The sequence below is a fragment of the Pantoea sp. paga genome (genome assembly GCF_007558755.1).
Classification (GTDB): Bacteria; Pseudomonadota; Gammaproteobacteria; order Enterobacterales; family Enterobacteriaceae; genus Pantoea; species Pantoea agglomerans.
The window spans coordinates 173,015-229,823 of record NZ_VLTF01000005.1 but is presented as its reverse complement, the minus strand read 5'-3'; the positions used below and the strand labels follow the sequence as shown (position 1 = coordinate 229,823).

Below are 56,809 nucleotides of genomic sequence, written 5' to 3'. Positions count from 1 at the left end.
CTGCGCCATACAACGGGAGTAGTCATGTCTGATAAAAAACCTCTTCGCCTGTCCGTGCTGGATCTCGCGCCGATTCCACAGGGCGCGACCGCTCGGGATGCGTTCCATAATTCGCTGGCGCTGGCGCGTCAGGCTGAAAAACTGGGCTATCAACGCTACTGGCTGGCTGAACATCACAACATGACCGGGATTGCCAGCGCCGCAACGTCGGTACTGATTGGCTATCTGGCGGCGAATACCGAGACTCTGAAGCTGGGCTCCGGCGGCATTATGTTGCCTAACCATGCGCCACTGGTGATCGCCGAGCAGTTTGGCACGCTGGCCTCTCTCTATCCTGGCCGTATCGATCTCGGCTTAGGTCGCGCGCCAGGTTCTGACCAGCGCACCATGATGGCACTGCGCCGTCATCAGGCCAACATGCACATCGATACGTTCCCCGAGGATGTGGCTGAACTGATTAGCTGGTTCGATGCCGAAGCGGATGCGCAGCCGCCAGTGCAGCCGGTACCCGGTCTGGGCCTGCAGATCCCGGTCTGGCTGCTCGGCTCCAGTCTCTACAGCGCACAGCTTTCAGCGAAAATGGGCCTGCCGTTTGCGTTTGCTTCCCATTTTGCCCCTGACCAGCTCTTCCAGGCGCTGCACGTCTACCGCGAGAACTTCCAGCCATCGGCGCGTCTCGACAAGCCTTATGCCATGGTCTGCATTAACGTGATCGCCGCAGACAGTGAGCGTGATGCGCGCTTCCTGTTTACCTCGCAGCAGCAGCAGTTTATTAACCTGCGCCGCGGCAAACCGGGCCCGTTACCGGCACCGGTTGAAAACATGGATAACCTCTGGTCGCCATCAGAACAGTATGGCGTACAGCAGGCGCTCAGCATGTCGCTGGTCGGCGATACGGACAAAGTGCGTCATGGGCTGGCCTCGCTGATGCGTGAAACCCAGGCGGATGAAATTATGGTCAATGGCCAGATTTTTGATTCCGAAGCGCGCCTGCGCTCCTTCGCCATTGCGATGGAAGCGGCTAACAGCCTGTAATCAGTTCTGCGGTGGGCGCAATCTGTCCGGGCTCACCGCCAGCTGACGACTATCCCTGGCCGGAGATTGCCCATACAGGCGGCGATACTCCCGGCTGAACTGTGACGCGCTCTGATACCCCACCCGATAGCCTGCCGTACCGGCATCCAGCTTTTCTACCATCATCAAACGCCGCGCCTCATTCAGCCGCAGTTGTTTCTGGTATTGCATCGGCGTCATGGCCGTGACGGCTTTGAAGTGATGATGCAGCGAAGAGATACTCATGCCGACACTGCTGGCGAGCCGATCGATCTTCAGCGGCTGATGAAAGTTTTCCCGCAGCCAGCGGGCAGCCTGCGCGACCCGGTTGCCCGGCCGTTCAGCCAGCGCCATATTCAGGATGCGCGAACCTTCCGGCCCGGTCAGCAGCCGGTAGAAAATCTCCTGCTCAATGAGCGGGGCCAGCGCCTCAATGTCCTCAGGGTGGTCAAGCAGGCGTACCAGCCGGATAACCGCATCCACCAGCAAAGGCGAGACCTTATGCACGGTGACGCCGCGTTCACTGTCTGGTGTCGCCAGCGGCAGCGTCGGGGGAAACTGTTCGAGGTAGCGCATCAGCCGGGACTCATTGATGGCGATACCAATCCCCAGATTGGGCTTATCCGGCGTGGCGACGGTGACGCAGGCGCGTACCGGCATATCCAGCGTCACCAGCAGCAGATCGCCCGGACCATAGTGCAGCACCTCATCACCGATATGCAGCGCCTTACCGCCCTGTGCCACCAGGGCAAAACTGGCCCATTGAGCAAAGTGCATCGGCTCAGTCGGTGCTGAAACCCGGCCAAAAAACAGGCAATCTATGGCACTTGAATGCCGCCCATCCTCCGGAGCATGACGGGCAATTAACTGCGCCAGCCCCTGCCACTTCTCACTCTCTGTCACTGTGTTCTCCCCTCCCGCTATCTGTGCTGATATTACCTGACGCTGAGCGGAATACCTGTCCCGTTGCGTTACTTTTGCAGGATCGTGCAAGAAGCTTGCAGGATTGCACTACCCGCTTTTCGGCGCCAGCGCGCATAGTCTTTCGACGCAATCATTACGGCGGAGAACAACATAATGAAGGCACTGCAGAATAAAATCGCGCTGGTAACAGGCGCCTCAAAAGGCATTGGTGCGGCGATTGCCATCGCTTTTGCCGCGGCTGGCGCCCGCGTCGTGGTCAACTATCGTCAGGATGAAGTGGGAGCGGCTGACGTGGTCAGCGATATCGTCACCCTGGGCAGTGAAGCCGTGGCGGTACAGGCAGATATCTCTCTCCTGCGCGATGTGGAACGGCTCTTCGCCACCACCGCAGAGTGCTTCGGCGCACCCGACATTGTGGTAAACAATGCGGGCAGCTTTCATCACGGCGAGTTTGCGGCGCTGACGCTGGAGGAGATGCAGCAGCAGATTAACGTTAACCTGCTGGGTACGCTGATGGTCTGTCAGCAGGCGATTCGTCACTTCCCGGCGCACGGTGGCAGCATTATTAATCTCAGCGCCCTGAACAGTAAAAACAGCACGCCAGGTTCCGTGCTCTGGGCGGCAACCAAAGGCGCAGTGGATACCCTGACCCAGGGACTGGCGCGCGAACTGGGCGCAAAGAACGTCCGGGTTAACGCCCTGGCACCAGGCATGATTCTGACGGAGGGATTACTGGCCGCGAAGAGGATGAGCCCGCAGCTCAAAGCGCAACTGCTGGCAGCCACGCCGCTGGGACGCTTTGGTCTGCCGGAAGATGTGGCGCAGGTTGCGCTGTTTCTGGCCTCTGAAGAGTCTGCCTGGGTCAGCGGCGAACGCGTGATGATCAGCGGCGGTGCCTGACAGGCATAAAAAAAGGGAAGCCATTGGCTTCCCTTTTTGTTACGACGCTAAGTCGTTATGCATCACGACGACGTGGAGCGGCGGCTGCGCCCTCTTCACGACGTGGACCACGGCTACCTTCACGGTTGAAAGTACGTCCGCCGCCTTCACGACCACCTTCACGGCGTTCAGAAGAGAAGCGACGACCACCTTCACGGTTAGCTGCGCCCGGACCGCCTGCACCTGGACCGCTGCGACGCTCACCGCCAGCACCAGCTGGACGACGGTCACCACGGCCTTCGTTCGGCTGTGCATCACCCAGTAACTGCATATTCATCGGCTTGTTCAGAATACGGGTACGGGTAAAGTGCTGCAGCACATCGCCTGGCATGCCTTTCGGCAGCTCGATAGTCGAGTGGGTACCGAACAGCTTGATGTTACCGATGTAACGGCTGCTGATGTCGCCTTCATTAGCGATAGCGCCAACGATGTGACGAACTTCAACACCATCATCGCGGCCTACTTCGATGCGGTACAGCTGCATTTCGCCAACGTCACGACGTTCGCGACGTGGACGATCGCCATCACGGCTTTCGCGGTTTTCACGCGGAGCACGAGAATCGCCGCGTGCTTCACGGCTGTCACGACGGCCATCACGCTCGTCACGATCGCGGTATTCGCGACGTGCCGGACGCGGTGCTTCTGGTGGCAGAATCAGAGGACGTTCGCCCTGTGCCATCTTCAGCAGTGCGGCTGCCAGTGTTTCCAGATCCATTTCTTCTTCTGGCTGCATTTTAGCCAGCAGAGCGCGGTACTGATCCAGATCGCTGCTTTCCAGCTGCTGCTGAACTTTAGCAGCAAACTTAGCCAGACGACGCTCACCCAGCAGTTCTGCGTTAGGCAGTTCTACCTCAGGAATGGTCAGCTTCATGGTACGTTCGATGTTGCGCAGCAGACGGCGTTCGCGGTTCTCAACGAACAGCAGCGCACGGCCAGCACGGCCAGCACGACCGGTACGGCCGATACGGTGAACGTAAGATTCTGAGTCCATCGGGATGTCGTAGTTAACAACCAGGCTGATGCGCTCAACGTCCAGGCCACGGGCCGCAACGTCGGTTGCAATCAGAATGTCGAGACGACCATCTTTCAGGCGCTCAAGCGTCTGCTCACGCAGAGCCTGGTTCATATCACCGTTCAGCGCGGCGCTGTTATAGCCACTACGTTCCAGTGCTTCTGCCACTTCCATGGTTGCGTTTTTGGTACGCACGAAGATGATGGCAGCATCAAAGTCTTCTGCTTCCAGGAAGCGAACCAGTGCGTCTGTTTTACGACCGTAAGCGGTCCAGTAGCTCTGGCTGATATCAGGACGCGTGGTCAGGCTTGACTGAATACGCACTTCCTGTGGATCTTTCATGAAGCGTTTGGTGATACGACGAATCGCTTCCGGCATGGTTGCAGAGAACAGCGCGGTCTGATGATCGGCTGGAATTTGCGCCATGATGGTTTCAACGTCTTCGATGAAGCCCATGCGCAGCATTTCGTCTGCTTCATCCAGCACCAGGCCACGCAGGTTAGAAAGGTCTAACGTGCCGCGTTTCAGGTGGTCAAGCAGACGGCCAGGCGTACCCACAACAACCTGTGGTCCCTGACGCAGTGCGCGCAGCTGCACGTCATAACGCTGGCCGCCGTAAAGGGCAACCACGTTCAGGCCACGCATGTGTTTAGAGAATTCGGTAACTGCTTCAGCAACCTGTACCGCCAGTTCGCGGGTAGGTGCCAGCACCAGGATTTGTGGCGCTTTAACAGTAGGATCAATGTTGTGTAACAGCGGCAGAGAGAACGCCGCGGTTTTACCACTCCCGGTCTGCGCCATGCCTAACACGTCACGGCCCGCCAGCAGGTGAGGAATACACTCAGCCTGGATTGGGGATGGCTTTACGTAGCCCATGCCATTCAGTGATTCAAGGATGTCGGCGTTCAGGCCAAGGTCAGCAAAAGTGGTTTGAATATCAGTCATGTAGTACACGTGCCTCTTAGATTGCGGCGGCCAGTCTACATAACTCGTCGTGAAAACTTTCAGTCATTTTCATCAAAAAGTGTGAACCGGCTCAAATTAAAAGTTTTGACGAACAGAAAAGCCTTCATCCTTTAAGATGATGACTTAACAGGTTTTACAGGCAAATTAAGTTCGTCAGCTATTGCTGGTCAGATTCTGATAAATCGTCTTGTGCCTGGCCGAGTTGCGCCAGTTCCAACAATGCGTATCGGTGTTCAACAAAGTTATTGACGTTGTTGGCCACCGCCAGCTTGAACAACGCTTTCGCGTCGTCCTTCTCCCCCAGACTTAGGTAGTACTTACCTAAATAGAAGTTGGTTTCACTGAGATGTTCAGCGAGCGAGGTGTTATCCGTTGCGTCCGCCTTGAGACTTTCCATCAACGTTTTCTCGTTGATATCTCCAAGGTAGAACTCGACAATATTCCATCCCCATTGATCTCTGACCGCTTTGTCGTGACGCTGTTGAAGCGCGACTTTTGCCTTGTCGACATCCATCTCACGTTCAACGAGATAGAGCCACAAACTGCGGAAAGGATCGTTAGGATCGTCTTGATAAAACGCCAGCAGATCATCTTGCGCTAACTTGTATCGACCGCCGTAATAGAGGGCGATACCACGGTTTAAATGCGCATAGTTGTAAGTTGGATCAAGCTCAAGTACAGAATCAAACGCTTCATAGGCGGCATCAAAGTTGCCCGCCTGCGTTAAATATATGCCTAAGTAGTTAAACACTTCGGGCATATCTGGTCTTATAGACAGCGCTTGCGAAAAATCGTTCCGCGCTAATGCCCGCAGACCTAAACTATCATACAACACTCCGCGCTCATATAATAGCTGTGCGCGTTCATCATCGGTGAGAGCGCGACTGGCAAGAATTTGTTCCATGCGCGCCAGTATCACTTCCTGCTGCAGTGTGGGCTGTAAAGGCACTGCAAGAACTTCGTTCTTACGCCAATTGGAGTTGCTGCATCCTGCCAGCGTCAAAGCTGTCGCAACAAAACACCAGCGCAGAAAAGGCTTCATTTCCCACTCCCGAATACAAACATTGGGATAACCATCCTGTCATCCGCCTGCTGTGCACAAGGATTCCCGCCCTCGCGATGATACAAACGCCCCTCTCTGCCAGGCAGAGAGGGGCAAATCAGCAACGACTTATTCAGCAGCGTCAGGCGTGGTCACCGCGACAGCTTCTTCAGCCTGCGGCTTAGATTCTGTCGCTTCTTTGATGCTCAGACGTACACGGCCCTGGCGATCAACTTCCATCACCTTAACCGGTACTTCCTGACCCATCTGCAGATAGTCGGTCACTTTCTCAACGCGCTTATCAGCGATTTGTGAAATGTGAACCAGACCTTCTTTACCGCCGCCGATTGCAACGAAGGCGCCGAAGTCAACGATACGGGTCACTTTACCACTGTAAACGCGGCCAACTTCGATCTCTGCGGTAATCTCTTCGATACGACGAATCGCTTCTTTCGCTTTCAGACCATCGGTCGCAGCGATTTTCACGGTGCCGTCATCTTCAATTTCAATCGTTGTGCCGGTCTCTTCGGTCAGTGCACGAATCACTGAGCCGCCTTTACCGATCACATCTTTGATCTTGTCAGAGCTGATTTTGATGGTGTAAATGCGTGGTGCGAATTCAGAAATCTCAGTACGCGGTGTGCTGATAGCCTGTTCCATAACGCCCAGAATGTGCAGACGCGCACCTCGGGCCTGGTTCAGCGCTTCCTGCATGATTTCACGCGTGATGCCTTCGATTTTGATGTCCATCTGCAGCGCGGTGATACCTTCACGGCTACCGGCTACTTTGAAGTCCATGTCGCCCAGGTGATCTTCATCGCCCAGGATGTCAGACAGAACAACAAACTTCTCATCTTCTTTCACCAGACCCATTGCGATACCGGCAACGGCGGCTTTGATTGGCACACCTGCATCCATCAGCGCCAGTGAGGCACCACAGACAGAGGCCATTGAAGAAGAGCCGTTAGATTCGGTGATTTCAGAAACAACACGAATGGTGTAAGGGAAATCTTCCGCTTTAGGCATTACCGCTAACACGCCGCGCTTCGCCAGACGACCGTGACCAATCTCACGACGCTTCGGCGAACCTACCATGCCGGTTTCGCCAACAGAGTATGGAGGGAAGTTGTAATGGAACAGGAAGCTGTCGGTACGTTCGCCCATCAGCTCATCAAGGTTCTGCGCATCGCGGGTCGTACCCAGCGTTGCAGTAACCAGTGCCTGCGTCTCACCACGAGTGAACAGTGATGAACCGTGTGTACGTGGCAATACGCCAGTACGCACATCCAGACCACGGATCATATCTTTTTCACGACCATCGATGCGTGGCTCGCCATTCAGGATGCGAGTACGAACAACGGTTTTTTCAAGGCTATGCACGATGTCGCCGATTTCTGAACCATCCAGCGTTTCATCTTCAGCCAGCAGCGCAGCGATGGTTTCGTCTTTAATGACGCCAACCTGCGTGTAACGCTCCTGCTTGTCAGTGATGCGGTAAGCATCGCTGATGCGCGCTTCTGCCAGGGCAGCAACACGAGAAATCAGTGCGGTATTGGCCGCTTCTGGCTGCCAGTCCCAGCGTGGTTTGCCCGCTTCAGCAACCAGGGCATTGATGTTTTCGATAACGATCTGCTGCTGGTCATGGCCAAAGACCACGGCGCCCAGCATCTGCTCTTCTGACAGGATCTCAGCTTCAGATTCAACCATCAGAACGGCATTCTGCGTACCGGCAACCACCAGATCCAGACGAGACTGTTTCAGCTCATCTGCGGTTGGGTTCAGGACATATTGATCGTTGATGTAACCAACACGCGCAGAACCAATTGGGCCATTGAACGGCAGACCAGAAAGCGCCAGTGCAGCAGAAGCACCGATCATGGCAACGATGTCCGGATGAACCTGTGGGTTCACAGAGACAACAGTGGCGATAACCTGAACTTCGTTAACAAAACCTTCCGGGAACAGCGGACGAATCGGGCGGTCAATCAGACGCGAAATCAGGGTTTCGCCTTCGCTTGGACGGCCTTCACGACGGAAGAAGCTGCCTGGGATACGACCAGCAGCGTAAGTACGCTCCTGATAGTTCACGGTCAGTGGGAAGAAATCCTGACCTGGTTTAGATTTTTTCTGACCTACTACAGTGACGAATACTGCAGTATCGTCCATGCTCACCATGACAGCGGCTGTCGCCTGGCGAGCCATCATGCCGGTTTCCAGCGTGACGGTATGTTGACCATATTGGAATTTGCGTACGATCGGATTCAGCAAAATCAAAGTCCTTAACTTCGGGGCATGGCTATCTGTAGCCCGCCATTGATTACCAATCTTCAGTTGCATCCTCGCGACTAATGACAACCCTCGACCGCCCCTGCGGTAAAGCCTCTCATTAGCCGCGCGAAATTCTGCAAACTAAAGATCACACTAAGCAACAATACATCAGTTTGGTCCGGATTGCTGCCGATTGCTCGAAAAAAGGGGCCATAAAGGCCCCCTCTTCACGAAACTCGCACAAATCTGATCGTAAGCTGCACAGAGTGCAAAAGCCCGCATAATGCCCCGACGATCAGATTCTTCAGACTTAGCGACGCAGACCGAGACTTTCGATCAGGCTGCTGTAGCGTGCAACGTCTTTACGCTTCAGGTAGTCCAGCAGCTTACGACGCTGAGATACCATGCGCAGCAGACCGCGGCGGCTGTGGTGGTCTTTTTTGTGCTCAGAGAAGTGACCCTGCAGATGAGTAATCTGCGCGGTCAACAGGGCAACCTGAACTTCAGTTGAACCGCTGTCGTTAGCACCACGGCCATATTTAGCAACGATCTCTGCTTTAGCTTCTACGCTTAGAGACATAATAAACTCCAGTAATAAATGAATGTATGGGTGCCGATCTCTAATTCAGCATCCCGCTTTAAAGCCGCGCTATTCTACTCTGCGCCCGATAGCAACGCAAATGCCCCATCAGCGAAAAGTGAACGCCTGGCTCAATCCTGATACTCAACCACCAGACGACGCGGCGCAAGCCGGCCATCGTCGGCAATTTCTGCCATACCGATAAACTTACGCGCTTCGCCTTCCGATACCCTTACCAGCCCCTGCGCAGGCGCATTACTGGCCTGTACCGGCTGTCCCTGGCGGAAGAAATCTGCCACGGCAGGCGGGATATTCACTTCAGGGAAATCAGAGGCGGGGCTGTCCATCGGCAACAACAGCGGATCGAGCTGCGTTTCCAGTGGGATGCCGGCTTCTGTGGCTTCCGTCAGCAGGGTATTGAGCTGTTCCAGCGTCACCATCCTTTCATACGGATAACGGGCAACCTGAACGCGACGCAGCATAATCACGTGCGCACCGCATCCCAGCTTTTCGCCCAGGTCATCGATGATGGTACGGATATAGGTGCCTTTGGAGCAGTGAATTTCCAGCTCCAGCTCATTATCCTGCCAGCGAATAAATTGCAGCTCATAGACAGTGATCGGACGCGGTTCACGCGCAATCTCAATGCCCTGACGCGCATATTCATATAGCGGGCGTCCCTGATGCTTCAGTGCCGAAAACATAGAAGGCACCTGCAGCGTTTCGCCGCGGAAGCTCTCCAGAGCACTGTCCAGATCGGCCTGGCTGAAGCTGACCGGACGCGTCTGCACGATGTTGCCATCGGCGTCTGACGTGTCGGTCCGCTCGCCCAGTCGGGCAATCACGCGGTAGCGTTTGTCGGAATCGAGCAGATACTGCGAAAACTTAGTCGCTTCACCCAGGCAGATCGGCAACATGCCGGTAGCCAGAGGATCCAGCGCGCCGGTATGTCCTGCGCGATTCGCGTTAAAGATACGCTTCACTTTCTGCAGGACATCATTCGACGAGACGCCTTGTGGCTTATCCAGCAACAACACGCCATGGACGTCGCGACCGCGACGACGCGGACGACTCATTACGCCTCCTCGTCATCGCCAGTGGCATCCGGACCACGGCGCTCAGTATCGTTCTTCACGACGCTGGTGACGAGATTGGACATGCGCATCCCTTCGACTAACGAGTTGTCGTAGAAGAAAGTCAGCTCAGGCACGATACGCAGACGCATCGCTTTGCCCAGCAGAATGCGGATATAACCTGACGCTTCTTTCAGCGCTTTCAGGCCATGTTTAATCGCTTCTTCATCTTTGTCGTTGAGAAAAGTCACGAACACTTTTGCGTAAGCGAGATCGCGTGAGACTTCAACGCCTGATACGGTGACCATCATGCCAAGACGTGGATCTTTGATCTCACGCTGCAGGATCATCGCAATCTCTTTTTGCAGCTCTTGTGAAACGCGCTGCGGGCGACCAAATTCTTTCGCCATCATTATTTCTCCCAAATAATTCGGGAGGCCAGAGGCCTCCCAAATTGCAACACATCAGCAGTCTATTACTCGATGGTGCGTTTAATTTCGATGATTTCAAACACTTCGATCATATCGCCAACGCGAACGTCGTTGTAGTTCTTCACGCCGATACCGCACTCCATGCCGTTACGCACTTCGTTGACGTCATCTTTAAAGCGACGCAGAGATTCCAGCTCGCCTTCGTAAATCACCACGTTGTCGCGCAGGACACGGATTGGATTGTGACGCTTGATGTTACCTTCCGTCACCATACAACCGGCAATCGCGCCAAACTTCGGTGATTTGAACACATCGCGCACCGCAGCCAGACCGATGATCTGCTGTTTGTACTCTGGTGCCAGCATGCCGCTCATCGCCGCTTTAACTTCGTCAATCAGGTTATAGATGACAGAGTAGTAGCGCAGATCCAGGCTTTCTGCGTCAATGACGCGACGCGCAGAGGCATCGGCACGAACGTTGAAGCCAAGGAGGATGGCGTTAGAGGCCGCAGCCAGGGTCGCATCGGTTTCGGTAATCCCGCCCACGCCTGAACCAACAATCTTCACCTTCACTTCGTCGGTGGAGAGTTTCTGCAGGGAGTCGGAGATTGCTTCCACAGAGCCCTGAACGTCAGCTTTCAGAACGATGTTCAGTTCAGACACTTCGCCTTCGGTCATGTTAGCAAACATGTTCTCGAGCTTAGATTTCTGCTGGCGAGCCAGTTTAACTTCGCGGAATTTGCCCTGACGATAGAGCGCAACTTCACGTGCTTTCTTCTCGTCACGTACCACGGTCGCTTCATCACCCGCAGCCGGCACGCCGGACAGGCCCAGAATCTCAACCGGGATAGATGGACCCGCTTCCATGACTTCGCGACCCAGTTCGTCACGCATTGCACGAACGCGGCCATATTCGAAACCACAAAGAACGATGTCGCCTTTGTTCAGCGTACCTTCACGTACCAGCACGGTGGCAACCGGACCACGACCTTTGTCGAGGAACGATTCGATCACCACGCCGCTCGCCATACCTTCACGGATAGCGGTCAGTTCCAGCACTTCCGCCTGCAGCAGGATAGCGTTTAACAGGTCATCAATGCCGGTACCCGCTTTCGCAGAGACATTAACGAACATGTTTTCACCGCCCCACTCTTCCGGAATGATACCGTACTGAGTCAGTTCGTTTTTAACACGATCCGGATCCGCTTCTGGCTTATCGCACTTGTTCACTGCAACCACAACCGGCACTTTAGCGGCTTTGGCGTGCTGAATAGCTTCGACAGTCTGTGGCATCACGCCATCGTCTGCTGCAACCACCAGGATAACGATATCGGTCGCCTGCGCACCACGTGCACGCATCGCGGTAAACGCGGCGTGACCCGGGGTATCCAGGAAGGTGACCATACCGTTGTCGGTTTCAACGTGGTAAGCACCGATGTGCTGAGTAATACCGCCCGCTTCGCCAGAGGCGATTTTAGTGGAACGGATATAGTCCAGCAGGGACGTTTTACCGTGGTCGACGTGGCCCATGATGGTGACAACCGGAGCACGAGACTCCTGCGCAGCATCAGTATCACGATCGTCCATTACCGCTTCTTCCAGCTCGTTCTCACGACGCAGGGTCACTTTGTGGCCCATCTCTTCGGCAACGAGCTGTGCAGTTTCCTGGTCGATGACCTGGTTGATGGTCGCCATGGCGCCCATTCTCATCATCGCTTTAATGACCAGAGAACCTTTCACCGCCATTTTGTTAGCCAGTTCGGCTACGGTGATGGTTTCGCCAATCACAACATCGCGGTTAACGGCCTGCGCTGGCTTGTTGAAGCCCTGCTGCAGTGCGCTAGGTTTGCGATGCTTGCCGCCTTTACCGCCACGAACCTGCGCACGCGCTTCTTCACGGTCAGTTTTGGCTTCAGAGTGTTTGTTGCCTTTTTTCGCCGGACGCGCAGCTTTAGCAGTAGTACGCGCACGCGCACGACCTGCTTCAACCTGGCGGTCGTTTTCGTCTTCCGCCTGACGGGCATGGGTCGAAGTGGTGACGTGATAGTCGCCTTTATCCTCTTCTTCCGGTTTTTCCCATTCAGCTGATTTCTCTTCAGCCAGACGGCGGGCTTCTTCTGCTACGAGGCGGGCAGCCTCTTCAAGCTTACGGCGGGCTTCTTCTTCAGCTTTACGCTTCAGTTCGGCAGCTTCAGCTTCGCGACGGGCTTTGTCTGATTGCGCAGCCCTGGTCACTTCGTCGGTAGGTTGATTTGTCACTTTGTCATTTTCCGCTGCTGCACGTTTGGCCTTGTCAGCGGCTTCGCGCCTGGCTTTATCTTCGGCTTCACGTTGCGCTTTCTGTTCAGCTTCGCGACGGGCTTTTTCTTCAGCCTCGCGTTGCGCCTGCTCTTCCGCTTCACGCTGCGCCTCGGCTTCAGCTTCTGCCTGAGCTTGCTCAGCCTCTGCATCACCCTTCACATAGGTACGCTTTTTGCGGACTTCAATTTGCACCGACTTACTTTTACCCCCGGTGCCTGGAATATTCAAGGTGCTGCGCGTTTTACGCTGCAGCGTCAGCTTAGCTGAACCGACCTGACCGTGTTCACGGTTCAGATGAGATAGTAAGGTTTCTTTCTCTTGCTGGGTCACTGCGTCATTTTCAGACTTAGGGATCCCCGCATCAGCAAATTGCTGTACCAGGCGATCGACCGGAGTCTGAATTTCTGCGGCCAGCGATTTTACGGTTACATCTGTCATGCTGTTCCTTCCTGTTATTACGCGTCATCGCCGAACCAGCAGATATTACGTGCGGCCATAATCAGCGCGCCGGCTTGTTCATCAGACATGCCTTCAATATCCGTCAGATCGTCAACACCTTGCTCAGCGAGATCTTCCAGCGTGCAAACGCCTTTCGACGCCAGGCGGAACGCCAGCGCACGATCGAGGCCTTCAAGATTCAGAAGATCCTCAGCGGGCTCCTGATTTCCAAGACTCTCTTCTTTCGCCAGTGCCAGGGTGGTTAACGCATTTTTTGCTCGTTCACGCAGGGCTTCAATGGTCTCTTCGTCGAGGCCGTCGACTTCCAGCAGCTCGTTGATTGGCACGTATGCCAGCTCTTCCAGCGAGGAGAAGCCCTCTTCCACCAGTACGGTGGCGAACTCTTCGTCGATGTCGAGATGTTTAGTGAACATATCGATCGCTGCATGTGCTTCAGCCTGATGCTTAGCCTGCAGATCATCGACGGTCATCACGTTCAGCTCCCAGCCACTCAGCTGTGAAGCGAGACGCACGTTTTGGCCGTTACGGCCGATCGCCTGAGCCAGATTGCCAGCTTCTACGGCGATATCCATGGTGTGGTTATCTTCATCAACCACGATTGACGCCACATCGGCCGGAGCCATGGCGTTAATAACAAACTGCGCCGGGTTATCGTCCCACAGCACGATATCGATACGCTCGCCACCCAGTTCACTGGAAACTGCCTGAACACGCGCGCCGCGCATGCCCACACAGGCACCCACCGGATCAATACGTTTGTCGTTGGTTTTGACTGCAATTTTAGCGCGCGAACCCGGATCACGAGCAGCGGCTTTAATTTCAATCAGTTCTTCGCCAATTTCTGGCACCTCGATGCGGAACAGTTCAATCAGCATTTCTGGTTTAGAACGCGTCACGAACAGCTGCGCGCCACGCGCTTCCGGACGTACAGAGTAGAGTACGCCACGAATACGGTCGCCTGGACGGAAGTTTTCACGCGGCAGCATATCTTCGCGCAGAATCACCGCTTCGGCATTGCTGCCTAAGTCGAGGGAGATGTTGTCGCGGTTAACTTTCTTCACCACGCCCGTGATAATTTCGCCTTCCTGCTCACGGAACTGATCAACCACCATTGCGCGCTCAGCTTCGCGCACTTTTTGCACGATAACCTGCTTAGCAGTCTGGGTGGTGATACGGTCAAAGGTGACCGATTCAATCTGATCTTCGACATATTCGCCCAGATTGAATGCTTCATCTTCGAAGCGGGCCGCATCCAGCGTGATCTCGCGCGTCGGCTGTGTCACCTCTTCTACGATTTCCCAGCGGCGGAAAGTATCGAAATCGCCACTGCGGCGATCAATGCTGACGCGTACCTCAATTTCCTGCTCATACTTTTTCTTGGTCGCAGTCGCCAGCGCGCTCTCCAGCGCTTCGAAGATTTTCTCACGCGGCAGGGCTTTTTCGTTAGAAACGGCTTCTACAACAGCTAAGATCTCTTTGTTCATCCTGGTTAGCCTCAATCCGGACTTTTAAAAGTGGGGGACCAGGTTCGCTTTCTGAATATTACTCAGCGCGAACACTTCATCGCTACCCTCAACGTGCACCGTGATCATCTCGCCATCAACTGACTTAATGGTTCCCTGCCATTTACGGCGGTTCTGAACGGCCATACGCAACACCAGACTCACTTCTTCACCCATAAAGCGGGTGTAGTGTTCTGCAGTGAACAGAGGACGATCGAGTCCCGGTGAAGAGACTTCTAGGTTGTAAGGGACCGTAATGGGATCTTCAACATCCATTACCGCACTTACCTGGTGGCTGACATCGGCGCAATCATCGACATTGATGCCATCTTCACTATCAATATAGATGCGCAGGATAGATGTGCGACTACGAACGAATTCAATTCCAACCAGTTCGTAACCCAGCGCTTCTACGGGAGCCGATACCAACTCTGTCAATTTTTGCTCTAATGTGGACAAGCCCACCCCCAAGACATAAAAAAAGGGCCTATAGCCCAGTATTACGATTCGCTAATAACAAAAAACCCCGAATATTCGGGGCTTTTAATCACTGGACCCTGTATGCCGCAATGCGGCCCGGACTCCATCCAAAGAATTTTCTTTCAAAAAATAACCGTGAATGCGTCCGTCGATGCATACAGTATATTTGAAAAAGAACTCAAAGGGAAAATTGGTTGCGGGGGCCGGATTTGAACCGACGACCTTCGGGTTATGAGCCCGACGAGCTACCAGGCTGCTCCACCCCGCGTCCGAAAACGTGGCGAATAATACGCCAGACCTGCATAAAATGCAAGGGATACTACTATTTGGTACCGAGGACGGGACTTGAACCCGTAAGCCCAATCGGGCACTACCACCTCAAGGTAGCGTGTCTACCAATTCCACCACCACGGCACTGCACTGACCACAACGATTCGTTGTGCTGACGACCTTACTTAGGAATATCGCTGCCCGGCGTTACCGGTTGAGCTGGCTTTTCAGTCTGTTGAGAAGACTGCGCCGGCGCAGAAAGATTTTCCCACTCGCTTCCTTTAGACGCTTTATTGCTGTTCAGATTACCCAGAACCAGGCTGATGATGAAAAACAGCGCTGCTAAGATGCCGGTTGTACGAGTCATGAAATTACCTGAGCCCGAAGAACCAAACACCGTACCGGATGCGCCTGCACCGAATGAGGCTCCCATATCAGCGCCTTTGCCTTGCTGCAGCATGATCATACCCACGAGGGCGATAGCTACAATAAGGAAAACTACTAAAAGAGCTTGGTACATATCATCCTGTTCCTTGCACGGTAATCGTACAGTTAAAGCTTCAACCAGTATTGATGGGGAGTCTCGTCATCACCCATCAGAAGCGGGTGTGAATACTAACCAAAGGCGCATATCTCTGCAAGTGCAATTTTTACTACCCACACTGTTTGCAGAAAAAAACGCCATCCCGGTGATTTTACAGGCAGTTCAGCACTCTGCAGACCGCCTGTTACGGTTTTAAACGGCCTTGACCTGGTCGGCGATGCGATTCGCCAGTTCGGTGACCTGCGCCTCATTTTCGCCTTCGACCATGACACGAATCAATGGCTCAGTACCTGATTTACGCAGCAGAACGCGTCCGCGACCCGCCAGCGCTTTTTCCACGTCGGCCGTGACAGCTTTTACCGCGTCACTCTGAAGCGGATCATGCTCGCCCGCAAAGCGTACGTTAACCAGGACCTGCGGCAGCATCTTCATGCCACTACAGAGATCGTGCAGGCTCATGTGATTGCGCACCATCGCAGTGAGCACTTGCAAACTTGCAACGATACCGTCACCGGTCGTGGTTTTATCCAGCAGAATAACATGACCGGAGTTCTCTGCACCCAGACGCCAGCCCTTCTCCTGCATCTTCTCCAGTACATAACGGTCACCGACTTTGGCACGGGTAAATGGAATGCCAAGCTGTTTCAGCGCTAATTCCAGCCCCATGTTACTCATCAGGGTACCTACCACGCCGCCGCGCAGCTGTCCCTGACGCAGTGCTTCACGCGCAATGATGTAGAGGATCTGGTCGCCATCAACTTTGTCACCCAGATGATCAATCATCATGATGCGATCGCCGTCACCGTCGTAGGCCAGGCCGATATCGGCCTTCTCCGCCAGCACGCGCTGCTGCAGCAGTTTGAGGTCGGTGGCACCGCACTCTTTGTTGATGTTCATGCCGTCTGGCTGGACACCGATAGCAATCACCGTCGCGCCCAGTTCACGCAATACATTCGGCGCAATGTGATAGGTGGCACCATTGGCGCAGTCGACCACAATTTTCAGGCCATTCAGATTCAGTTCGCTGGGGAACGTCCCTTTGCAGAACTCAATGTAACGCCCTGCTGCATCGACGATGCGGCTGGCGCGGCCTAACTGCGCTGATTCAACGCAGGTAATCGGCTTTTCCATCTCCAGCTCAATTGCCTCTTCAACATCGTCAGGCAGTTTGGTGCCCTCGGACGAGAAGAATTTAATTCCGTTGTCGTCAAACGGGTTATGTGACGCTGAAATCACAATGCCCGCCTCTGCGCGGAAGGTACGGGTCAGATAGGCGATGGCTGGTGTCGGCATCGGGCCGGTAAAGGCGGCCGTCAGGCCCGCCGCGGCGAGACCAGCTTCCAGCGCCGACTCCAGCATATAGCCAGAGATACGGGTATCTTTACCGATGATGATTTTCTTTGAACCGTGGCGCGCCAGCACTTTACCTGCGGCCCAGCCCAGCTTCAGGACGAAATCAGGAGTGATGGGTGCTTCACCGACTTTGCCGCGAATGCCGTCTGTACCGAAATATTTACGATTACTCATGATACTCCTTTTGCTCTTCGGGTCGCTTCGACCACGCGCATCGCTTCAGCCGTCTCTTTTACATCATGGGCGCGAATAATCTGCGCGCCCTGCATTGCAGCAATCACCGCGCAACTCAGGCTGCCGGTTAAACGCTGTGACGGGCCGACGTTTAACAGCTGGCCAATCATCGATTTACGCGACATCCCCACTAACAGCGGCAGGCCGAAGTGGTGAAAATCGCCAAGATGAGCCAGCAGTTCATAATTGTGGCTGAGATTTTTACCGAAACCGAAGCCCGGGTCGAGTATCAGACGCTCTTTTTTAATGCCCGCCGTTTCGCAGCGCGCTATCTGCTGAGCGAAGTAAGTGTCCACTTCGCTTAAAATATTTTCATAAACCGGTGCCTGCTGCATGGTGCGCGGTTCGCCCTGCATATGCATTAAACAGACAGGCAGTCCGGTCACGGCTGCGGCTTCCAGCGCTCCGGGTTCAGAAAGGGAACGCACGTCGTTAATGATGTGAGCACCCACTCGCGCGGCTTCCCGGATGACGTCAGCTTTAGAGGTGTCCACTGAAATCCAGACTTCGAAACGCTGGGCAATGGCATCGATGACCGGAATCACCCGCTCCAGCTCCTCCTCCACACTCACTTCATCCGCGCCAGGACGGGTTGATTCTCCGCCCACATCGATGATGGTTGCGCCTGCATTGACCATCTCATTGGTATGCGTCAGCGCATCCACCAGCGCATTATGCTTTCCACCATCTGAAAAGGAGTCCGGCGTGACGTTGAGAATGCCCATCACATGAGGAAAAGATAAATCGAGATGGGAATCACGGGCGAACAACTTCATGGCGGAAACTCCTTGCTGATCAATATCTGGATGTAAAAAACCCCGGACCAGCCGGGGTTTTGTCTGACGATGTTGCGTCTTATTTGTTGTACTGCTCTGACATGGTATTGCCTGGGTTTGGCGTACGCGGTTCATCAACCGGACGTGGCGCCTTTGGCGTACCGTTGCTGTCTGAGTTGCTGCCTGGATCTTCCCAGCCCGCTGGCGGACGCACTTCGCGGCGCGCCATCAGGTCATCGATCTGCGGCGCATCAATGGTTTCATACTTCATCAGCGCGTCTTTCATCGCGTGAAGGATGTCCATGTTCTCACCCAGAATCTGACGAGCACGCTGGTAGTTGCTGTCGATCAGGTGCTTAACTTCCTGGTCGATGATGCGGGCCGTTTCATCAGACATATGTTTCGCTTTCGCGACAGAACGTCCGAGGAACACTTCACCCTCTTCTTCTGCATAGAGCAACGGACCCAGTTTTTCAGAGAAGCCCCACTGCGTCACCATGTTACGCGCCAGATTGGTCGCAACTTTAATATCGTTGGACGCACCGGTAGAAACCCGTTCTGCACCGTAGATGATCTCTTCTGCCAGACGACCGCCGTAAAGCGTTGAGATCTGGCTTTCCAGTTTCTGACGGCTGGCGCTGATCGCGTCGCCTTCAGGCAGGAAGAAGGTCACACCCAGTGCGCGACCGCGCGGGATAATCGTTACTTTATGAACCGGGTCATGCTCTGGCACCAGGCGACCAATAATGGCGTGGCCTGCTTCGTGGTAGGCAGTTGACTCTTTCTGCGATTCCGTCATCACCATGGAGCGACGTTCCGCACCCATCATGATTTTGTCTTTCGCTTTCTCGAACTCTACCATCGAAACCACACGCTTGTTTGAACGGGCCGCGAACAGCGCTGCTTCGTTAACAAGGTTGGCCAGATCGGCACCCGAGAAGCCTGGCGTACCACGTGCAATGATTGCTGCATCAATATCTGTAGCCAGTGGCACACGACGCATATGTACTTTCAGGATCTGCTCACGACCGCGAACATCTGGCAGGCCAACTACAACCTGACGGTCAAAGCGACCTGGACGCAGCAGCGCAGGGTCCAGTACGTCAGGACGGTTAGTTGCGGCGATAACGATAATACCTTCGTTACCTTCGAAACCATCCATCTCAACCAGCATCTGGTTCAGCGTCTGCTCACGTTCGTCATGTCCACCGCCTAAACCGGCGCCACGCTGACGACCGACGGCGTCGATCTCATCGATAAAGATGATGCACGGAGCCGCTTTTTTGGCCTGCTCGAACATGTCACGCACACGGGATGCACCGACACCAACAAACATTTCCACAAAGTCAGAACCGGAGATGGTAAAGAAAGGCACCTTCGCTTCACCGGCAATCGCTTTTGCCAGCAAGGTTTTACCGGTACCCGGTGGCCCCACCATCAGAACGCCTTTTGGAATCTTACCGCCCAGCTTCTGGAAACGGCTTGGCTCACGCAGATATTCCACCAGCTCAGCAACTTCATCTTTCGCTTCGTCACAACCGGCTACGTCGGCGAAAGTGGTTTTAATCTGGTCTTCCGTCAACATGCGGGCTTTGCTCTTGCCGAAGGACATCGCGCCCTTACCGCCGCCGCCCTGCATCTGACGCATAAAGAAGATCCACACACCGATCAGCAGCAACATCGGGAACCACGAAATGAAGATTGAAGCCAGCAGGCTTGGTTCTTCCGGCGGTTCGCCAACCACTTTGACGTTTTTGGTCAAGAGGTTATCGAGCAACTTGGGATCGTTGACAGGAATGTAGGTCGTGTATTTATTGCTGTCTTTTTTAACGACGTTAATTTCACGCCCGTTAATACGTGCCTCGCGGACCTGATCCTGGTTCACTTCCGACAGGAAGGTTGAATAATCAACCCGACGGCCATTCGACTCGCTGGGCCCAAAGCTCTGGAATACTGACATCAGCACGACCGCGATGACTAACCAGAGAATCAGGTTTTTCGCCATGTCACTCAAGGGATTAACCTCATATTACAACGGTGTTAACAGATAGCGTAGGGTACTATAGATCCCGCATACATGGAATCGCAGCAAAACTGCGGACTTCTCCAGCAATTTGGTTATAGTTTGCGCCCAGTCGCCACAATATACACTTCACGTGAACGTGAACGTGAAGCGTCCGGCTTACGAATTTTCACTTTCGTAAACAGGGAGCGAATTTCCCGCAGGTATTCATCGAAGCCATCTCCCTGAAACACTTTCACTACAAAACTGCCGCCAGGTGCCAGGATATCCCGACACATCTCCAGCGCCAGCTCGACTAAATACATCGACCGGGGAATATCTACGGCAGGTGTACCACTCATATTCGGCGCCATATCGGACATGACAACCTGAACTTTTTGATCGCCAACGCGTTCAAGCAGCGCATTGACTACCGATTCTTCACGAAAATCGCCCTGAAGGAAATCGACACCGACTATCGGATCCATTGGCAGGATATCACAGGCAATGACTCGCCCTTTGTTCCCAATTTGCTGTACCACATATTGCGACCAGCCACCGGGGGCAGCTCCCAGATCTACCACGGTCATGCCGGGTTTGAACAGCTTGTCACCCTGTTGTATTTCATCAAGTTTAAACCAGGCGCGCGAGCGCAACCCTTTTTTATGCGCCTGGAGCACATATTTATCGCTAAAGTGTTCCTGAAGCCAGCGGCCGGAGCTGGCCGAACGCTTTTTACCCGTCATAATATTTCCAACTAAATCGTCATCGTAGCGATAAACCTGCACGCAATGGGTTGCGTCGATTTGGTGATATACCCGAGATGGCGGTAGAATGAACCGTTTTCAATCCCTGAGTAAGTAAAAAACTACGATGAATCTAAGTACCAAACAAAAACAGCACCTCAAGGGCCTCGCCCATCCGCTCAAGCCAGTGGTTATGCTGGGTGGCAATGGCCTGACTGAAGGCGTGCTGGCCGAAATCGAGCAGGCTCTGTCGCATCACGAACTGATCAAGGTAAAAATTGCCTCGGAAGATCGTGAAACGAAACAGCTGATCGTTGAGGCTATCGTGCGTGAGACCGGTGCCAGCAACGTACAGGTGATCGGCAAAACGCTGGTGCTGTATCGCCCCTCTAAAGAGAGCAAAATTTCTCTGCCACGCTAAGTGGGCAAAGAAAGTGACATGCTCTTACCTCAGATAAAAGGCCGCAATGCGGCCTTTTTCCTTTCTTTACATTGTGCTTTAACGCTTTTCAAAGCGTAGCAACATCTTAAAGGTATTCCACCTTCAGGATTTCATACTCAACGTCGCCGCCCGGGGTTTTAACGATAGCCACGTCATCGGCCTCTTTACCCACCAGGCCACGCGCCATCGGCGAATTGACCGAAATCAGATTTTGCTTAAAGTCCGCTTCGTCATCGCCCACAATGCGATACGTCGCTTCTTCGTCGGTTTCGACGTTCAGCACGGTAACGGTTGCACCGAAAATCACGCGTCCGGTTTTCGGCATCTGAGTGACGTCGATAACCTGCGCATTGGAGAGTTTGGCTTCAATCTCCTGAATACGACCTTCGCAAAAACCCTGCTCTTCACGTGCAGCGTGATATTCCGCGTTCTCTTTTAAATCGCCATGTTCGCGTGCGTCAGCGATAGAGGCGATAATGCGCGGGCGCTTCACGGTTTTCAGCTCGTTCAGCTCTTCGCGCAATCTTTCAGCGCCTCTTAACGTCATCGGAATCTGATTCATTTAAGCTCCTCGCCATCTTTCCTGTTTAACGATGTCATCCTGACCGGTGACTGCAGAAAAAAGCGTTCTGCGGCGCATTAGCCCGTTTTGCAAATAAAAGAATCCTGACCCGGAGATGCTTCCAGGCCAGAAAAGAGTTTTGCAATTTGATACGTATTTTACCCCAGAGTTCCCTGCGGGTCATCGTTTACTTTGCACCGTCCAGCGACGTAGTATTGACGCCCTCACCTGCCAGTTACCGCGAGATTATGCGATTTTCACGACTTGTTACCGGATTAAGCTGCGCATTTATGCTGCAGGCACACGCAGCGCCAGTTGATGAATACATGCAGTACCTGCCAGACGGTGCCAATCTGGCGCTGATGGTGCAGAAAGTAGGCGCATCAACCCCGATTATTGATTATCACGGAAAACAGATGGCCCTGCCCGCCAGTACCATGAAAGTGGTAACGGCGCTGGCAGCATTGCTGGAGCTGGGTGGCGACTTCCGTTTTCAGACCACTTTTGAGACTCGCGGCGCCATTATCGATGGCACACTGAACGGCGATTTAGTCGCACGTTTCGGCGGTGATCCCACCTTAAGCCGGCAGGATCTGCGCAACATGGTGGCGGCGATAAAGAAGCAGGGCATTAACCATATCAAAGGCAATCTGGTTATCGACACCTCCGTTTTTGCCAGTCACGACATGGCGCCGGGCTGGCCGTGGAATGATATGACTCAGTGCTTCAGCGCCCCGCCGGGTGCGGCAATCGTTGATAAAAACTGCTTCTCGGTGTCGCTCTACAGTGCTAATACGCCGGGTGAGAATGCCTTTGTGCGCATCGCCTCCTATTATCCGGCGCATATGTACAGCCAGGTGCGTACCATTGGCCGCAACAGCGGCGAAGGGCAATATTGCGAGCTGGATGTGGTGCCGGGCGAGCTGAACCGCTACACCCTCACGGGCTGTATGCGCCAGCGCGCGGAACCGCTGCCGCTGGCATTTGCGGTGCAGGATGGCGCGGCCTGGGCTGGCGAAATACTCAAGGCAGAACTGCGGTCGTCTGAGATTGACTACAGCGGGCATCTGGTAAGACAGACACAGGTCACTGAACCAGGTACGGTGCTGGCATCGACCCAGTCCGCGCCGCTGCATACGCTGCTGCACACCATGCTGAAGAAGTCAGACAACATGATTGCCGACACGGTGTTTCGCACCATTGGTCATCACTACTTCAATGTGCCCGGCACGTTCCGCGCCGGACAGGATGCCGTTCGCCGCATCCTGAAAGCCAAAGCCAATGTCGACATGGGTAATAGCATTCAGGTGGATGGTTCCGGTCTCTCCCGCCATGACCTGATTTCGCCGCAAACCATGATGCAGGTTTTGCAGTTTATTGCGAAGAATGACAATACGCTGGATTATATTTCGATGCTGCCGCTGGCAGGTTACGACGGCACGCTGCAGTATCGCGGCGGGCTGCATGAGGCGGGGCTGGATGGCAAAGTCTCGGCGAAAACCGGTTCACTGCAGGGCGTCTATAACCTGGCGGGCTTTATTACTACTTCCAGTGGCGCGCGGGTGGCATTCGTTCAGTTTCTTTCCGGTTATGCGGTCCCGCCGGAAGATCAGCGTACCCGCCGTATTCCGCTGGTGCGATTTGAGAGCCGTCTCTACCGCGATATCAATCAGAACAACTGATTATTCAGTCATAAAAAAAGCGCAGCGGTCAGGTCAACCGCTGCGCTTTTTATTGCCTGTCCATCAGAAGCGGGTGTTCACGCTCATATAATAAGTGCGGCCCGACTCGTTAAAGGTATTGGCCCCTGCGCCATAGAGCCACGCTCCGGTGGTGGCATTGCCGGTGGTCTGCGCGTTGCCCTGACGGAAATGACGCTTGTCGAACAGGTTGTCGATACCCACGGTGACGCTGGCATATTTATTAACGTCATAGGTGCCGCTCATGCCTACAACCGAATAGGGGCTAACCTGATCGGTGGCGCTACCGGTGACGGCGTTACCTTTATAGTCATATTTCTTCGGTACCTGTTTACCGTACCAGGTCAGCGTCGTTTGCAGGGAGAGGTCCTGCATCGCCTGCCAGCTCAGCGTCGAATTGAGCGTATATTCCGGAATAATCGACAGACGATCGCCAGTCTCTTTATTCTTACTCTGCAGCATGTAAGTGAAGTTATTGTTCCAGGTCACGCTGTCGGAGAACGGAACATTGACCGTGCCTTCCAGCCCCTCGACGACCGCTTTTGGCACATTTTCCCATTTGTAGATGTCGGTTTTGCCGTTAGATGCGGTGCCGGTTGGCGCCGTGCCAGCCTCGATCTTGTTACGGTAGTCGTTGCGGAACCAGGTCAGGCCCGCCTGGTAGCCGTCGCGCTTCCATTCGACCCCAATCTCTTTATTGATGCTGTTTTCCGCTTTCAGATCGTCATTACCCATCAGATAACAGGCTCCGGCACTGGCGGCGCAGCCCTGACCGTTGCTGTAGAGCAGATAGTTCGGGTTGGTCTGATAGAGGCTCGGGGCTTTGTAGGCGCGCGCAATGCCCATTTTCAGGGTGAACTCATCGCCTAATCCCTGTGACAGGTTGAACGACGGGCTCCAGTTATCGCCGACAATCGAATGGTGATCGAAGCGCAGGCCCGGCGTCAGCATGGTGCTGTCGGTCAGCTCAATATTGTCTTCGGCAAACAGCGAGAAGATCTCCGCCTGTGAATAGGGTGTGCGGCCGGTCGTAGCGATACCGGGAATCGTCCCGTAGCTGGCGGCCTGAGTCGTCGATGAAGGATCCTTCATCCGCTGCTGATTCCATTCCGTCCCGAAAGTCGCGGTCTGGTTCACCAGCCATTCAAACGGCACGCTGACCTCACTGTGCAACAACACATCATCCAGCTGGATGGTATTGAAGTTGCTGTTGGCGAAGATGCCTTCGGTGCCGCCCGCCAGCCCCTCATTCAGACGCGCGTTGCGGGTATTCTCATATTGCGCGTAAGTATTGGTGCTGATGCCATTATCCCAGGCACCGGTCCACTTAACAGAAAAGTTCTGCCGATAGAGCCGGTTGGTCTCGTCACCATATTTGCTTTTCACCAGGGCGTTGGTATTGGTGTTCTGCGTGTCCCCGGCATAGAGGTTGCCCTGACGACTGTAACCGGCCCCCACTTCCAGCGTCTGCATCGGCGCAAATGCCCAGCGCAGCAGGCCATGAATATCTTTGTTGATCGAGCCTTCACGGCCCGCCGGGTACGATCCGGCGTAACTGCCGGTGCGGTCTGCGGCGTGCCCTTCATTAATGTCGTAAGCATCAGCCTGCGTTTTTGCCAGTCCGCCATAGAGCCGGAAACTGACATCATCGCCCAGTGGACCTTCAAGGCTGAAGTTGGTGCGACGGGTCGCGCCCTCCTCCTTGTGTTCCGGCACGTTGTAATAGGCGCTCCATGAGCCGTGCCACTGATTATCCATCTCTTTTTTAGTGATGATGTTCACCACGCCGCCCGCTGCACCGTTACCGTAACGGGCTGCTGCCGGACCGCGGATCACCTCAATGCGATCAATGATCTCTGGCGGCACCCAGTTGGTGTCGCCGCGCGTATCACGCTCGCCACGCCAGCCAAGCCGAACCGCGTTGCGGCTGGTCACCGGCAATCCATCAATCAGAATCAGGGTATTTTCCGGCCCCATGCCGCGGATATCGATCTGGCGATTGTTTCCGCGCTGGCCGCTGGTGGAGTTACCGGTCAGATTGACGCCAGGCATGGTGCGGATAATTTCGGCGACATCGCGTGCGGGTGGATGTTTTTTAATTTCGTCGGCGGTGATGGTCGACACGCCAGGTGCCTGCAACGTCTGCTCGGCGGCGGTCACCATCATGGTCTCGTCGTGGAGGGTATCGGAGGTGCTGCTGTCGATGGCCGGTTCGCGGGGGGCTTCGGCAGCCACGGCACCGGCAGAAATGAGAGAGGCGGTGAAACCCAGTTCAATCATAATGGCTAACGAAAGCCGGGATAACTTTTTCATTTTTCTGTTCCTGGAGTGCCGGCGAGGATGCCACTGCCGGCGTGCCGGTAAAAAAGTAATAACCTTGCCTGCAACGTTTTCCCCTTGTCGCCGGGCCAGCGTCAGAACCGCTTTGCATCAGTCTGAAAGCCGGTGCGGCAGAGAGGATGCGCGCGCTCCCTGTCGGGCGGAAACACCCTATTGCAAATGCAAATAATTATCAATACTATTATTCATAACATGCATGACCCTAATCAAGGGTGATCGAAAGATGGCGCGTATGACGTGGTTAAATGAAGAAACCGGCAGTGAACGCTGGTGGCAACAGCAGCAGCAACGGGGCATTCCTCTGGTTGAAGCTGGCGAAAAGGGAACCTGTCAGGTCACCTTTTTCTGGCGCGATCCCCAGGGTGACACGCAGCACTCCGATACCCGGCGCGTCTGGATCAATATTACCGGCGTAACCGATCATCATCATTCTGCGGTCCCCTCCTCATTAACGCCTGTTCCCGATACCGATGTCTGGTGGTGGCAAACCGCCCTGCCCGCTGACTGGCGCGGCAGCTACTGCCTGATTCCTGATAGTCAGGAAGAGACTTTTACCGGGCAGGCCGATATGCAGGCAGTGCGCCAGTGGTGGCGTCAGAAATTCCCGCAGGCGCAAAGCGACCCGCTGAATCCTTTGCGAAGCTGGGCGGGTGGACGCGGAATGAGGGTCTCGCCACTGCACCTGCCACACGCGCCGGATCAGCAGGTGTGGCGTGCGGTTGATGAAGGCCGTGCCGCCGATATTCCGCTGCAACACTATTTGTGGCGCAGCGAACGGCTGGGAAACCAGCGTCAGATCTGGATCTCTGTTACCGGAGACGCCAGTGCAGGCGATCGTCCGCTGGTACTGCTGCTGGATGGTCAGTTCTGGGCACAGAACATGCCGGTTGCCGGCCCGCTTCAGCAACTGACAGAGGCGGGCGAACTGCCCCCTGCGGTCTATGTCATGATCGACATCATCGACCGCGAACACCGCACGCGTGAGCTGACCTGTAACCCTGACTTCTGGCTGGCGATTCAGCACGAGCTGTTGCCGCAGGTTCAGCGCTGGGCGCCGTTTCGTGCCGACAGCACGCTGGTAGCGGGACAGAGTTTTGGCGGCCTTTCTGCCGCTTACGCCACCCTGACCTGGCCGGAAACCTTTGCTGGAGCGATCAGCCTCTCCGGTTCGTTCTGGTGGCCCGCGCGCGGCGACCCCAATGGCTGGCTGCCACAGCAGTTACAACAGGGTTTGCTGCAGGCACCCCCTCGCCGCTTCTACCTGGAAGCGGGAAGACGCGAGCGGCTGATTCTGGCAGCAAACCAGCAGTTTCAGCGCGATCTGACCGCCGCCGGACATCAGGTCAGCTATCACCCGGTTGAAGGCGGCCACGATGCGCTGTGCTGGCGCGGCGGACTGCTGGCAGGCCTTAAAGCCATGTGGCAATAGCCCTGAACCGCTTATATCCCGCCTTCTGCGCGCCACTGAAAGATATCTATGCAGGACAGCGGCGTTAGCGCGCCCGGTGACTGCGGACAGGAGACCGACATGCAACAACTTAACCCTTTCGACGATCCGCAACAGGATTGTCAGGTGCTGAAGAACGATCAGCAGCAGTACAGCCTATGGCCCGCCTTTTGTGCGATTCCGGCAGGATGGCAGCCGGTGTTTGGCCCCGGACCACAGGCTGACTGTCTGAGCTGGCTGAATGAAAACTGGCACGATATCCGTCCGGTTATGACGCAGGACAGAGGCGAAAATGTCTGAGATCACCCTCAACCCGCAGACAGAACAAAAAACGCTGCCACTGGTGGCCGCTCAGCCCGGAATCTGGATCGCTGACCAGCTATCGCCCTATTCCAATGCTTACGCCGTGGCGCATTTTGTCGAACTGCGCGGTGCGCTGAACAGCGCGCTGCTGTCACGGGCCATAATTGCTGGCATGCAGGAAGCGGACACACTGAATATGGCCTTTGGCGAGCTGGAGGGTGAACCGCTACAGTGGCCTGCACCCCAGGCTTTCCGCGAGCCTGAGGTGATCGATCTGCGCGACGCCGCCGATCCTGAGGCCGCAGCACGTGCGCTGATGCAGCAGGATATGACCGGCGATCTGCGGGTGCTGAGCGGCGCGCCGCTCTACCATCACAGCCTGTTTCGGCTGGATGAGGATCACTGGTACTGGTATCAGCGATACCATCATCTGGTGGTCGATGGTTTTAGTTTCACCGCCCTGACCCGCCGTATCGCCAATCTCTACAGCGCCTGGCAGCGCGGCGACACGCCGGAGCCGAGCCCGTTTGTGCCGTTCAGCGACGTCGTTGATGAATATCAGCGCTATCAGCAATCTTCGGGCTGGCAGCGCGATCGCCAGTTCTGGCTGGAGAAAGGGGCGCAGTTACCTGCGCCCGCCTCGTTGTCCGCTCTGCCGCTGGCCGGTCAGAGCGCCAGTACCGACCTGCTGCGCCATACGTTTGCCGTGGATCGCGACACGTTTCAGGCTTTGCTGACGCACACCGGGCAGCACAACCTCAGCGCCGCGGATACCGCCTTTGCGCTGGTGGCGTTATGGCTGGCGCGCCTCACCGGCCAGCATGCGTTCGCCGCCGGTTTCATCTTTATGCGCCGCATCGGCTCGGCCGCGCTTTGCGCCACCGGGCCGGTGATTAACGTGCTGCCAATGGCGGTGCATTACGATCCGACACAGCCGCTGACGGCACTGGCCGGGCGTCTGGCGGGTGAAGTCAAAAAAATGCGTCGTCATCAGCGTTACGATGCTGAACAGGTGCAGCGCGATCTGGGTCGCTCCGGTGACAGCGATCCGCTCTATGGGCCGGTAATCAACCTGAAGATGTTTGATTACCAGCTCGATTTCGCTGGCATCAAAGGCATAACCCATCAACTGGCGTCAGGACCGGTACGCGATCTGGAGATTGCTATCTACCTCAGCGAACAGGGCGACCTGACGCTGGAGTTACTGGCTAATGCACAGCGCTACAGCGACACAACGCTGAAGCAACACGCCAGCCGCTTTGTCCTGCTGCTTCAGCAGCTTGCCGTCCGGCCAGCCAGTGCCTGTGGCGAGCTGGACATGCTGATGCCGGAAGAACATCAGCAGCTCGCGGCGATCAACCAGACTGCCGTAATGCTGCCCGCAGAAACCCTGAGTAGCCTGCTGCTTCGTCAGGCACAGCGTTCGCCGCGCGCTCCGGCACTGGCAGATGAGGGGCATCAGCTTAACTATCAACAGATGCAGCAGCAGGTCGCCGCGCTGGGACAGCAGTTGATTGCGCAGGGAGTGACTCAGGGTGATATCGTCGCCGTAGCGCTGCCGCGTTCAGTCTTTTTATCGCTGGCGCTGCAGGCGATCGTCAGCGTGGGTGCAACCTGGCTGCCGCTCGATACCGGCTATCCGGACGATCGGTTACAGATGATGCTGGAAGATGCCGCGCCGAAAACGCTGATCACCTGCCGTGAACTGGCCGATCGGCTGGCGGCACTCTCACCCGTCGCGCCACTGTTTTACGACGCGCTGTTAACACCCGTTGATAGCGTACTGATGCAGGCCCCATGCCCACAGGATGGCGCATACATCATCTATACCTCCGGCTCGACCGGCCGGCCAAAAGGGGTGCTGGTCAGTCATGAGGCGATCGTCAACCGTCTGTTATGGATGCAGGATCGCTATCCGCTCGGCAGCGATGATGTGGTGTTGCAGAAAACCCCGAGCAGCTTTGATGTTTCGGTATGGGAGTTCTTCTGGCCGCTCATCGTCGGCGCACAGCTGGTGATGGCACCGCCCGATGCTCATCGCGACCCGGACGCGCTGCAGCAGCTGTTTGCCCGCTACCGCGTGACCACCACCCATTTTGTCCCGTCGATGCTGGCTGCTTTTGTCGCTTCGCTGCAGGAAGATGACGCGATAGCGCGCTGCGCCACCCTGCGCCGGGTTTTCTGTAGCGGCGAAGCGCTGCCCGCAGAGCTATCGCGCCACTGGCAGGCACTGACCCGGGTCCCCTTGCATAATCTTTATGGCCCGACCGAAGCGGCGGTTGATGTCAGCTACTATCCGGCCTTTGGCCCGGAGCTGGCGGCCGTCGAAGGGGCCAGCGTGCCGATTGGCTTCCCGGTCTGGAACACCGGCTTACGGATTCTGGATGCGCGTCTGCAGCCGGTGCCACCGGGCGTGACTGGCGATCTCTATCTGACCGGCGTGCAGCTGGCGCATGGCTATCTTGATCGTCCCGACCTCACTGCCAGCCGGTTTGTCGCCGATCCGTGGGGTCACGGCTCCCGGATGTACCGAACCGGTGATGTGGCGCGCTGGCTGCCGGATGGTGCGGTGGAGTATCTGGGCCGCAGCGACGATCAGCTAAAAATTCGCGGGCAGCGTATCGAGCTGAACGAAATCGACCACGCCATGGCTGCGCTACCTGGCATTGAGCAGGCCGTCACGCATGCGGTGGTGCTGGGGAGCAGCAGCGATCAGCAGGGCGATGCCCGCCAGCTGGTCGGCTATGTGGTGGCTGATGGCCCGATCGATACCGACGCAATACGTCAGACTCTGGCCTCACAGTTACCGGCGCATATGGTGCCGGTGGCGATTGTTCAGCTGGCGGAGTTACCGCTCAGCAGCAACGGTAAGCTGGATCGCAAAGCGCTGCCGCTGCCGCAAACGCAGGCAGCACTGGCTGGTCGCGCGCCGCATCCCGGACTCGAAACGACACTGGCACAGGCGTTTGCCAGGCTGCTGGAGTGCGAACCAGTAAGCGCCCAGGATGATTTCTTCTCGCTGGGCGGCCACTCCCTGCTGGCGATGCGGCTGGCAGCACAGCTGCGCCGGACGCTGAATCAGCCGGTGTCGGTGGGCCAGATCATGGTGGCATCCACGGTAGAAAAGCTGGCAGCACTGCTCTGCAGCGAGCCAGCGGATGTGGCTCGTGCCGGATTTGAAGCGGTATTACCCTTGCGACGCGGCACTGGCCCGACGCTGTTTTGCTTCCATCCCGCCTCCGGTTTTGCCTGGCAGTTCAGCGTGTTGCAGCGCTATCTGGATGCACGCTGGTCGCTACTCGGCATTCAGTCACCCGACACCGCCAGCCCGCTGAACCAGGCGCAGCACCTTGACGCGGTGTGTGAGGCGCATCTGGCGACGGTGCGTCAGCAGCAGCCACAGGGGCCTTACTATTTCCTGGGCTACTCGCTGGGCGGCACGCTGGCGCAGGGTATCGCCGCGCGGCTGGAGGCCGAAGGTGAAAACGTTGCCTTCCTCGGACTGCTGGATACCTGGCCACCGGAGACGCAGAACTGGGATGAACGGCGCGGCGAAAATGTGCTGGATCCGGCGGTGCTGGAAGAGGTTAATCGTGAGCGCGAGCAGTTTATCGCTGCGCAGCGGCAGCAGGCCGGTGAAGGAATGGAGGCACTGTTTACTACCATTGAAGCCAACTACGCCAGTTCGGTGCGCCTGCTGGCAACAGCGCGCAGTGCTCGCTTCAGCGGACACGCAACCCTGTTCCTGGCGGAACAGACGCAGCAGCCCGGTCAGGATGCACGCCGCGCCTGGGCGCCCTATGTCGGCGAGCTGACTATCTGGCCGCTGGACTGTGCGCACGTCGAGATCATCTCACCGCGCATGTTCGAACAGATTGGGCCACGACTGCAGCAGTGCCTGGCGTCGCTGAATCCCTGAGCCGCTCTGACTTTGCGCTTTCTCCACCCGAAGAAAGCGCAGGTCAGCCTCTTCCCAGCGGCACAATCATCGGCGTACCGGCCACCGGATCGTTAATGATGATGCAGCGCAGGCCGTAGATCGCTTCTATCAGTTCCGGCGTGACGATCTCCGCCGGTTTCCCTTCGGCAATGATTTTCCCGTCTCGCATCGCAATCAGGTGGCTGGCATAGCGGCACGCCTGATTGAGATCGTGCAGCACCACCACCAGCGTACGACCATGCTGCTGATTGAGATCCTGCATTAATTCCAGCAACTCAATCTGATGGGCGATGTCGAGCCAGGTGGTCGGTTCATCCAGCAGCAACAGTGGCGTCTGCTGAGCCAGCACCATCGCAATCCACACCCGCTGCCGCTGGCCGCCAGAGAGCGTATCAACCTGCTGCTGCGCTAAGTCTGCCACGCCGGTAGCCTGCATTGCCTGCTGAACAGCCGTCTCATCGTCCTGTCGCCAGCGACCAAACAACGACTGGTGCGGATAACGCCCGCGCGCGACCAGTTCGCTGACGCTGATGCCCGCTGGCGCATTCGAGCTTTGCGGTAGCAGCCCCAGCCGACGCGCCACCTCTTTGGTAGCGTAGTGAGCAATCGCATTGCCATCCAGCAGCACCTGGCCTTTCAGGGGCGAGACCAGACGGCTTAAGGTACGCAGCAGCGTCGACTTTCCGCAGGCGTTGGGGCCAATAATAACGGTCAGTTCACCGTCGGGGATCGCGACGGTGAGATTCTCCGCCACGATTTTTTTGTCATACCCCAGCGTCAGCGCGTCGCCCTGCAAACGTGTTTTCACTGTCATTGGCGTCGCGCCTCCCGTACCAGTAGAGCAATCAGATAGAGTCCGCCCAGGCTAACCGTGATGACGCCAACCGGCAGCTGATAAAGCAGGAAAAAGTGCTGCGCGGCGTAATCCGCGGCGGTTAACAGCAGCGCGCCGCACAAGGCAGCCAGCGGCAGCGCGCCTTTGATACCGCCACACAGCCGACGAGCAATCTGCGGTGCCAGCAGCGCAATAAAGGAGATAGGACCCACCAGCGCGGTAGAGGCGGCGGTGAGGATCACGCCCGTCAGCATCAGCAAAATGCGGCTGCGTTCAACCGGTACACCCAGCGCGCAGGCAGTGTCGTCACCCATCTCCAGCAGACGCATGCGCCGGGCCAGCATGCTTGTGGCCAGCAACGCCAGCAGCAGCACCGTAATCACCGGTGTCGTTTTCGCCCAGGTAATGCCGTTGAGTGAACCGGCGCTCCAGAGCCCGGCGCTCAGTGCCGCTTCCAGTGAGGCGCTGATAATCAGCCAGCTGTTCAGCGCCATCAGCAGCGCCCGCACGCTGATGCCTACAATGATCAGACGAAAGGTCTCCACGCCGTTGCGCCAGCTGAACAGCCAGACCACGCCCGCGGTGAGCAGTCCGCCAAGCAGTGCCGCCAGCGTCATGCCCTCCATGTTTTGCTGGAACAGCACCAGCGCCACCAGCACGCCGCTGTAAGCGCCGGTATTGAAACCCAGAATATCGGGGCTGCCCAGCGGGTTGCGCAGCAGCGACTGAAAAATTGCCCCGCTGACGCCCAGTGCCGCACCAATCAGCAGCGCCATCATGACGCGCGGCAGTCGCCACTCCAGTACAATCAGCTGTATGTTACGCGCCGCCTCGCCGTTGATAAGGGCCCACAACTGGCTGGCGGAGATCGGTAAGGTGCCGCGCGTAATGCTCAGAAAGGCCAGCACCCCGCAGGCCATCAGCAGCATCAGCGCATTAATCATCACCCGTTTCATAGCTGCCCTCTTCCCGACTTGCGGCGCACCAGCACAATCAGCATAGGCGCGCCCAGTATGGCCGTGACAATCGACACGCGCAGTTCACCCGGTACCAGCAGCCGTCCCAGAATATCGGCGGCCAGCAGCAAACAGGGGGTGATAAGAAGGGTTCCGGGCAGCATCCAGCGATGATCGTTACCCAGCAGCCAGCGGGACAGATGTGGCGTCATTAAGCCGACAAAAGCGATGGGGCCGACAGCAGCTGTCGCCGCCCCACTCAGCAGCGCAATAGCCAGTAATCCCACCAACTGGGTACGCATCACCCGGGTACCCAGCGCGGTCGCCATATCACCGCCCATACTCAGGCTGTTGAGCGAACGCGCCAGCAGCAGCGCCAGCAGGCTACCGGCGACTACCGCCGGAAAGGTGGTGCGCAGAATGGCAAAATTGCGGATATCCAGCGAGCCGCTGTGCCAGAAACGCAGATGATCGTAGATGTCAGGATTGAGCAGCGATAAACCAGAGGTTAACCCCTCCAGCACCGCGCCCAGCGCCACGCCTGCCAGCGTCAGACGCACCGGGTTAACGCGGCCACCGCCCAGCGCGCCGGTCAGCGCCACCAGCAGGGAGGCCAGCAGTGCGCCCGTAAAGGCAAAGCCAAGCCAGTCAGCGGGGGAATCTGCGCCAGACAGGGCGATGCCCAGCACCACCGCAAAGCCCGCACCGGCGTTGATACCGAGAATGCCGGGATCGGCCAGCGGATTGCGCGTCAGGCTCTGCATCAGCGCGCCCGCCAGACCTAAACTGATCCCGGCCAGCAGACCCGCCAGGGTGCGCGGCAGTCGGGCATCGCGCACGATGACACAATCGACGCGGTTACAGTCGCTGAATAAGGCCTGCGTGACATCATGAAAGGGGATAGATTTGGCACCCAGCATCAGGCTGAGCGCGAGAAGCAACAACAGCAGCATCCCTGAACCTGCTATTGCACGAAGTTGACGCATAACGTTTAAACCTTCACCGATTCATTGAGATCGCAGCACGAGTCATTATGATAATGATACTTGTTATCGTTATTAGTGATTTTTTGTATGTTACCATGACTCCCGGACTCAATGATGAGGAAAATGGGTGCAAAAAAGCGACGTTATGAACAAACCCTCCCACTTTATCGATCTCAGCCTGCTGAGAACCCACCCCGCCTTTCGCGCCATTTTTATCGCCCGCTTTATCTCCATTGTCGCCCTCGGCATGCTGGCGGTGGCGGTACCGGTTCAGATTCAGCAACTGACGCAGTCGCCGCTGCTGGTGGGTCTGGCGGTGACGCTGGCCGGTGCCGGCATGTTTATCGGCCTGCTGACTGGCGGCGTGCTGGCGGATCGCTATGAGCGCCGACGTCTGATCCTGTTTGCCCGATCCACCTGTGGCCTGGGCTTTGTCGCCTTATGCATCAATGCCCTGCTCCCTTCGCCGTCGGTGATCGCCGTCTTTGTGCTGGGACTGTGGGATGGTTTTTTCGGCGCGATAGGCGTCACCGCGCTGCTGGCGGCAACTCCGGCGCTGGTCGGGCGTGAAAATCTGATGAAAGCAGGTGCGATTACCATGCTGACGGTGCGCTTTGGCGCGATTCTCTCCCCGGCCATTGCCGGACTGGTCATCGCGCAGGGCGGTGTGGCGTGGAACTACGGACTGGCGGCGTTCGGCACGTTGCTGACGGTGTTAACCCTGCTGCGGTTGCCGCGGCTTGCGCCACCGCCGCAGCCGCGTGAACATCCGCTGAAAGCACTGGTCAGCGGCGTGCAATTCCTGTTTGCCAGCCCGATTGTTGGCATGGCGGCGCTGGTCGGCGCGCTGGTAACGTTAGCCAGCGCGGTGCGCGTGCTCTATCCGGCGCTGGCGCCACACTGGCAGGTCGGCGTGACGGAGTTAGGGCTGATGTATGCCGCCGTTCCGCTGGGTGCTGCCACAGGTGCGCTCACCAGCGGACGGCTGGCACAGTCACCACAGCCGGGCCGCCTGATCCTGGCGAGTGCTATTGCTGCTTTCGTCGCACTGGCTCTGTTCAGCCTGATGCCGTGGTTCAGCGCGAGTCTGGTCTGCCTCGCGGTCTTTGGCTATTTCAGTGCCATCAACAGCCTGGTGCAGTACGCGATGATCCAGACGCTGACGCCTGATGCGCTGCTCGGCAGGATCAACAGCCTCTGGACAGCGCAGAATGTCACCGGCGATGCGATAGGTGCAGCGATGATTGGCGCGATGGGTTCACTGCTGTTGCCGCAGCAGGCGGCCAGCCTGTCTGGTCTGGCAGCCACCGTGCTGGGCATCATCATGTGGCTGCTGATGGCGCGTCTGCGTCGCTATCAACCGCCTGCACCGGCGGAAACGGGATCATGATTTAACGAACAGCGTTTCCAGCCGCGTCAGCAAATTGCTGGCGCTGTAGTAGTCGAGCCGGAAGCTATCCAGCCCCAGCGCATAAACCGCTTTTGCGCGCACCGCTGGGGTCTGTGCCAGGAAAGGGTTGCTCATCACCTGTGCGGCAGTGGGCTCTTCAGCGGCAAACAGCAGATATGATTGACCATTAAGGCCTGCCGCCAGATTTTCCCCTGACAGTTGCAGGATATCTTTACGCTGTCCCATGCTGTGACCAGCCTGAAGAGTGGCCGGCGGCGTCGCCAGAGTGAAGCCCAGTTGCTGCAGCAATTTCCCCTGCGCCGACGCATCCGTCCACAGATTGACTGCCCGGCCATCCCCGTTCCACACCATCGCTGAAACCGGCTGCGGCGGCAGGGTCAGCTTCGCTTTCAGAGCCTTTTCTCGCGCATCAAACTCAGCTTTCCGGGCGGCAGCTTCCGCTTCATGCCCGGTCGCCTCACCCAGCAACGTCACCAGTTGCTGCCAGCTTTTATCGTCGTAATTCACCACCAGCACCGGCGCAATCGCCGCGAGCTGATCGACCAGTTTGATCGCCGAATCATTCCCGGTGGCGCTGACCACAATCAGGTCTGGCGCTTCAGCAGCAATCGCTTCTGCACTGGGCTCACCAATGTAGAGACGTTTTACGCCGCGCTGTTTGGCCACTTCGCCCCACTGACGGAAGAATCCCTGCTTATCAGCCAGCCGACTGCCGGGTGCAGTTGCGCCACTGGCGACGACCGGCGCATCAATCGCCAGCAGCGAGCCTGTCAGGGTAACGCTGGTCGAAACAATGCGCATGGGTGCCTGGGTCAGCGTGATATTGCCTGTTGCCCCGGCGACAGTCCGCGGCCAGCCGGTCTGGGCAGCAGCGGTAACGCTGAACAGGCTGATACTCAGGAAAAACAGCGCTATCGCCGATGTGACACCATGTTTACTCATAGATTTTCGTCCACTTTTACCCGCAAAAAGAGAGAGACCATTTGTGCTGATTTAACCGGCCATGCCAGCTGAATCGCCGCGTAATTATTGACACTTTCGGCTAATCAACGTAGGTTACTGGCCCACAATACAAATGATAATCATTATTAGTTATCTTATCATTTATAGGTGGAAATTATGGTGGAATCGCTGGCATTTGAACATCCCTTGTTGCAGGATTTCCCGGCACTCTGCCGTGGCTTTCTGTTTACCTCTCCCTGGCAAAGCCTGACCACACAGGGCTGTTTTACTACCCTTACCGCGCCGGTGAAGCAGGGTGAGCAGCTGACAGGGGAGTTTCAGCAGCAACTACAGCACCATTTTGCTTCAGCCAGAAAACAGGGCATTGCCCATCCCATTCTGGTGGGTGCAATCCCCTTCGACGTGGATCAGCCCGCTGCGCTGTTTATCCCTGAGTCGTATCAGACCTTTAACCGTGACGACCTCAACGCCAGTGCCTCTCTGGCTGAGGCTGAACTGCCGCAGGTGCGTCGCCGCACGGCGGTGCCGGAACATGACATTTTCATCGACATGGTTGCGCAGGCAGTGGCTGCCACGCAGCGCGGCGATCTGGATAAAGTGGTGTTGTCGCGGCTGATGGATATCGTGGCGGAACAGCCGGTTGATACGGCCGCCCTGATGCAGCGCATCGTGGCGCAGAACCCTAACAGCTATCACTTCCATCTGCCGCTGCCCGATGGTGGCGCGCTGGTTGGCGCCAGCCCGGAACTGATGATTCGTAAGCAGGGCCGCCAGTTCAGCTCCTGTCCGCTGGCCGGTTCAGCGCCGCGTCATCGCGATCCGCAGCATGACCAGGCCTCTGGCGACAGCCTGATGCACTCAGCAAAAGATCGTCATGAGCATAAGCTGGTCACGGATGCGATGCGTGCGACGCTGCAGCCGCGCAGCCGCCTGCTGTCGGTCCCCGAGACACCTTCACTGCTGACCACCGCAACATTGTGGCATCTCGCTACGCAGATTCAGGGTGACGTGCTGGACGATCGCGAAAATGCGCTGTCACTGGCCTGTCTGCTGCATCCGACACCGGCCCTCAGCGGCTTCCCGCATCAGCGTGCTCAGGCGCTGATTCAGCGACTGGAGCCATTTGAACGTCAGTTGTTTGGCGGCATCGTCGGCTGGTGTGACGATCAGGGCAATGGCGAATGGGTCGTCACCATTCGCTGCGGTACGGTGAATGGCCCGCGGGTGCGGCTGTTTGCGGGCGCAGGCATCGTAGCGGACTCACAACCTGAATCAGAATGGCGTGAAACCGGCGTCAAACTCGACACCATGCTTCGCGCTTTTGGACTGCAATAAAGGAACCTGTATGACGATTTCCTATAGCCGCTGGCCGGACGATCTGGCTGCACGTTACCGTGAAAAAGGCTACTGGCTCGATCTGCCGATGACCGATATCCTGGAACGTCATCGCGACAGCGAGAGCGTAGCGGTGATTGATGGCGAACGACAATTTACCTATCGCCAGCTGGCGGCGCTGAGTGACAACCTGGCCGCGGCATTGCAGCGTCGCGGCCTGAAGTCAGGCGATACGGCGCTGGTGCAGCTTGGCAACGTGGCGGAATTTTACCTGACGCTGTTTGCCCTGTTCAAAATCGGCGTCGCCCCGGTTAACGCCCTGTTCAGCCATCAGCGCACCGAACTGGCCGCCTATGCCAGTCAGATCTCGCCGAGCCTGTTAATTGCCGATCGCAGCCACGCACTGTTCGCCGATGATGCGTTTATTGCGCAACTTCGCCGCGATCAGCCTTCACTGCAGCAGGTGATCCTGCGTAATGACGCTCAGACGGAAAACAGCCTCGACGCCCTGCTGGCTGAACCCGCGGACAACTTCATCGCAACCCCGACCGCAGGCGATGAAGTCGCCTTTTTCCAGCTGTCGGGAGGCAGTACCGGTACACCGAAACTGATCCCACGCACCCATAATGATTACTACTACAGCATCCGTGAGAGTGACGTTATCTGCGATGTTACCGCCGACACCCGCTACCTGATCGCCCTGCCCGCCGCGCATAACTTCCCGATGAGTTCGCCGGGTGCGCTGGGCGTTTTTTACGCGGGCGGACAGGTGATCTTAGCCGCCGATCCCAGCGCAACGCTCTGCTTCCCGCTGATTGAAAAGCATCAGGTCACCGATACCGGCCTGGTTCCGCCCGCTGCCAGTCTCTGGCTGCAGGCGATTCAGGAATGGGGCAGCAATGCCGCGCTGGCCTCGCTGCAACGCATTCAGGTCGGTGGCGCAAAGCTGGGCGAAACGCTGGCCGCGCGCATCCAGAACGAGATCGGCTGCACCCTTCAGCAGGTATTTGGTATGGCGGAAGGTCTGGTGAACTACACCCGACTGGATGACGATGAGCAGACCATTCTCACCACGCAGGGACGCCCGATCTCCCCGGATGACGAGGTGTGGGTCGCCGACGATCAGGGTAATCCATTGCCAGCAGGCTCCATCGGTCGACTGATGACCCGTGGTCCTTATACCTTCCGTGGCTACTACAACAGCCCGGAACATAACGCCGCCAGCTTCGATGACCAGGGCTTTTACTGCTCTGGCGATCTGATTGAGATCACGCCCTCTGGCAACATCATCGTGCAGGGCCGGGAGAAAGATCAGATCAACCGGGGCGGCGAAAAGATCGCAGCCGAAGAGATCGAAAACCTGCTGCAGCGCCATGCGGATGTGATCCACGCTGCGCTGGTCTCCATGAGTGACGAGCTGATGGGTGAAAAAAGCTGTGCCTTTATCGTTACCCGTCAGCCGGTTAAACCGGTGGCGCTGCGTCGTCACCTGCGTGAACTTGGCGTCGCAGAATTTAAGCTGCCCGACCGTATTACCTGCGTAGATGCCCTGCCGCTGACCGCGGTCGGAAAGGTGGACAAAAAACGTCTGCGCCAACAACTTGCCGATCAACAAGCGCAAGCCTGATCTGTCCGGAGATTTTCAATGGCTATTCCACAACTGACCTCTTATCCGCTGCCAGCCGCCACCGAGTTGCCCAACAACAAAGTGAAATGGATGCTGGAGCCGGACCGTGCCGCCCTGCTGATCCACGATATGCAGCGCTATTTTCTCAACTTCTGGGGCGAAAATAGCCCGCTGGTTGAGCAGGTAGTCGACAATATTGCCCGGCTGCGTCGCTACTGCAAAGCGCAGGGCATTCCGGTGTTTTACACCGCTCAGCCAAACGCGCAGAGCGATGAAGATCGTGCGCTGCTCAACGACATGTGGGGACCGGGACTGAATAAACATCCCGATCAGCAGAAGATCGTGGATGCGCTGGCACCGGATGAGGACGATCAGGTCCTGACCAAATGGCGCTACAGTGCATTTCACCGCTCGCCGCTGGAGTCGATCCTGCAGGAGATGGGCCGCGATCAGCTGATTATTACCGGCGTCTATGCTCATATTGGCTGCCTGACTACGGCCACCGATGCGTTTATGCGCAATATTCAGCCGTTTATGGTGGCCGATGCGCTGGCTGACTTCAGCCGTGAGGAACATATGATGGCGCTGACCTACACCGCGGGCCGTAGCGGAAAAGTGGTGATGACCGCCGATCTGATGCCTGTGCCACTCAGCAAAGATGATCTGCGCGCGTTAATCCTGCCGCTGCTGGAAGATGATGATGCGCCGGAAGATGATGAAAACCTGATTGATTACGGTCTGGATTCAGTACGCGTGATGGCTCTGGCGGCACGCTGGCGTCAGGTACATCGTGATATCGATTTCGTCAGCCTGGCGAAAAATCCGAGCATTGATGGCTGGTGGGCGCTGCTGGCGCGGGAGCCGGCGAAATGAGCCACACATTCGACTTCAGCGGTAAAATCGTCTGGGTAACCGGTGCCGGCCAGGGCATCGGCTATCATACTGCGTTAGCCTTTCATCAGGCTGGCGCGCAGGTCGAGGCTTTTGATCAACGTTTCAAGGGCCATGATTACCCGTTTCCCTGCCACATGATGGATGTGGCCGATCCGGCTCAGGTCAAAACGATCTGCCAGCGCGTATTGGCCGCGCAGCCGCGCATTGATGTGCTGGTCAACGCAGCCGGTATCTTACGGATTGGTGCTACCGATGAGCTGTCGTTTGCCGACTGGCAGGCGTGTCTTAACGTCAATGCGGGCGGCGCGTTTAATCTGTTCCAGCAGACATTGCCACGCTTTCGCGAACAGCGCGCCGGCGCCATCGTCACCGTCGCGTCTAATTCGGCTCATGCCCCGCGTATTGGCATGTCCGCTTATGGCGCTTCAAAAGCGGCGCTGCGCAGTCTCTGTCAGACCGTGGGTCTGGAGATGGCGCCCTATGGCGTCCGCTGCAACATCGTTTCACCGGGTTCCACCGACACCGATATGCAGCGCAGCCTGTGGCACACACCGACGGGTGAGCAGGAGATGATTGCCGGCTTCCCGGATCAGTTCAAGCTGGGTATCCCGCTGGGTAAGATCGCGCAGCCGCAGGAAATTGCGGCCACTGTACTGTTTCTCGCGTCGGATCTTGCCAGTCATGTGACGCTGCAGGATATTGTGGTTGATGGTGGCGCAACCCTGGGAGCCTGATGATGACAGCGATCTGGAAGCGATCCATTGATCTTCCCGCCCTGAATGCGCTGGGTGAGAACTCTCTGGTGGCCCATCTGGGTATCGTTTTTACCCTGATAGGTGATGATTACCTGGAAGCGACGATGCCGGTCGATGCCCGTACGCAACAGCCGTTCGGGCTGCTGCATGGCGGTGCGTCCGTGGTGCTGGCGGAGTCGATGGGCTCAATTGCGGGATATCTGGCGGTTGAGGAAGGCAGCAGCGTGGTTGGCGTAGAAGTGAATGCCAGCCATCATCGTGCGGTTTCTGCGGGTATGGTGCGGGGCATTTGCCGCCCACTGCATCTGGGTAAACGCAGTCAGAGCTGGCAGATTGAGATTCGGAACGGTCGGGATCAGCTGTACTGCAGTGCGCGACTGAGCGTGGCGGTAATGAGCTAGCTGCCGACAGAACAATGCCCCCTTTCAGGCCTGAAAGGGGGCATTGCATATCACGTTGTAGCAGGCGATCGGTTAACGCTGATAGATAATTTCAACGCCTTCGTCGTCTTCATCATCCCAGTCTTCATCCCACTCTTCATCTTCTACTTCAATCGTGTTTTCAATGGTTTCTTTGTGGTAATCGTCCCACATGAACTCCACTTTCTCCGGTTGCTTCTCTTCAAGCTCCGCTTCTTTCGGGTTAGCGTTGATGAAGCTCATCACGTCCCAGCAGAGTTCGTTGACACCGGTACGGCTTGCGGCAGAAATCAGGTAATACTTATCTTCCCAGCCCAGCGATTCAGCCACCGCTTTAGCCCGTGACTGCGCCTCTTCTTCACTGATCAGATCAATTTTGTTGAAGACCAGCCAGCGTGGCTTGTTGAACAGCTTCTCACTGTACTTTTCCAGCTCGCCGAGAATGATGCGGGCATTTTCAACCGGATCGCTTTCATCGATAGGGTCGATGTCAATCAGGTGCAGCAACACGCGGCAGCGCTCAAGGTGCTTCAGGAAGCGAATGCCCAGGCCTGCGCCATCGGCTGCGCCTTCAATCAGGCCAGGGATATCGGCCACGACGAAGCTCTGCTCGCTGTCCATACGAACCACGCCCAGGCTCGGCACCAGCGTGGTAAACGGATAGTCCGCCACTTTTGGCTTCGCTGCCGATACGGCACGGATAAAGGTCGATTTACCGGCATTCGGTAAGCCCAGCATCCCGACATCTGCCAGCAGCATCAGCTCCAGCTGCAGGTCGCGCTTTTCGCCCGGGGTACCCATGGTTTTCTGGCGCGGACTGCGGTTTACAGATGATTTAAAGCGGGTGTTGCCCAGGCCATGCCAGCCGCCTTTGCCGACCATCAGTTTCTGGCCGTGACGCGTCATGTCACCCAGTGTCTCGCCGGTACCCTGATCGATAACCCGGGTGCCGACCGGCACTTTAACTTCGATATCTTTACCGCGTTTACCGGTACAGTCTCGGCTCTGGCCGTTCTGCCCACGCTCGGCGCGGAAAGATTTTTCGAAACGATAATCGATAAGGGTATTGAGGTTTTCATCAGCGATCAGATAAACGTCACCGCCGTCACCGCCATCACCCCCGTCAGGGCCGCCTCTCGGGATATATTTCTCGCGGCGGAAGCTTACGCAACCATTACCGCCATCACCGGCGACGACCAAAATTGTCGCTTCATCTACAAACTTCATTTTCTATCTCCGTCACACAATCGCCTGCAGCACTCTGCAGACGGGTCCGCCAGGGTCTTCTGCGCTGACCAGCGGCGGATAAATCAGGATTGGCTTTCGCCAGTGCGTACATAAAGTGTACAGCAAACTTTTGTGATGCGTCGCTTTTACCGCAACAGAGCGCAGAATGTAAAAAGCCCCGCAGGAGCTGCGGGGCCTTTAATTCGTGCGTTCAGACGTTAAACGTCTGCGTCACGACAACCTTACTCAGCAACGATGCTGATGTATTTACGGTTGTTCGGACCTTTAATTTCGAACTGTACTTTGCCGTCTGCGGTAGCAAACAGGGTGTGGTCACGACCACAACCTACATTGGTACCGGCGTGGAATTTGGTGCCACGCTGACGAACGATGATGCTACCTGCCAGAACAGATTCGCCACCGAAACGTTTTACACCCAGACGTTTTGCATTGGAGTCACGACCATTTCGAGTCGAACCACCAGCCTTTTTATGTGCCATTTGTCAGATCTCCTCTTATGCCGTGATACCAGTGATTTTCACATCAGTGAACCACTGGCGATGGCCTGCTTGCTTACGGTAGTGCTTACGACGACGAAACTTAACGATCTTAATTTTCTCGCCACGACCGTGAGCAACAACTTCTGCCTTGATCATTCCGCCTGAAACCAGTGGCGCGCCGATTTTCACGTCTTCGCCATTAGCAATCATCAGAACCTGGTCAAACTCAATCGTTTCACCGGTTGCGATGTCCAGCTTTTCCAGGCGAACGGTCTGACCTTCGCTTACTCGGTGTTGTTTACCACCACTTTGGAAAACCGCGTACATATAAAACTCCGCTTCTGCGCTTGCCTTTTAGTTCATCAGGCGGCGCGCTAAATATTCACAATAGGGCGCGAATTCTACGCAAAACTCCAGAAGAAGACAAGAGCACTTTGCACACTCTTGCAGAAAAAAAACACAGGCTGAATGCAACCGTTTCTCAGGCAGAAAATTCAAGTACAATCAGTAACAGATTACCTGAACGCTGGCTGGGTAAAAGCACTTACCATGGCAGAGATAACGAGTCATAGCTGAAAAGACGAATGAACTTAGAACAGATTAATGAATTAACCGCACAGGATATGGCTGCCGTTAACCAGACCATCCTCGACCAGCTGAATTCAGATGTCTCGCTCATCAACCAGTTGGGCTACTACATCATCAGTGGTGGGGGCAAGCGTATCCGTCCCATGATTGCCGTGCTATCCGCACGTGCCATGGGCTACAAGGGCGATCTGCACGTGACCAATGCGGCGCTGATCGAATTTATCCACACCGCCACGCTGCTGCATGACGATGTCGTGGATGAATCCGATATGCGTCGTGGCAAAGCGACCGCGAACGCGGCGTTTGGCAATGCGGCAAGCGTGCTGGTCGGTGATTTTATTTACACCCGCGCCTTCCAGATGATGACCAGCATGGGTTCGCTGCGTATCCTGGCGCTGATGTCAGAAGCGGTAAACGTGATTGCTGAGGGCGAAGTCCTGCAGCTGATGAACGTCAACGATCCCGACATCACCGAAGAGAGCTACATGCGCGTGATTTACAGCAAGACCGCGCGCCTGTTTGAAGCGGCCTCGCAGGCCTCGGCGATACTGGCTGAAGCCACACCTGAAGAGGAAAAAGCGCTACAGGATTATGGGCGCTATCTGGGCACCGCTTTCCAGTTAATTGACGATTTACTGGATTACAGTGCTGACGGCGAGACGCTGGGCAAAAATACCGGCGATGACCTGAGTGAAGGCAAACCCACGCTGCCACTGCTGCATGCTATGCAGCACGGCTCACCTGAACAGGCGAAGATGATTCGTGAAGCCATTGAGCAGGGAAATGGCCGCCATCTGCTGGAACCGGTACTGGAAGCGATGAATCAGTGTGGTTCACTCGAATGGACGCGCAGCCGTGCCGAACAGGAAGCGGATAAAGCGATTGATGCCTTGCGCATTCTGCCCGAATCGCCGTGGCGCAGTGCGCTGGAGTCGCTGGCGCACATGTCAGTTCAGCGCGATTTCTGATCCCTCACGGAGCCTGACAGGCTCCGTTTTTACGTTCCTGCTCTCACTTCTTTTTGTTACCTCTTAGCTGTTGCACTCCTTTTGCATGCCACCCCACAGATCAGATGCTGGATCCAAATATTACTGGAAATTAATGGGAACTATTTGCTATAAAAACCCTAATCTTTCCAGATAACGGTAAAAAGGAAAGCTCACGTCCTGCTGGACGACGCAATGACAGGGAAAAGGAGAACAGGATATGCAAAAAAGGATGGAAGACTGGCACCCGGCTGACATTATCGCGGCGCTGCATAAGCGTGGAATGACACTGGCGGCGCTGTCACGCGCAGCAGGTCTCAGTTCATCAACGCTGGCTAATGCGCTGACACGTCCATGGCCCAAGGGCGAATGGTTGATCGCCGACGCGATCAAGGTTCATCCGTGTGAGATCTGGCCCAGCCGCTATTACGATCCCGAGACCCACTGCCTGCTGGATCGCAGGAAACGTATCCGGGCGCCTGTCGATCACTCCGATAACGCCTGAAAACTCAGGCGATCCTCAGGCGAAAAAAAACCAGCCCCCAAAGGAGGCTGGTTTTTTCAGAGCATCTGCGGGATTACTCTTCGCTGACGCGCTCAATGTTGGCGCCCATTGCTTTCAGTTTATCTTCGATATGCTCATAGCCACGATCGATGTGATAAATGCGATCAACGAACGTCGTTCCTTCCGCAATACAACCAGCCAGAACCAGGCTGGCAGACGCACGTAAATCGGTCGCCATCACCTGCGCACCTGACAGGGTTTCAACCCCATGACAGATCGCCGTGTTGCTCTCAATCTCAGCATGTCCGCCCATACGAATCAGTTCCGGGATATGCATGAAACGGTTTTCGAAGATGGTTTCGGTAATCACGCCCGTGCCTTCCGCGACCATGTTTAACAGAGTGAACTGCGCCTGCATATCGGTCGGGAAAGCTGGATGCGGTGCAGTGCGCACGTTGACCGCTTTTGGCCGCTTGCCGTGCATATCCAGACTGATCCAGTCTTCACCGGTTTCGATATCGGCACCCGCATCACGCAGCTTGGCCAGCACAGCATCCAGCGTATCCGGCTGGGTTTTGTGACACATCACTTTGCCACCCGAAATGGCGGCAGCCACCAGGAAGGTACCGGTTTCGATACGGTCTGGCAGGACACGATAAACACCGCCACCCAGACGCTCTACGCCTTCGATGGTGATTTTATCGCTGCCTGCACCGCTGATTCTTGCGCCCAGGGTGTTCAGGAAATTGGCGGTATCGACAATTTCCGGCTCACGCGCCGCATTCTCAATCACGGTAGTACCGGTCGCCAGCGTCGCAGCACTCATGATGGTCACGGTCGCGCCGACGCTGATTTTGTCCATGACAATCAGTGCGCCCTTCAGGCGGCCATTGACTGACGCTTTCACGTAGCCCTCTTCCAGCTTGATCTCGGCACCCAGCTGTTCAAGACCGGTGATGTGCAGATCAACCGGACGCGCGCCGATAGCGCAGCCACCCGGCAGGGAAACCTGACCCTGACCAAAACGCGCTACCAGCGGGCCCAGCGCCCAGATTGAGGCACGCATGGTTTTGACCAGATCGTAAGGCGCACAAAATACATCTACCGCGCTGGCATCGACATGCACAGAACCGTTGCGTTCCACCTTCGCACCCAGCTGGCTCAGCAGCTTCATGGTGGTATCAATGTCGCGCAGCTTTGGCACATTCTGGATCTCGACCGGCTCTTCAGCCAGCAGCGCAGCAAACAGAATAGGAAGCGCGGCGTTCTTTGCCCCGGAAATGGTTACTTCACCACTTAAGCGGGTGGGCCCTTGCACACGAAATTTGTCCATTAACACGGCTCTCAATTAACTAGCTAAAGATTGGACTCGCCAGCGACGAGTTCACCACGCTGGGGATCAGAAACCGTTGAGTTTACGGTCACGCGCCCATTCAGCGGGAGTATAGGTTTTGATAGAGACAGCATGAATGCGGTTATCCGCGATGAATTCCATCAGCGGCGCGTAGACAGCCTGCTGCTTTTTCACGCGGCTCAGTTCGCCAAACAGTTCGCCTACGGCGATCACCTGAAAATGGCTGCCATCATTGCTCATCACATGCACTTCGTCTAAAGGCAATGCTGCCATCAGCACGGCCTGAATTTCACTGTTTTCCATTGGGCTTAACTTCACTTAATAATAATAAGGCTGACATAGTAGAGGAAAGCGGCTGACTCTTAAATACGCAAAAGCCCCTGTTGAAAACAGGGGCTTAGCATAACAACCGGATATCAGGCGCTTTTATCCGCAGAAACAATAATCTGTTGCAGATTGTAAAGCGTTATCAGCGAATGCAGTTTATCGCTGATGCCCGTAAAGCGAGGGGTAATACCCTGTGCTCGTGCGATTTCCCGCAGGTGCACCAGCAGGGCAAGCCCGGAAGAGTCCACACGCTCCAGCGCCGCAACGTCGATGGTATCGACATCTTTAATCAGCGTCTCACGTTGCTGCCACAGGCTCATCAGCGTGTCGCGATCCAGTTCGCCTTTCAGTAATAGCGTGCTGGCTTCCCGCTCCCAGCGTAACGATTCGTGCATTATTGTTGTTTATCCAGCGTGATTGGCTGTGCCGCAGAAGATTTCAGCTGCGCCGTCAGACCATCAATACCTTTGGTACGTAACAGATCGCTCCACTCATTTTGTTTGGTGGTGATCATGCTGACGCCTTCAGCGATCATGTCATACGCCTGCCAGTTACCGCTCTGGCTGTTTTTACGCCACTGGAAGTCGAGGCGAACCGGTGGACGACCATTTGGGTCGATAATGGAAACGCGAATAGCGACAATCTGGGCATCGCCTAACGGCTGCTCAGGTTGAATCTGGTAGCTCTGTCCGTTGTACAGTGCCAGTGCCTGACCATAAGCCTGCGCCAGATAGTCACCAAAGGCGCTGAAGTAGGCTTCACGCTGAGCGGGGGTCGAATCACGATAGTAGCGGCCCAGCACTAACGCGCCTGCATATTTGATCTGCACATAGGGCAGCAGCTCCTGACGCACAATCTGACGCAGGTAGTTAGGGTCCTGCTTGATTTTCGGCTGCTCGTTTTTCAGACGGGTGAACGTCTTTTGCGCCGCTTCATTCATCAGTTTGTAGGGGTTGCTCTGATCGGCTGCGGTTGCCGTCAGCGGTACCGCAACCACCAGCATGGCAATCATCAGTAAACGTTTAAACATGGTATACCCTCTTCTTTAAGGTTGAGCCGGTGCCGCAGGCGCAGCACTGTCGCCTTCCTGCGCATCCTTGTTTTCACTGTTTTGTTTATTATCGCCGCTCTTATAAAGGAACTGACCGATCAGGTCTTCGAGCACCATGGCGGATTTCGTATCGCGCAGCGTATCGCCATCTTTCAGCATCGCCGAACCCAGTTCAGGATCGTCAAATCCTAAGTTGAGCGCCAGGAATTGCTCACCCAGCAGTCCCTGAGTGCGAACCGCCAGCGAGCTGGTGTCTGAAATTTTATTCGCATACTGATCGCTGATGTCCATGGTGACACGCGGCAGCAGCGTTTTCGGCTCTAACTCAATGTTGGTCACCCGGCCAATCACCACCCCGCCAATCTTGACCGGCGAACTGGCTTTAAGACCGCCAATATTGTCAAAGGTGGCGTAGAGCTTCCACGTCGGCTCGGTGCCCATCGACTTTAAATCGGCGACGCGCAGCGCGAGAAACAGCGCCGCCAGTAACGCCATAATCATAAATATGCCAACCCAGATTTCGCTTTTTTTGCTTTGCATTGCATCAATTCCCAAACATCAGTGCTGTCAGCACAAAATCCAATCCGAGCACCGCCAGTGACGCGTGCACCACAGTGCGCGTCGTCGCGCGACTGATCCCTTCAGAGGTTGGAATCGCATCATAGCCGTTAAACAGCGCAATCCACGTCACGGTAATGGCAAATACTGCACTTTTAATCAGGCAGTTAACCACATCGGCACGAAAATCGACGGCATTCTGCATCGCCGACCAGAAGAAACCAGGATCAATCCCTTTCCAGCTCACCCCGACCAGCGCCCCACCGGCAATCCCTACCGCGGTAAAAATCAGCGTCAGTAAGGGCATACTGATAAAACCGGCCCAGAAGCGCGGCGAGACCACCCGGCGCAATGGGTCAACCGCCATCATCTCCATGCTGGAGAGCTGTTCGGTGGCCTTCATCAGGCCGATTTCGGCGGTCAGCGCAGACCCTGCCCGTCCGGCGAACAGCAGCGCGGTTACAACCGGCCCCAGTTCGCGCAGCAATGACAACGCCACCAGCATACCGAGGCTGGTTTCCGCGCCATACGTGTTTAAGACCAGATAACCCTGGAGGCCAAGCACCATGCCGATAAACAGACCGGAAACCACGATGATCAGCAGCGACAGCACGCCGACGCTATAAAGTTGTTTAATCAGTAGCGGCGTGTGTCTGCGGAACGCTGGCTTGCCCACCAGCGCATGAAAGAGCATGAGTCCTGCGCGTCCAAAACTGGCGCACGTTTCAATTCCCTGACGTCCAAATGTCGCCAGCGCCTTCAACACCATCAGTTTAGTTACTCCCTGAGCCGGTTAAATCAGCGAGATAGTCGCCGGCAGGAAAACGGAAGGGAACCGGACCATCCGCATCGCCATCAATAAACTGGCGAACGCGCGGGTCATTGTTCTCTCGCAACTCCGGCGTGGTGCCGTGTGCGATAATTTTTTGTCCGGCCACGATATAGGCATAGTCCGCAATACTCAGTACTTCCGGTACGTCGTGCGAGACCACAATACAGGTCAGGCCCAGAGCATGGTTCAGTTCATCAATGAGTTTTACCAGCACACCCATCGTGATCGGATCCTGACCGACGAAAGGCTCATCAAACATGATCAGTTCCGGCTCCAGCGCGATAGCGCGCGCCAGGGCCACACGACGCGCCATTCCGCCCGACAGCTCCGCGGGCTTCAGCTGGGCCGCGCCACGCAGACCCACCGCTTCCAGCTTCATCAGCACTGTGCTGTGCAGCAGCGGAGGAGGCAGACGGGTATGTTCACGCAGCGGCCAGGCAACATTTTCATAGACCGTCAGGTCAGTAAACAGCGCGCCAGACTGGAACAGCATGCTCATTTTTTTGCGCGCTTCGTACAATTTAGTGCGAGACAATGACGGAATGTTTTCACCACGGAAAAAGATTTCACCGCTGGTCGGCTGAAGTTGCCCCCCAATCAAGCGTAGCAGCGTGGTTTTTCCTATCCCCGACGGCCCCATTATCGCCGTCACTTTGCCTTTCGGCACGGTCAGCGAAATGTCATCGAAGATGGTGCGATCTCCGCGCGAAAAACTCACGCCACGAACCTCAACCAGATTCGATTGCTGCTGGATCATTATAACCTCTTGTAAGGATCGGGCGTAAACATGGGGTACGATGGTAGCCTGTTCGGTCCTGATTCACGATAGCTTTACAGAAACTTACCGCTAAGATTTGGCGAAAATGGTCATTAAATTTACTTTTGCCGTCCGGACGGTCAAAATCAGCGCCTGTCTCGCCAAACAGAACCTTAAACCGGTCGGGAAAGGCATTGCCGGCCTGGGTTTTTACGCAAGGATTTTTCATGTTCGTAGCTTCTGCACTGCTGATTATCGGTTTGCTTTTACTGGCATATGGTGCCGATCGTCTGGTGTTTAGCGCCTCTATACTGTGTCGATCATTTGGCATCCCGCCACTGATTATTGGCATGACCGTTGTCAGCATCGGCACCTCGCTGCCAGAGATGATCCTCTCCTTTTCCGCCGCGCAGCATGGCCAGATGGATCTTGCTGTTGGCACCGCGCTCGGCTCGAATATTACCAATATTTTACTCATCCTGGGTGCCGCTGCGCTCATGCACCCGCTCAGCGTCCATTCTAATCTGATACGCCGTGAACTGCCGTTAATGTTGCTGGTTACCCTGCTCAGCGGTTTCATGCTGTTTGACAATCAGCTTAGTCGACTGGATGGAATAGGCCTGATCGCCATTGCCGCGATTTATCTGATGGTGGTGATTCGCATTGCGCGTAACGCAGAACGGGATAACAACGATACCCTGACCCGCGAGCAGCTGGCCGAGCTGCCTCGCGAAGAGAGCGGAAATACGGTGGCCTTTCTCTGGCTGGCCGTCGCGCTGATTATCCTGCCGATGTCGACACGAATGGTGATCGACAACGCCACGGCGTTTGCCGACTATTTTGGCGTCAGCGAACTGGTGATGGGCCTGACGCTGATCGCCGTGGGCACCAGCCTGCCCGAGCTGGCAACGGTTATTGCCGGTGCGCTGAAAGGCGAAGATGATATCGCGATCGGCAATCTGATCGGCGCCAACATTTATAATATTGCCATTGTGCTGGGTCTGCCGGCGCTGATTCACCCTGGCAGTGTCGATTATCACGCCTTCGCCCGTGATTACTGGGTGATGCTGGGAGTCAGCGTGCTGTTTGCCCTGCTCTGCCTGCTACGTCGCCGCCGCGTTGGCCGTACGGCAGGCTTATTTTTACTCTGTGGTTTCTTCGTCTGGGTGACGCTGCTGTGGATGCAGCCGGCATTCATGGACGGCTAACAAGGACAGACTCACTATGTCATATCAGCAACCAACAGCATTTGATTTCCAGCAGGCGGGGAAAACCGTACTGCGCATTGAGCGCGAAGGTCTGGAACAACTCGATCAATATATTAACGACGACTTCGCCCGCGCCTGCGCCCTGATCTACGCCTGTCAGGGTAAAGTGGTGGTGATGGGTATGGGCAAGTCTGGCCATATCGGCAAAAAAATGGCGGCGACCTTTGCCAGTACCGGCACGCCCGCTTTTTTTGTTCATCCGGCCGAAGCCAGCCATGGCGATCTGGGCATGGTGAGCAAAAATGATGTGGTCATCGCCATCTCCAACAGCGGTGAGTCGAACGAAATCCTCGCGCTGATTCCGGTTTTAAAGCGTCAGCACATCACGCTGATCTGCATGACCGGACGGCCTGACAGTGCGATGGGCCGGGTTGCCGATGTGCATCTGTGTGTCCATGTTCCGCAGGAAGCCTGCCCACTGGGACTGGCACCGACCACCAGCACCACGGCCACACTGGTGATGGGTGACGCGCTGGCGGTTTCGCTGCTGGAAGCGCGCGGCTTCACCGCGGAAGACTTTGCTTTGTCCCATCCTGGCGGTGCGCTGGGCCGTAAGCTGCTGCTGCATGTGGCTGATATCATGCACAGCGGCGATGAACTGCCGCACGTTACACGGGACGCCTCGCTGCGTGATGCGCTGCTGGAGATTACCCGCAAGAATCTGGGGCTGACGGTGATCGTCGACGATCTGATGAAAATTGAAGGTATCTTTACCGATGGTGACCTGCGCCGCATCTTTGATATGGGCATCGATTTCCAGCGTGCCACCATTGGGGAAGTGATGACGCCAGGTGGCATTCGCGTGCGGCCTAATATGCTGGCGGTGGAAGCCCTGAACCTGATGCAGACCAAAAACATTACCTCAATTCTGGTGGCCGATGACGACCATCTGCTCGGTGTGGTACATATGCATGACATGCTGCGCGCTGGCGTAGTCTGAACAGGAAGAAAAAATGCAACAGGCAACCCACCCGATTGAAACCTGCTACGGCCCGGTCAGCGCTGACGTTATGGCGCGCGCCAGCAGGATTCGTCTGCTGATCTGCGATGTCGATGGCGTGATGTCCGACGGGGTGATCTACATGGGGAATAATGGCGAAGAGCTGAAGGCATTCAACGTGCGGGACGGTTACGGCGTTCGCTGTTTGCTGACCTCCGATGTGGAAGTGGCTATTATTACCGGCCGCAATGCCCGTCTGATGGAAGATCGCTGCAAAACGCTCGGCATCCGTCATCTTTATCAGGGACAATCGGATAAGCTTTTGGCCTATCGTGAACTTCTGGATAAACTGTCTCTTTCCGACGACCAGGTCGCCTACATCGGTGACGATCTGATCGACTGGCCTGTTATGGCGAAAGTGGGATTAAGCGTGGCGGTGGCGGATGCACATCCAATCCTGTTGCCGCGCGCGCATTATGTCACGCGGATTGCCGGTGGACGCGGTGCAGTTCGCGAAGTATGTGACCTGATCTTAATGGCGCAGAACAAATTTGAGGATGCCAAAGGGCAATCAGTATGAGTAAAAGCAGGCGTTGGATAACGCTGATTCTGACCTTGATTGCACTGGTTTTGATCGGCTGGAATCTTACTAACCAGGATGACGAGGGCACGCCAGTCGGCACGGACACTCAGTCACCGACCTATACCAGTGCTGATTCACACACTGTGGTTTACAACCCGCAGGGCGCGCTGTCATATAAACTGGTCTCTGACAAAGTGACCTATTTCTCGGATGATGAACTGAGCTGGTTCGACAATCCGGTCATGACCACCTTTGATGAGAACAAAATCCCTACCTGGACGTTACGCGCGGATAAAGCAAAGCTCACCAAAGATCGTATGCTTTACCTGTATGGCCATGTTGAGCTGAATACGCTGACGCAGGATTCTCAGCTTGAGCGGATCAAAACCGATAACGCCCAGATTAATCTTGTCACTCAGGACGTTACCTCTGATGACCAGGTGACATTGTATGGCCGCAGTTTTAACTCCACCGGCATGAAAATGCGCGGCAATTTACGGACAAAAAACGCCGAGTTAATCGAGAAGGTCAAAACCTCTTATGAAATTCAAAATGAACAAAAATAGCCTGAAGCTTTTACTGGCCAGCCTGCTGCTGGCAACCAGCGTTCCGGCCCTGGCTCTGACCGGTGACTCGGACAAGCCCGTCAATATTGACTCGCAGAATCAGGCGCTGGATTTGCAAGGCAATGTCGCGACCTTTACCGGCAATGTCATCGTGACGCAGGGCTCAATTAAAATCACGGCAGATAAAGTCGTGGTGACCCGTCCGGGCGGCGACAGCAAGAAAACCATCGTTGACGCCTACGGTAATCCCGCCACCTTCTATCAGATGCAGGACAGCGGTAAGCCGGTGCAGGGCCATGCCGCAAAACTGCACTATGAACTGGCTAACGATTTCGTTGAACTGACCGGCAATGCGTTCATTGAGCAGCAGGACAGCAACATCAAAGGCGATCGTATTACCTACCTGGTGAAAGAGCAGAAAATGCAGGCTTTCAGTCAGGGTCAGAACAAGCGCGTCACGACTGTACTGGTGCCGTCGCAACTTCAGGACAAAGGTTCGTCCAACAGCGGAAAGAAGAGTAACTGATAGCTATGGCCACATTAATCGCAGAAAACCTGGCGAAGGCATATAAGGGCCGTCGCGTGGTAGAAGATGTCAGCCTGCAGGTAAAATCCGGCGAGATTGTCGGCCTGCTGGGCCCGAACGGTGCCGGTAAAACCACCACCTTTTACATGGTGGTGGGCATTGTGCCGCGTGACGCTGGCCGCATTATTATTGATGATGAAGATATCAGCATCCTGCCGCTGCATGCCCGTGCGCGTCGTGGCATCGGCTATCTGCCGCAGGAGGCATCGATCTTCCGTCGCCTCAGCGTCTACGATAACCTGATGGCGGTCTTGCAGATCCGTGACGATCTGACCGAAGAGCAACGCCAGGATCGCGCCCGTGAACTGATGGAAGAGTTTCACATTGAGCACCTGCGCGACAGCATGGGCCAGGCACTTTCGGGTGGTGAGCGACGTCGTGTTGAGATTGCGCGGGCGCTGGCGGCTAATCCTAAATTTATCCTGCTGGATGAACCTTTTGCCGGTGTTGACCCCATCTCCGTTATCGACATTAAGAAGATCATTGAGCATCTGCGTGACAGCGGCCTCGGTGTGCTGATTACCGACCATAACGTACGCGAAACGTTAGCGGTCTGTGAGCGGGCTTATATCGTCAGTCAGGGGCACCTGATCGCACACGGCACACCGAATGAAATTCTTGCGGATGAGCAGGTTAAGCGGGTTTATTTGGGTGAAGAGTTCAGACTCTGATAAGGTGTCGTTAATACCGATGTTTACCTGGGAACGATCATCCTGTCTATGAAGCAAGGTTTACAACTCAGGTTCAGCCAACAGCTGGCAATGACTCCGCAATTGCAACAGGCGATTCGCCTGCTGCAACTCTCTACGCTTGAACTCCAGCAGGAACTTCAGCTTGCGCTGGAAAGTAATCCGCTGCTTGAGCAGACTGACCTGCATGAAGAGATCGATTCACGGGAGTCTTCAGAGGCCGAGGCGCTGGATACACGCGAAGCGCTTGAGCAGAAAGAGATGCCTGATGAACTGCCGCTGGATGCGACCTGGGATGAGATCTACACCGCGGGCACGCCTTCCGGCACCGGCACCGATTACCAGGATGATGAGTTACCGGTTTATCAGGGCGAGACGACCCAGTCACTGCAGGATTATCTGATGTGGCAGGTCGGACTGACGCCGTTCAGCGATACCGATCGCGCCATTGCCACCTCTATTGTCGATGCTATAGATGACACCGGATATCTCACCGTTTCGCTTGAAGAGATCCTTGACAGCATCGGTGATGATGAGCTCGAAGCGGATGAAGTTGAAGCGGTGCTGAAACGCATCCAGCGCTTTGACCCGATTGGTGTCGGCGCGCGCGATCTGCGTGACTGCCTGCTGGTGCAGCTTTCACAATATGCGCCCGAAACGCCGATGCTGGCAGAGGCGCGCCTGATCGTCAGCGAACATCTCGATCTGCTGGCAAACCACGACTTCCGCAGCCTGATGCGGGTCACACGCCTCAAAGAAGAGGTGCTGAAAGAGGCGATGCTGCTGATTCAGTCGCTGGACCCGCGTCCGGGTCAGTCGATCAACACCGGCGAACCAGAATATGTCATTCCCGATGTGCTGGTACGTAAAGTCGGCAGCCGCTGGACGGTTGAACTCAATGCCGATAGCGTGCCACGCCTGAAGATCAATCAGCACTATGCGGCAATGAGCGGCGCGACGCGGAACGACAGCGACAGCCAGTTCATTCGCAGTAATCTGCAGGAAGCCCGCTGGCTGATTAAGAGCCTGGAAAGCCGCAATGATACCCTGCTGAAAGTGACGCGCTGTATTGTTGAGCAGCAGCAGGCCTTTTTCGAGCAGGGTGAAGAATTTATGCGCCCGATGGTGCTGGCGGATATTGCCCAGGCCGTTGAGATGCACGAATCGACCATCTCCCGCGTTACCACGCAGAAGTATCTGCACAGCCCACGAGGCATTTTTGAACTGAAGTACTTTTTCTCCAGTCACGTTAATACGGAAGGTGGCGGTGAAGCCTCCTCTACCGCGATTCGTGCCCTGGTGAAAAAATTAATTTCGGCGGAAAATCCAGCCAAACCCTTGAGCGACAGTAAACTGACCTCCATGTTATCTGATCAGGGGATCATGGTGGCACGGCGCACCGTCGCCAAATATCGTGAGTCTTTATCCATCCCGCCATCGAACCAGCGTAAACAACTGGTTTGAAAGAAATGAGAAGGAAGACCTATGCAGCTGAACCTGACCGGGCAACACGTTGAAATCACTCCACCTCTGCGTGAATTCGTCAACGGTAAATTTGCCAAACTGGAACACTATTTTGAACATATCAATCAGGTCTATATTGTCCTGAAGGTTGAGAAAGTC

At 55.9% G+C, this 56,809-nt stretch carries 56 protein-coding genes and 2 tRNA genes (1 of these 58 only partly in view); 23 read left to right on the top strand and 35 right to left on the bottom strand.

Annotated elements, in window-relative coordinates; translation table 11 throughout:
* Positions 1-24: 24 nt before the first annotated feature.
* Entirely contained in the window at positions 25-1,035 is a 1,011-nt protein-coding gene (locus FOV68_RS15645) for a luciferase-like monooxygenase (RefSeq protein ID WP_010251755.1), read from the top strand.
* On the opposite strand, the gene FOV68_RS15640 is transcribed toward FOV68_RS15645, so the two are convergent.
* A complete protein-coding gene (locus FOV68_RS15640; RefSeq protein WP_115758379.1) occupies positions 1,036-1,956 on the bottom strand; it encodes an AraC family transcriptional regulator in 921 nt (306 codons plus the stop codon).
* Between the two features lie 174 nt (positions 1,957-2,130).
* Here FOV68_RS15640 and FOV68_RS15635 point away from each other — a divergent pair, with 174 nt between their 5' ends.
* On the top strand, positions 2,131-2,877 hold the full coding sequence (locus tag FOV68_RS15635; protein WP_143991167.1) for an SDR family NAD(P)-dependent oxidoreductase: 747 nt from the start codon (positions 2,131-2,133) through the stop codon (positions 2,875-2,877).
* A gap of 55 nt (positions 2,878-2,932) precedes the next feature.
* On the opposite strand, the gene FOV68_RS15630 is transcribed toward FOV68_RS15635, so the two are convergent.
* The 17 genes from FOV68_RS15630 to rlmE form a co-directional block, all read right to left on the bottom strand.
* Positions 2,933-4,873: a DEAD/DEAH family ATP-dependent RNA helicase gene (locus FOV68_RS15630; RefSeq protein WP_031592043.1), complete on the bottom strand. Its 1,941-nt coding sequence runs from the start codon at positions 4,871-4,873 to the stop codon at positions 2,933-2,935.
* Between the two features lie 16 nt (positions 4,874-4,889).
* A complete protein-coding gene (gene yrbN, locus FOV68_RS24590) occupies positions 4,890-4,946 on the bottom strand; it encodes a protein YrbN (RefSeq protein WP_098053093.1) in 57 nt (18 codons plus the stop codon).
* Between the two features lie 105 nt (positions 4,947-5,051).
* Positions 5,052-5,936 (bottom strand): lipoprotein NlpI, encoded by an 885-nt coding sequence (gene nlpI, locus FOV68_RS15620; RefSeq protein ID WP_010251765.1) that lies wholly within the window; start codon positions 5,934-5,936, stop codon positions 5,052-5,054.
* A gap of 129 nt (positions 5,937-6,065) precedes the next feature.
* Positions 6,066-8,204, bottom strand: coding sequence for a polyribonucleotide nucleotidyltransferase (pnp, locus tag FOV68_RS15615; RefSeq protein WP_010251767.1), 2,139 nt, complete (start codon positions 8,202-8,204; stop codon positions 6,066-6,068).
* 310 nt (positions 8,205-8,514) lie between these two features.
* Positions 8,515-8,784, bottom strand: coding sequence for a 30S ribosomal protein S15 (gene rpsO / locus FOV68_RS15610; protein ID WP_003851063.1), 270 nt, complete (start codon positions 8,782-8,784; stop codon positions 8,515-8,517).
* A gap of 131 nt (positions 8,785-8,915) precedes the next feature.
* On the bottom strand, positions 8,916-9,860 hold the full coding sequence (gene truB, locus FOV68_RS15605) for a tRNA pseudouridine(55) synthase TruB (RefSeq protein ID WP_010251781.1): 945 nt from the start codon (positions 9,858-9,860) through the stop codon (positions 8,916-8,918).
* Positions 9,860-10,267, bottom strand: coding sequence for a 30S ribosome-binding factor RbfA (gene rbfA / locus FOV68_RS15600; protein WP_010251785.1), 408 nt, complete (start codon positions 10,265-10,267; stop codon positions 9,860-9,862). The genes truB and rbfA overlap by 1 nt, the downstream gene beginning before the upstream one ends.
* Before the next feature lie 65 nt (positions 10,268-10,332).
* Positions 10,333-13,026, bottom strand: a complete 2,694-nt coding sequence (gene infB, locus FOV68_RS15595) for a translation initiation factor IF-2 (RefSeq protein WP_031592039.1) — start codon at positions 13,024-13,026, stop codon at positions 10,333-10,335.
* Positions 13,027-13,043: 17 nt separating this feature from the next.
* Positions 13,044-14,531 (bottom strand): transcription termination factor NusA, encoded by a 1,488-nt coding sequence (gene nusA, locus FOV68_RS15590; protein ID WP_010251792.1) that lies wholly within the window; start codon positions 14,529-14,531, stop codon positions 13,044-13,046.
* A 24-nt stretch (positions 14,532-14,555) separates the two neighbouring features.
* Entirely contained in the window at positions 14,556-15,008 is a 453-nt protein-coding gene (gene rimP / locus FOV68_RS15585; RefSeq protein ID WP_010251795.1) for a ribosome maturation factor RimP, read from the bottom strand.
* Positions 15,009-15,220: 212 nt separating this feature from the next.
* Positions 15,221-15,297 (bottom strand) — tRNA-Met (locus tag FOV68_RS15580).
* A gap of 59 nt (positions 15,298-15,356) precedes the next feature.
* A tRNA-Leu gene (locus FOV68_RS15575) sits at positions 15,357-15,443 on the bottom strand.
* A 37-nt stretch (positions 15,444-15,480) separates the two neighbouring features.
* Entirely contained in the window at positions 15,481-15,819 is a 339-nt protein-coding gene (secG, locus tag FOV68_RS15570; RefSeq protein WP_010251798.1) for a preprotein translocase subunit SecG, read from the bottom strand.
* Positions 15,820-16,035: 216 nt separating this feature from the next.
* Entirely contained in the window at positions 16,036-17,370 is a 1,335-nt protein-coding gene (glmM, locus tag FOV68_RS15565; protein WP_109652656.1) for a phosphoglucosamine mutase, read from the bottom strand.
* The gene (gene folP, locus FOV68_RS15560; protein WP_083070317.1) at positions 17,367-18,206 is read right to left on the bottom strand and encodes a dihydropteroate synthase; all 840 of its coding nucleotides are present in this window, start codon (positions 18,204-18,206) and stop codon (positions 17,367-17,369) included. The genes glmM and folP overlap by 4 nt, the downstream gene beginning before the upstream one ends.
* Before the next feature lie 79 nt (positions 18,207-18,285).
* Complete coding sequence (gene ftsH / locus FOV68_RS15555) at positions 18,286-20,211, bottom strand: ATP-dependent zinc metalloprotease FtsH (protein WP_031592034.1); 1,926 nt, start codon at positions 20,209-20,211, stop codon at positions 18,286-18,288.
* A gap of 113 nt (positions 20,212-20,324) precedes the next feature.
* Positions 20,325-20,954, bottom strand: coding sequence for a 23S rRNA (uridine(2552)-2'-O)-methyltransferase RlmE (gene rlmE / locus FOV68_RS15550; RefSeq protein WP_010251807.1), 630 nt, complete (start codon positions 20,952-20,954; stop codon positions 20,325-20,327).
* 127 nt (positions 20,955-21,081) lie between these two features.
* Between rlmE and yhbY the strand changes: the two genes are divergently transcribed.
* Entirely contained in the window at positions 21,082-21,375 is a 294-nt protein-coding gene (yhbY, locus tag FOV68_RS15545) for a ribosome assembly RNA-binding protein YhbY (protein WP_010251809.1), read from the top strand.
* Between the two features lie 106 nt (positions 21,376-21,481).
* Here the strand turns inward: yhbY and greA are convergent, their stop codons facing one another.
* Positions 21,482-21,958: a transcription elongation factor GreA gene (gene greA, locus FOV68_RS15540; RefSeq protein WP_010251811.1), complete on the bottom strand. Its 477-nt coding sequence runs from the start codon at positions 21,956-21,958 to the stop codon at positions 21,482-21,484.
* Positions 21,959-22,206: 248 nt separating this feature from the next.
* Between greA and dacB the strand changes: the two genes are divergently transcribed.
* Positions 22,207-23,640 carry a serine-type D-Ala-D-Ala carboxypeptidase gene (dacB, locus tag FOV68_RS15535; protein WP_010251813.1) on the top strand — a complete coding sequence of 478 codons (1,434 nt, stop codon included), beginning with the start codon at positions 22,207-22,209 and terminating at the stop codon, positions 23,638-23,640.
* Between the two features lie 63 nt (positions 23,641-23,703).
* On the opposite strand, the gene FOV68_RS15530 is transcribed toward dacB, so the two are convergent.
* Entirely contained in the window at positions 23,704-25,971 is a 2,268-nt protein-coding gene (locus FOV68_RS15530; RefSeq protein WP_137241144.1) for a TonB-dependent siderophore receptor, read from the bottom strand.
* A 250-nt stretch (positions 25,972-26,221) separates the two neighbouring features.
* Between FOV68_RS15530 and fes the strand changes: the two genes are divergently transcribed.
* From fes to FOV68_RS15515, 3 genes are all read left to right on the top strand, one after another.
* Complete coding sequence (gene fes / locus FOV68_RS15525; RefSeq protein ID WP_083070319.1) at positions 26,222-27,427, top strand: enterochelin esterase; 1,206 nt, start codon at positions 26,222-26,224, stop codon at positions 27,425-27,427.
* 99 nt (positions 27,428-27,526) lie between these two features.
* Positions 27,527-27,745, top strand: a complete 219-nt coding sequence (locus FOV68_RS15520; RefSeq protein ID WP_060681688.1) for an MbtH family protein — start codon at positions 27,527-27,529, stop codon at positions 27,743-27,745.
* Positions 27,738-31,667 (top strand): enterobactin synthase subunit F, encoded by a 3,930-nt coding sequence (locus FOV68_RS15515; protein ID WP_143991166.1) that lies wholly within the window; start codon positions 27,738-27,740, stop codon positions 31,665-31,667. Before FOV68_RS15520 ends, FOV68_RS15515 begins: the two co-directional genes overlap by 8 nt.
* A gap of 43 nt (positions 31,668-31,710) precedes the next feature.
* Here FOV68_RS15515 and FOV68_RS15510 read toward each other — a convergent pair whose 3' ends face one another.
* From FOV68_RS15510 to fepD, 3 genes are read right to left on the bottom strand one after another with little or no spacing between them, the layout of a single operon-like run.
* Positions 31,711-32,502: an ATP-binding cassette domain-containing protein gene (locus tag FOV68_RS15510; RefSeq protein WP_010251825.1), complete on the bottom strand. Its 792-nt coding sequence runs from the start codon at positions 32,500-32,502 to the stop codon at positions 31,711-31,713.
* On the bottom strand, positions 32,499-33,479 hold the full coding sequence (gene fepG, locus FOV68_RS15505; RefSeq protein ID WP_143991165.1) for an iron-enterobactin ABC transporter permease: 981 nt from the start codon (positions 33,477-33,479) through the stop codon (positions 32,499-32,501). The genes FOV68_RS15510 and fepG overlap by 4 nt, the downstream gene beginning before the upstream one ends.
* Positions 33,476-34,465, bottom strand: coding sequence for a Fe(3+)-siderophore ABC transporter permease (gene fepD, locus FOV68_RS15500; protein ID WP_083070323.1), 990 nt, complete (start codon positions 34,463-34,465; stop codon positions 33,476-33,478). The genes fepG and fepD overlap by 4 nt, the downstream gene beginning before the upstream one ends.
* A 145-nt stretch (positions 34,466-34,610) precedes the next feature.
* Here fepD and entS point away from each other — a divergent pair, with 145 nt between their 5' ends.
* Positions 34,611-35,855 (top strand): enterobactin transporter EntS, encoded by a 1,245-nt coding sequence (gene entS / locus FOV68_RS15495; protein ID WP_143991164.1) that lies wholly within the window; start codon positions 34,611-34,613, stop codon positions 35,853-35,855.
* Here the strand turns inward: entS and fepB are convergent.
* Positions 35,850-36,818, bottom strand: a complete 969-nt coding sequence (gene fepB, locus FOV68_RS15490) for a Fe2+-enterobactin ABC transporter substrate-binding protein (protein WP_031592025.1) — start codon at positions 36,816-36,818, stop codon at positions 35,850-35,852. The genes entS and fepB overlap by 6 nt on opposite strands.
* A 177-nt stretch (positions 36,819-36,995) precedes the next feature.
* Between fepB and FOV68_RS15485 the strand changes: the two genes are divergently transcribed.
* From FOV68_RS15485 to FOV68_RS15465, 5 genes are read left to right on the top strand one after another with little or no spacing between them, the layout of a single operon-like run.
* Complete coding sequence (locus FOV68_RS15485) at positions 36,996-38,174, top strand: isochorismate synthase (protein WP_039386938.1); 1,179 nt, start codon at positions 36,996-36,998, stop codon at positions 38,172-38,174.
* A 10-nt stretch (positions 38,175-38,184) separates the two neighbouring features.
* On the top strand, positions 38,185-39,801 hold the full coding sequence (locus tag FOV68_RS15480) for a (2,3-dihydroxybenzoyl)adenylate synthase (protein ID WP_143991163.1): 1,617 nt from the start codon (positions 38,185-38,187) through the stop codon (positions 39,799-39,801).
* Positions 39,802-39,819: 18 nt separating this feature from the next.
* A complete protein-coding gene (locus tag FOV68_RS15475) occupies positions 39,820-40,674 on the top strand; it encodes an isochorismatase family protein (RefSeq protein WP_069025735.1) in 855 nt (284 codons plus the stop codon).
* On the top strand, positions 40,671-41,429 hold the full coding sequence (gene dhbA, locus FOV68_RS15470) for a 2,3-dihydro-2,3-dihydroxybenzoate dehydrogenase (protein ID WP_031592022.1): 759 nt from the start codon (positions 40,671-40,673) through the stop codon (positions 41,427-41,429). The genes FOV68_RS15475 and dhbA overlap by 4 nt, the downstream gene beginning before the upstream one ends.
* Before the next feature lie 2 nt (positions 41,430-41,431).
* Positions 41,432-41,851: a hotdog fold thioesterase gene (locus tag FOV68_RS15465; RefSeq protein WP_186289758.1), complete on the top strand. Its 420-nt coding sequence runs from the start codon at positions 41,432-41,434 to the stop codon at positions 41,849-41,851.
* 72 nt (positions 41,852-41,923) lie between these two features.
* On the opposite strand, the gene cgtA is transcribed toward FOV68_RS15465, so the two are convergent.
* The 3 genes from cgtA to rplU all read right to left on the bottom strand — a co-directional run bounded on the left by cgtA (position 41,924) and on the right by rplU (position 43,923).
* Positions 41,924-43,096 (bottom strand): Obg family GTPase CgtA, encoded by a 1,173-nt coding sequence (gene cgtA / locus FOV68_RS15460; protein WP_143991161.1) that lies wholly within the window; start codon positions 43,094-43,096, stop codon positions 41,924-41,926.
* 242 nt (positions 43,097-43,338) lie between these two features.
* Positions 43,339-43,596 carry a 50S ribosomal protein L27 gene (gene rpmA / locus FOV68_RS15455; RefSeq protein WP_031592019.1) on the bottom strand — a complete coding sequence of 86 codons (258 nt, stop codon included), beginning with the start codon at positions 43,594-43,596 and terminating at the stop codon, positions 43,339-43,341.
* A gap of 15 nt (positions 43,597-43,611) precedes the next feature.
* The gene (gene rplU, locus FOV68_RS15450; protein WP_008925416.1) at positions 43,612-43,923 is read right to left on the bottom strand and encodes a 50S ribosomal protein L21; all 312 of its coding nucleotides are present in this window, start codon (positions 43,921-43,923) and stop codon (positions 43,612-43,614) included.
* 257 nt (positions 43,924-44,180) lie between these two features.
* Here rplU and ispB point away from each other — a divergent pair, with 257 nt between their 5' ends.
* A complete protein-coding gene (gene ispB, locus FOV68_RS15445) occupies positions 44,181-45,152 on the top strand; it encodes an octaprenyl diphosphate synthase (protein WP_031592018.1) in 972 nt (323 codons plus the stop codon).
* Positions 45,153-45,390: 238 nt separating this feature from the next.
* The gene (locus FOV68_RS15440) at positions 45,391-45,675 is read left to right on the top strand and encodes a helix-turn-helix transcriptional regulator (protein ID WP_143991160.1); all 285 of its coding nucleotides are present in this window, start codon (positions 45,391-45,393) and stop codon (positions 45,673-45,675) included.
* Between the two features lie 73 nt (positions 45,676-45,748).
* On the opposite strand, the gene murA is transcribed toward FOV68_RS15440, so the two are convergent.
* The 8 genes from murA to FOV68_RS15400 all read right to left on the bottom strand — a co-directional run bounded on the left by murA (position 45,749) and on the right by FOV68_RS15400 (position 50,783).
* Positions 45,749-47,008 (bottom strand): UDP-N-acetylglucosamine 1-carboxyvinyltransferase, encoded by a 1,260-nt coding sequence (gene murA / locus FOV68_RS15435; protein ID WP_143991159.1) that lies wholly within the window; start codon positions 47,006-47,008, stop codon positions 45,749-45,751.
* Positions 47,009-47,074: 66 nt separating this feature from the next.
* Positions 47,075-47,332, bottom strand: a complete 258-nt coding sequence (ibaG, locus tag FOV68_RS15430) for a BolA family iron metabolism protein IbaG (protein WP_010251880.1) — start codon at positions 47,330-47,332, stop codon at positions 47,075-47,077.
* 113 nt (positions 47,333-47,445) lie between these two features.
* Positions 47,446-47,751 (bottom strand): lipid asymmetry maintenance protein MlaB, encoded by a 306-nt coding sequence (mlaB, locus tag FOV68_RS15425; protein WP_010251883.1) that lies wholly within the window; start codon positions 47,749-47,751, stop codon positions 47,446-47,448.
* The gene (gene mlaC / locus FOV68_RS15420) at positions 47,751-48,386 is read right to left on the bottom strand and encodes a phospholipid-binding protein MlaC (RefSeq protein ID WP_010251887.1); all 636 of its coding nucleotides are present in this window, start codon (positions 48,384-48,386) and stop codon (positions 47,751-47,753) included. The genes mlaB and mlaC overlap by 1 nt, the downstream gene beginning before the upstream one ends.
* Positions 48,387-48,401: 15 nt before the next feature.
* On the bottom strand, positions 48,402-48,947 hold the full coding sequence (mlaD, locus tag FOV68_RS15415; RefSeq protein WP_064704999.1) for an outer membrane lipid asymmetry maintenance protein MlaD: 546 nt from the start codon (positions 48,945-48,947) through the stop codon (positions 48,402-48,404).
* Positions 48,948-48,951: 4 nt separating this feature from the next.
* Positions 48,952-49,734, bottom strand: a complete 783-nt coding sequence (gene mlaE, locus FOV68_RS15410; RefSeq protein WP_010251894.1) for a lipid asymmetry maintenance ABC transporter permease subunit MlaE — start codon at positions 49,732-49,734, stop codon at positions 48,952-48,954.
* A 4-nt stretch (positions 49,735-49,738) separates the two neighbouring features.
* Entirely contained in the window at positions 49,739-50,554 is an 816-nt protein-coding gene (gene mlaF, locus FOV68_RS15405; protein WP_031592011.1) for a phospholipid ABC transporter ATP-binding protein MlaF, read from the bottom strand.
* Positions 50,526-50,783 (bottom strand): hypothetical protein, encoded by a 258-nt coding sequence (locus tag FOV68_RS15400; RefSeq protein WP_124889623.1) that lies wholly within the window; start codon positions 50,781-50,783, stop codon positions 50,526-50,528. The genes mlaF and FOV68_RS15400 overlap by 29 nt, the downstream gene beginning before the upstream one ends.
* Here FOV68_RS15400 and FOV68_RS15395 point away from each other — a divergent pair.
* The 8 genes in view from FOV68_RS15395 to hpf are tightly spaced (at most 48 nt apart) and all read left to right on the top strand, a layout consistent with a single transcriptional unit that may run on beyond the window.
* Positions 50,782-51,762 carry a calcium/sodium antiporter gene (locus FOV68_RS15395; protein WP_069025731.1) on the top strand — a complete coding sequence of 327 codons (981 nt, stop codon included), beginning with the start codon at positions 50,782-50,784 and terminating at the stop codon, positions 51,760-51,762. The genes FOV68_RS15400 and FOV68_RS15395 overlap by 2 nt on opposite strands.
* 16 nt (positions 51,763-51,778) lie before the next feature.
* The gene (gene kdsD, locus FOV68_RS15390) at positions 51,779-52,762 is read left to right on the top strand and encodes an arabinose-5-phosphate isomerase KdsD (protein WP_010251903.1); all 984 of its coding nucleotides are present in this window, start codon (positions 51,779-51,781) and stop codon (positions 52,760-52,762) included.
* Positions 52,763-52,775: 13 nt separating this feature from the next.
* Positions 52,776-53,342 carry a 3-deoxy-manno-octulosonate-8-phosphatase KdsC gene (gene kdsC, locus FOV68_RS15385; protein ID WP_010251905.1) on the top strand — a complete coding sequence of 189 codons (567 nt, stop codon included), beginning with the start codon at positions 52,776-52,778 and terminating at the stop codon, positions 53,340-53,342.
* The gene (lptC, locus tag FOV68_RS15380) at positions 53,339-53,911 is read left to right on the top strand and encodes an LPS export ABC transporter periplasmic protein LptC (protein WP_064704933.1); all 573 of its coding nucleotides are present in this window, start codon (positions 53,339-53,341) and stop codon (positions 53,909-53,911) included. The genes kdsC and lptC overlap by 4 nt, the downstream gene beginning before the upstream one ends.
* Positions 53,886-54,437 carry a lipopolysaccharide ABC transporter substrate-binding protein LptA gene (lptA, locus tag FOV68_RS15375; RefSeq protein WP_064704934.1) on the top strand — a complete coding sequence of 184 codons (552 nt, stop codon included), beginning with the start codon at positions 53,886-53,888 and terminating at the stop codon, positions 54,435-54,437. Before lptC ends, lptA begins: the two co-directional genes overlap by 26 nt.
* A 5-nt stretch (positions 54,438-54,442) precedes the next feature.
* Positions 54,443-55,168 (top strand): LPS export ABC transporter ATP-binding protein, encoded by a 726-nt coding sequence (lptB, locus tag FOV68_RS15370; protein WP_003851107.1) that lies wholly within the window; start codon positions 54,443-54,445, stop codon positions 55,166-55,168.
* Between the two features lie 48 nt (positions 55,169-55,216).
* Positions 55,217-56,650 carry an RNA polymerase factor sigma-54 gene (gene rpoN / locus FOV68_RS15365; RefSeq protein ID WP_031592007.1) on the top strand — a complete coding sequence of 478 codons (1,434 nt, stop codon included), beginning with the start codon at positions 55,217-55,219 and terminating at the stop codon, positions 56,648-56,650.
* A gap of 21 nt (positions 56,651-56,671) precedes the next feature.
* Positions 56,672-56,809 carry the 5' end (the start) of a ribosome hibernation promoting factor gene (hpf, locus tag FOV68_RS15360; protein ID WP_010251913.1) on the top strand. 150 nt of this gene lie beyond the right edge of the window, so 138 of the gene's 288 nt are visible here — the first part of the coding sequence; the start codon lies at positions 56,672-56,674; its stop codon lies off the right edge, out of view.

Excerpts from the sequence above, each read along its gene's own strand:
- FOV68_RS15645 (WP_010251755.1), top strand. The coding sequence starts at position 25 with ATGTCTGATAAAAAACCTCTTCGCCTGTCCGTGCTGGATCTCGCGCCG.
- FOV68_RS15635 (WP_143991167.1), top strand. The coding sequence starts at position 2,131 with ATGAAGGCACTGCAGAATAAAATCGCGCTGGTAACAGGCGCCTCAAAA.
- FOV68_RS15630 (WP_031592043.1), bottom strand. The coding sequence starts at position 4,873 with ATGACTGATATTCAAACCACTTTTGCTGACCTTGGCCTGAACGCCGAC.
- nlpI (WP_010251765.1), bottom strand. The coding sequence starts at position 5,936 with ATGAAGCCTTTTCTGCGCTGGTGTTTTGTTGCGACAGCTTTGACGCTG.
- rpsO (WP_003851063.1), bottom strand. The coding sequence starts at position 8,784 with ATGTCTCTAAGCGTAGAAGCTAAAGCAGAGATCGTTGCTAAATATGGC.
- truB (WP_010251781.1), bottom strand. The coding sequence starts at position 9,860 with ATGAGTCGTCCGCGTCGTCGCGGTCGCGACGTCCATGGCGTGTTGTTG.
- rbfA (WP_010251785.1), bottom strand. The coding sequence starts at position 10,267 with ATGGCGAAAGAATTTGGTCGCCCGCAGCGCGTTTCACAAGAGCTGCAA.
- infB (WP_031592039.1), bottom strand. The coding sequence starts at position 13,026 with ATGACAGATGTAACCGTAAAATCGCTGGCCGCAGAAATTCAGACTCCG.
- nusA (WP_010251792.1), bottom strand. The coding sequence starts at position 14,531 with ATGAACAAAGAGATCTTAGCTGTTGTAGAAGCCGTTTCTAACGAAAAA.
- secG (WP_010251798.1), bottom strand. The coding sequence starts at position 15,819 with ATGTACCAAGCTCTTTTAGTAGTTTTCCTTATTGTAGCTATCGCCCTC.
- glmM (WP_109652656.1), bottom strand. The coding sequence starts at position 17,370 with ATGAGTAATCGTAAATATTTCGGTACAGACGGCATTCGCGGCAAAGTC.
- folP (WP_083070317.1), bottom strand. The coding sequence starts at position 18,206 with ATGAAGTTGTTCGCCCGTGATTCCCATCTCGATTTATCTTTTCCTCAT.
- ftsH (WP_031592034.1), bottom strand. The coding sequence starts at position 20,211 with ATGGCGAAAAACCTGATTCTCTGGTTAGTCATCGCGGTCGTGCTGATG.
- rlmE (WP_010251807.1), bottom strand. The coding sequence starts at position 20,954 with ATGACGGGTAAAAAGCGTTCGGCCAGCTCCGGCCGCTGGCTTCAGGAA.
- yhbY (WP_010251809.1), top strand. The coding sequence starts at position 21,082 with ATGAATCTAAGTACCAAACAAAAACAGCACCTCAAGGGCCTCGCCCAT.
- greA (WP_010251811.1), bottom strand. The coding sequence starts at position 21,958 with ATGAATCAGATTCCGATGACGTTAAGAGGCGCTGAAAGATTGCGCGAA.
- dacB (WP_010251813.1), top strand. The coding sequence starts at position 22,207 with ATGCGATTTTCACGACTTGTTACCGGATTAAGCTGCGCATTTATGCTG.
- FOV68_RS15530 (WP_137241144.1), bottom strand. The coding sequence starts at position 25,971 with ATGAAAAAGTTATCCCGGCTTTCGTTAGCCATTATGATTGAACTGGGT.
- fes (WP_083070319.1), top strand. The coding sequence starts at position 26,222 with ATGGCGCGTATGACGTGGTTAAATGAAGAAACCGGCAGTGAACGCTGG.
- FOV68_RS15520 (WP_060681688.1), top strand. The coding sequence starts at position 27,527 with ATGCAACAACTTAACCCTTTCGACGATCCGCAACAGGATTGTCAGGTG.
- FOV68_RS15515 (WP_143991166.1), top strand. The coding sequence starts at position 27,738 with ATGTCTGAGATCACCCTCAACCCGCAGACAGAACAAAAAACGCTGCCA.
- FOV68_RS15510 (WP_010251825.1), bottom strand. The coding sequence starts at position 32,502 with ATGACAGTGAAAACACGTTTGCAGGGCGACGCGCTGACGCTGGGGTAT.
- fepG (WP_143991165.1), bottom strand. The coding sequence starts at position 33,479 with ATGAAACGGGTGATGATTAATGCGCTGATGCTGCTGATGGCCTGCGGG.
- fepD (WP_083070323.1), bottom strand. The coding sequence starts at position 34,465 with ATGCGTCAACTTCGTGCAATAGCAGGTTCAGGGATGCTGCTGTTGTTG.
- entS (WP_143991164.1), top strand. The coding sequence starts at position 34,611 with ATGAACAAACCCTCCCACTTTATCGATCTCAGCCTGCTGAGAACCCAC.
- fepB (WP_031592025.1), bottom strand. The coding sequence starts at position 36,818 with ATGAGTAAACATGGTGTCACATCGGCGATAGCGCTGTTTTTCCTGAGT.
- FOV68_RS15485 (WP_039386938.1), top strand. The coding sequence starts at position 36,996 with ATGGTGGAATCGCTGGCATTTGAACATCCCTTGTTGCAGGATTTCCCG.
- FOV68_RS15480 (WP_143991163.1), top strand. The coding sequence starts at position 38,185 with ATGACGATTTCCTATAGCCGCTGGCCGGACGATCTGGCTGCACGTTAC.
- FOV68_RS15475 (WP_069025735.1), top strand. The coding sequence starts at position 39,820 with ATGGCTATTCCACAACTGACCTCTTATCCGCTGCCAGCCGCCACCGAG.
- dhbA (WP_031592022.1), top strand. The coding sequence starts at position 40,671 with ATGAGCCACACATTCGACTTCAGCGGTAAAATCGTCTGGGTAACCGGT.
- FOV68_RS15465 (WP_186289758.1), top strand. The coding sequence starts at position 41,432 with ATGACAGCGATCTGGAAGCGATCCATTGATCTTCCCGCCCTGAATGCG.
- cgtA (WP_143991161.1), bottom strand. The coding sequence starts at position 43,096 with ATGAAGTTTGTAGATGAAGCGACAATTTTGGTCGTCGCCGGTGATGGC.
- rpmA (WP_031592019.1), bottom strand. The coding sequence starts at position 43,596 with ATGGCACATAAAAAGGCTGGTGGTTCGACTCGAAATGGTCGTGACTCC.
- rplU (WP_008925416.1), bottom strand. The coding sequence starts at position 43,923 with ATGTACGCGGTTTTCCAAAGTGGTGGTAAACAACACCGAGTAAGCGAA.
- ispB (WP_031592018.1), top strand. The coding sequence starts at position 44,181 with ATGAACTTAGAACAGATTAATGAATTAACCGCACAGGATATGGCTGCC.
- FOV68_RS15440 (WP_143991160.1), top strand. The coding sequence starts at position 45,391 with ATGCAAAAAAGGATGGAAGACTGGCACCCGGCTGACATTATCGCGGCG.
- murA (WP_143991159.1), bottom strand. The coding sequence starts at position 47,008 with ATGGACAAATTTCGTGTGCAAGGGCCCACCCGCTTAAGTGGTGAAGTA.
- ibaG (WP_010251880.1), bottom strand. The coding sequence starts at position 47,332 with ATGGAAAACAGTGAAATTCAGGCCGTGCTGATGGCAGCATTGCCTTTA.
- mlaB (WP_010251883.1), bottom strand. The coding sequence starts at position 47,751 with ATGCACGAATCGTTACGCTGGGAGCGGGAAGCCAGCACGCTATTACTG.
- mlaC (WP_010251887.1), bottom strand. The coding sequence starts at position 48,386 with ATGTTTAAACGTTTACTGATGATTGCCATGCTGGTGGTTGCGGTACCG.
- mlaD (WP_064704999.1), bottom strand. The coding sequence starts at position 48,947 with ATGCAAAGCAAAAAAAGCGAAATCTGGGTTGGCATATTTATGATTATG.
- mlaE (WP_010251894.1), bottom strand. The coding sequence starts at position 49,734 with ATGGTGTTGAAGGCGCTGGCGACATTTGGACGTCAGGGAATTGAAACG.
- mlaF (WP_031592011.1), bottom strand. The coding sequence starts at position 50,554 with ATGATCCAGCAGCAATCGAATCTGGTTGAGGTTCGTGGCGTGAGTTTT.
- FOV68_RS15395 (WP_069025731.1), top strand. The coding sequence starts at position 50,782 with ATGTTCGTAGCTTCTGCACTGCTGATTATCGGTTTGCTTTTACTGGCA.
- FOV68_RS15400 (WP_124889623.1), bottom strand. The coding sequence starts at position 50,783 with ATGAAAAATCCTTGCGTAAAAACCCAGGCCGGCAATGCCTTTCCCGAC.
- kdsD (WP_010251903.1), top strand. The coding sequence starts at position 51,779 with ATGTCATATCAGCAACCAACAGCATTTGATTTCCAGCAGGCGGGGAAA.
- kdsC (WP_010251905.1), top strand. The coding sequence starts at position 52,776 with ATGCAACAGGCAACCCACCCGATTGAAACCTGCTACGGCCCGGTCAGC.
- lptC (WP_064704933.1), top strand. The coding sequence starts at position 53,339 with ATGAGTAAAAGCAGGCGTTGGATAACGCTGATTCTGACCTTGATTGCA.
- lptA (WP_064704934.1), top strand. The coding sequence starts at position 53,886 with ATGAAATTCAAAATGAACAAAAATAGCCTGAAGCTTTTACTGGCCAGC.
- lptB (WP_003851107.1), top strand. The coding sequence starts at position 54,443 with ATGGCCACATTAATCGCAGAAAACCTGGCGAAGGCATATAAGGGCCGT.
- rpoN (WP_031592007.1), top strand. The coding sequence starts at position 55,217 with ATGAAGCAAGGTTTACAACTCAGGTTCAGCCAACAGCTGGCAATGACT.